Genomic DNA, 57,671 nt, shown 5'->3' with positions numbered 1-57,671 from the left:
GGTGCTTATCTGGGTGAAGAAGCGATGGCGAAAGGTATTCGCGTTAAAACTTCATCATTTACCCATCACCATCCAAACGTGACCATGTGTAAGGCAAAGGCTTCTGGTAACTACACTTTGTCTATTCTTGCACACCAAGAAGTGGCACATTCGGGTTATGACGAAGCGATGTTAATGGACCCGCAAGGTTATGTATGCCAAGGTTCTGGCGAAAACGTATTCCTGGTAAAAGATGGTGCATTGCATACACCGGATATCGCTGGCGGTGCTTTAGACGGTATTACCCGTCAAACTATCATTACCATTGCCAAAGACTTGGGTTATGAAGTGGTTGAACGCCGTATTACGCGTGACGAATTCTATATTGGTGATGAAGCATTCTTCACCGGTACTGCCGCTGAAGTGACTCCAATCCGTGAATATGATGATCGTATCATTGGTGAAGGCTGTCGTGGTCCAATTACGACAAAAATCCAGAAAGCGTTCTTTGATGCAGTTCAGGGTAAAGATCCTAAATATGCACACTGGTTAACTTACGTAAAATAAGTTGATCGGTTAAGATGAGAAGGCGGAACGAAAGTTTCGCCTTTTTTTGTATTTAATAGATATTGTACAGGTGTTGAATGGCATTTGAGTCGGCTATGCGTAGATTTAAACTACGCATGAAAAAAAGAATGTATAAACTCAATAAAAAGCGCTGGCTTGCTGAAAATCAGTTAGATTTGCAATATTTTGAAGAAAAATTGCTGTATTCAATGCCGGAAACTTTACAGCTGGTTGCGCAAGGTAAATCACTGGCGCGTTTTGGAGATGGTGAAATTACCTTAATGGATGGAGATGATATTGATTTTCAGAAAAGTAGTCCTGAACTTGCCTTAGAATTGGAAAATATCCTAAAAAACCAAGATGAAAAACTGTTGGTATGTTTGCCAACAATACTGACAGCTTGCGACGATGATGAAGCCAATTGGTGGTTAAAATTTTGGTATGTTCGCTGGAAAGACTTAAAACAAAAGCTGAGCTTTGAACATTCATACGGACACTCTATGGTGACACGTCCTGATTTTTTCATCATGTATCCCGAACAGGCAGTACAGGCATGGAAATCAATTTGGCAGAATCGTAAAATTGTTTTGATTACAGGTGAGGGTTCTAAACTGAATTTAGAACATATGCTGTTTGATAATGTTTCCACCCGTCAAATAATTTATTCGAAAGCGATGAATGCTTATGCTGATGCAAACAGGATTATTGCAGAGGTGCAAAATACTGCTGGGCAAAACTGTTTGATTTTGATTGCTTTAGGCCCTACTGGAACGGTTTTAGCCAAACGTTTTTCCGATCTTGGCTATCAAGCATTGGATATTGGTCACATCACTAGTTCATACGATGCTGCTTTTCAGCAGAAAGCAGGCTGATTGCCAGCCATTCAAGCAGCACTTGTGAGGATTTTTCTCTATGCATATTGTCTACGTCAGTGATGGTAAAGCGGGACACCGTTCGCAAGCAGTCGGTTTATATAAAGCTATGCAACGCATAAGCAATATCGAAGTGACCTTTCAGGAAATCTCCATTCAGCAATTGCCAGTTTTCATGCTGTTAAAAGGCATGTTGAGCCGTCAATTGGCACTGTTTGAAAAAAAGCCGGATTATATTTTTGGAGTGGGCAGTCATACCCAATCACGGGTTTTGCTGCTGGGAAAAGTATATCCGCAGGCGAAAACGGTTATTTTAATGAAACCGAATTTTCCGTTTGCCTGGTTTGACCATGCCATCATTCCTGAACATGATGGCGTACCTGAATCCACGCATGTCATTACCACCCAAGGCGCTTTAAACCCGATTGTCAATGAACAGCGCCATCAAGCCAATCGGACCTTGGTTGCTTTAGGTGGCTCATCCAAACGTCATCAGTGGAATGAGAAGAAGGTACTAGAGGCGATTCAGAATATTGTGCAGCACCATCCACAAGCTGAAATTATTTTAACCACTTCACGTCGTACCCCCAAAGAATTTCTTGGACATTTATCAGCTCAGCCTTATGCAAGCCAGCTACAGATTTTCCCGGTGGAAGACACGCCGCAAGGCTGGATCTTTGAACAGATGCAACAAGCAGAAGCAGTTTGGGTCACGGAAGACAGTGTTTCCATGATTTTCGAGGCTTTAACAGCCGGTTGTAAGGTAGGGATAATTACGATAGACCGTTTGAAATCTGATAGAATTACCACGTTGTTGGATCAGCTTTTATCGACATCGTCAGATAAACCACATCACAATCTATTGAATTTAAAACTGAATGAAGCAACCCGAGTTGCTGATATATTATTGAAAACATAGAGTTGTTTCTTCATGAAAATTTTACATATTGCGAATTTTGGCTTTAATAAACAAGGCGCGCATTTTTACTGTACAGACCGCAAAATTTCAGCGGGATTAATTGAAAATGGTCATTTTGTTTATGATTTCAGTTTTCGCGATATGGCGCGTATGGGGACAGTGTTCAAAACCAAAAAACTCGGTGCGAACTGGGCCAATAAAGAAATTCTAAAAATTGTGGATAATATTGAACCGGACCTGGTTTTGGTGGGACATAGTGACTTGATGAGTCCAAATGTGCTCAAAGAAATCAAGCAGCGTTATCCTCAAACCAAAATAGCTTTCTGGTATGTTGACCCCCTGTATCTGGAACAGAAACTCAGTTTTGTACGTGAATTTTCACCCTATCTAGATGCCATTTTCTGCACCACGGGTGGTGAGTATCTGAAAAAACTCAAGCAGCCGCATTTAAAAGTGGTTTATATGCCCAATGTGGGACATCGTAATGTAGAACAATTAAAACAGTTTGAATCAAGCAATATTGATAAGGAATTTATTTTCTGTGGCGTGGTGTATAAAGAGCCGGAACGTGAAAAATTCCTTAAAGATTTGGCTGACACTTTAAAGAATAATCATATTCAATATCAGTATTATGGCTGTTTTGAACAGCCGGGCGTGTATGGGAAAGGCTATTACAAAGTATTGTCTGAATCGCGTATGGGACTGAATTATTCACGTAAAAATGATGTCACGCTTTATAGTTCGGACCGGATTGTGCAGCTCACAGGCAATGGTTTGTTAACATTTAGCCCACGAATTCCGGGCTTCGACAAACTTTATACTGATCAAGAAATCGTTTACTTTGATGACCAGTTTGATCTGGCTGAAAAAATCAAGTTTTATGCAGAGCATCCTGCTCAGGCAAAACGTATAGCGGAAGCGGGTTGGCAAAAAACACGCAATAGTTTTAATGCGCAACGAATTACCCAGTTTATGCTGGAAGTGACTTTTGATCAGCCTTTGACTGAAGCTTATGAATGGTCGCATGAGGTATATGCATAATGTGGTTACTGTATGTGGTTCTGGGTCTCGTCGCCTTTGCGGCGGTTTTATATCTATTGGGAAATTATACCTTTTGGCTGCCATTTCGTCGTGCCAGTTTGCCAAGAATAGTCATGCTGCACCAGGTGACGCCACATGCAGAAGCTTCTGGCATGAATATGCCACCGGCCAAGTTTGAGCAACTGCTGCAATATCTAACGAAAAAGCAGTCTACCTTCTGTTTTGTTTCGGAACTGGACCAGTTTCAAGGGCAAAAGAATATCGTGGCATTATCCTTTGATGATGGTTTTTTAGATAATTATCAATATGCCTATCCTTTGCTGAAAAAATATCATGCCAAGGCGACCATTTTCCTGGCGACACAAATTGAAGGCATTGAAAAGCTCAGTCCAGAACAGATTCGAGAAATGTCTGATTCGGGTGTTATCGAGTTTGGTGCGCATACACAGCATCATGTCAATTTGCTGAAACTGTCCGATGAACAAGCTTTTGCAGAAATGCAGGCTTCCAAACAGGATGTCGAAAAGCTGGTGGGGCGCTGTCCAAGTTTTGCTTATCCCTTTGGCCGTTTTAATGAAAAGCATCAGCAAATGGCCAAAGAAATTGGCTTTAAAAATGCAGTATCTACCCGTAAAAAAATCGAAGCCTATACCGCAGAAAATCAATTTAATATTCCTCGTGTCAGTACACACGGGGCCATGAATGCCTTGCAAATGCGTATTGCCTTAGCCAAAGGACGTTATAAATTATGAGTATTCCATGTAGTGTTTATATCGTCACTTTAAATTGCGGCGCATGGCTTGAAGCTACTTTAAACAGTGTGCGTGATTTTGCTGAAGTGATTATTCTGGATTCGGGCAGTACCGATACTACTTATGCTATTGCCCAGTCATTTCCTAATGTGCGTATTTCGCACCAAGACTGGCAGGGTTATGCCGGACAAAAAAGCCTGGCTCTGGCACAGTGTCAATATGATTGGGTGCTGAACCTGGATGGCGATGAAGTTTTGTCACCCGAGTTGAAAAAAGAAATTGAACAGTCCATTCAGGCCAGTCAGATTGATGCCTTAATTACACCTATTAATGATGTCTTCTTGGGCGTGCCGAACAGCAAGCACACGAAAAAGCATGCCAAAGTGCGCTTTTTTCGCAAAAGCAAAGGACATTACGACCTGGAAAATAAAGTCCATGAAAATGTGATTGTGGATGGTCAGAGCGTGCGTGCTGAAGGCGATATTTACCACTATGGCGAATCTAGCATCTTCGTTAAAGTGGAAAAAAACAACCAGTATTCCAATTTGAAAGCTGCTGAAAAATTTCAAAAAGGCAAAAAGCCAAGCTTGTTAAAATTGAGTCTGGTCATGCCTGTGACTTTTTTAAAATCCTATTTTATCCGCCGTAGTTGCCTAAATGGCTGGCGCGGTTTTGTGAATAGCATGATCAATGCATTTTATGCTTTTTTAAAAGAAGCCAAGCTGTTTGAACAGTATCAAAATGCGTCCAAGAATAAACGGGACAAGACATGAAGATTGTTCAGGTTCTGGCGACCAGTGGCGGTGTCGGTGGCCTAGAACAGCATACGTTTAACCTGGCCAACGAAATGTCATTGCAGCATGAGGTGCATATGATTGCGCATCCGTGTTATGCAGAAAAGTTTAATGAGCATGTGCATTTTCATCCGCTAGATTTTGCCCGTAGCCGCTGGAATATTTTCCTGCTCTGGCAGTTGAAAAGCTTAATCAATCAAATTCAGCCGGACATTGTGCATGCCCAGGCAGGCAAGGCGGCTGAACTGGTTTCTAAAATTAAGAGCTGGCTGAAACCAGTCAAAGTGGTAACGACGGTTCACGGTACGAAAAAGAATAAATCTGCTTATCTGGTGGGAGATGCAGTGATTGCAGTCAGCAAAGCGCTGACCAAAGGCATTCCTCCAGAAAAAGCGCATATTGTTTATAATGGCGTATATGTGCAGCCCAGCCTGACAGATGCACAAAAGCAGGCATTAAAAACAGACATTGATCAGCAGTTTCCTGGCTTGGATGCGGGTAAAAAAAATGTGATGTGCATTGGCCGTTTAGAACCCGTCAAAAATATTGCATTATTGATTCAGGCCATGCAGGATGTTGATGCCAACGTGTATATCGTTGGCGATGGTTCATTACGGCAGACACTTGAACAGCAAGTTATAGACTTGAATATGCAAAACCGGGTTGCATTTTTAGGCTTTCGAACCGATGCACGTGACCTGGTGCAGTTGGCCGATGTCGTGGTGCTTTCATCCGACAGGGAAGGCTTTCCCTTGGTCATGGTAGAAGCCTTGCAAGCCGATAAAGCCATGGCTGCAACGAAGGTCAATGGGGTGATTGAATGGTTGCCTGAAGCCTATCTGGCTGACATTGGCGACGTACAGGGATTACAACAGGCCATTCAAAATGCGTTAAATGCACATGCCCAACATGATTTTCAGCCTTTATTTGCCAAAGCCAAAGCAGAATTGACGGTGGCTGCAATGACACAGCAAACGCTCAATATTTATGAGCATTTGCTGAAGGCTTGATTATTGTTTAGCGGATAAACGAATGGCATCCAGGACCACAAAGTTATTTTCGACATTAATGGTGTGGCAGCCATCATCCTCGCTCTTCCAGTCTGGCAAAACCACTTCTAAAAGTTGCTCTTGATAAACCGTCGGGCTCAGTTGAATAATTTCTTTCAGTTCAATGTTGCCACCATAGCGTTTGAGCGAATCCTGGCTTGGGCGAACCAGTTTGGCGTTGTAAATAAAAGGCTTGCCTGCCATGCGAAACTGTTGCTGGCCTTTGCACACCGGGTTTTGCGGGTGTTCTTGCCAGTCTGGGTTGAGAATATTTTCGGTAAAGAACAGGTCTAAACGGTCCCCAAACTTTTTACAGTTTCTGCGTGTTGAGGTAAACAGGTACCACATGCCTTCATGGTAAAAAGGTGTGCTATCGACGGCATCAATCCCTTCTAAAATATTGGAATGTTTTTCCCATTTCAAAGGAAACTCGGTACATTTCCACAGTTCGATGGTTTTATTGGCACTGGTTTCAGGAATCATATACCAGTCATTTTCGACCTTAAATACGCATGGATAAGACAGGTGATAATCCAGTTTTAAAATGGTCTGTGGTTCTGTATAGCATCCATCTTTGAAAATTTCCAATACGGATAGAAAACCAACAGGATGGATATCATTCACTTCTTCAAAGAAGATATAATGACGATTATTTTCCTGTACATAAAAACAGTCTGCAAAGGTGAATTTTTCAGGTGAATGGATTTCAAATAAACCATGTAACTGTTCCTGGCTTTTTAAGGGTTGATCAAGCCAGCCAAAGCGCATGTACCAATGAGAATCAAACTTTTTGGCTTGTTGATTTTGTTGAAATTTATACCATTTCTTTAAAATTGTGCGCATGATAAAAGTAAGTAAACATTAAAGGCTATCTATCCAATTCTACATTAGTTATCATGCGCTGAGGGTAAAAGCGGTAGATTTTATGAAAACATTCATCGTCAGTATTGAAGAAGAAACGTCTCCACGGCTCTTGAAATTTCTAAGCCAGCCTTTTTTTAAAAAAGGTCAACTGGCTTATGTCAAAGTAGGCGTTAAAGGCGGTGAGCTGACTGCAAAACAATATTTTGATTTAGGGGTGAAAGGGCGTTCGAGACCGCTTTCACCTAGTATGGTGGGATGTACACTTTCTCATATTGAAGCTCTAAAAGCATTTTTACAATCACATGATGAGTTTGCTTTAGTCCTTGAGGATGATGCCATTTTACCAGATGACTTCGATGCTGCATCGCTAGAGCAAGAATTAAAACAAGTGCAGTTGGCACCGCAGTTTCTATTCAGCATCGGTGGTATTCAAATGAAGGAATGCCGTAAGGTTCGTGGAGATATAAAATCATTCACATTGCATCGAGCACCAGTTCTGGAAGTAAATCCAGATTTTTATCATCGTATTTGTTATACGGTGTCTTATATTGTTGATCGGGCAATGGCTAAGGCTTTAATCCAATATCATCAAAAGTTACGTGCTGCTGATGATTGGCGATATATTCCTGATTTATACCCTGATTCACGCATTTATATGGCATTTATTGTGGATCATCCTGTTCTTGAGCCTAACGTGAATAATCCAGCTTTCAGTACAATTGAAGCGGAGCGTGCGGATTCAAGTGATGTTCCTGTCAGTAAATTCGGTTCAAGTCTGCGATATAATTTAGCGAAATTTTTCAATAAAAAGTATCCATTATAAATTGAAAATCATACAGCTTTAAAAAGCTGTAAAAAGAGGGTGAGTTGGTTTTGTGATGAAAAATTTAATTGTTGTCCGATGTGGTGATAATTCTTTACATGAAAAATGGATATCACCAGATGCGAACTATGATGTTGTTGTCAGCTATTTTGGAAATGAGGCCAAATTCGATTTAGAGCATTTAAGATTTTTTCATCCATATAAAGGGTCGAAATGGGAAGGACTAAATGACTTTTTTCAAGGTAATGATTTCTGGCGTGAATATGATGCGATTTGGCTTCCTGATGATGATATTGACACGGATGTCCAGACATTAAATAAATTTTTTGATTTATTTCATCTATATAAGTTTGATATTGCTCAGCCTTCTTTAGATACGCGTAGCTATTTTTCATGGGCTTTATTGCTTCAGAATACAAGTTTTAAATACCGTAAAACAAACTTTGTTGAAGTTATGATCCCTTGTTTTTCAAAATCAACATTTGAAAAAATTTATCCGACATTTTCAGAGAATAAATCAGGCTGGGGTTTAGATTTCCTGTGGCCACAAATGCTGGGGAGAGAAGCTAACATAGCAGTTGTTGATGAGGTTTCAGTATTTCATACCCGTCCTGTAGGTTCAGCTGGATCTGGCATGGGCAAAAAAATTATTTCAAAAAAATCATTTTTTTCAAAAAACAAAGAATTAACACCTACTGATGAATTAAAAATTATAGCGAAAAAATACAAGCTTGTTCAAAAAGTACGATGTATTGGAGGGCTGGATAATAATGGAAATTATAAAGAGGCAGAAGATGTAAAATTTAAGCAATTATATCTTTACGGTTGTGATACTAGATTGCTTGAGAATCTCAAAATTGATTTTGGTTTAAATAAATTAGAGTTGGAAAAATGAAATTTTTAATAGTGGGTTCTGGTTTTACAGGGGCTGTCATTGCAAGAAAATTAGCTGAATCAAATCATCGTGTATTTGTTATTGATCAGAGAAATCACATTGCAGGAAATTGTTTTACACAACGTGATAAAGAAACAAACATTATGGAACATGTCTATGGGCCACATATATTTCATACAGATGATGAAGAAGTTTGGAATTATGTAAATCAGCATGGTGAGTTTAAACCCTTTGTTAATCGTGTTAAATCAGTTGTGAAAGGAGAGGTTTTTTCTTTACCGGTAAATTTACATACGATTAATCAATTTTATGATAAAAGTTTTTCACCGAAAGAAGCAAAAGAATTTATTGAGTCGATTGGAGACGCAAGTATTGAAAACCCTCAAAATTTTGAGGAACAGGCTCTTAAGTTTATTGGGGTAGATTTATATGAGGCTTTTTTTAAAGGATATACAGTAAAACAGTGGGGATTAGATCCTAAACAGCTCCCCGCTAGTATTCTTAAGCGATTACCTGTTAGATTTAACTATGATGATAATTATTTTTCACATAAGTATCAGGGAATTCCTGAACATGGATATACAGAAATTATCCACTCCATTCTAAATCATGAAAATATTCAGGTTGAGTTAAATTGTGCTTTTAATGAAAGCATGAAGTCACAATTTGATCATATAGTTTGGAGTGGAAAACTAGATGAATGGTTTAACTATTCCGAAGGTAAATTGAGCTATAGAACACTTAAGTTCGAAAAGTATTATGATTATGGCGATTTTCAAGGCAATGCTGTTATAAATTATGGAGATGAAGATATTCCATATACACGTATTACAGAACATAAACACTTTATGCCTTGGGAAGAACATAAGCGGACAATTTATTTTAAGGAATATAGTTCTGAATGCCGTGATGCAGATATTCCATACTATCCAGTAAGATTGGCGAATGATAAAACAATTCTGAATAAATATTTATCTAAAGCAAATAATGAAGAAAATGTTACTTTTGCTGGCCGCTTAGGTACTTATAGTTATATGGATATGGATGTAACAATTCGTGAAGCTATTAATATTGCAGAAAAATTAGTATCACGCTTTATTTAATATTATTTATTAAAGGGATAGATGAAATCCATCCCTTTATTATTCAAAATCTCAATTTTAAGATTTTATTGATGACCTATGTTTCGCGTATATTATGGGGAGGATTAAAGAAGTTAAAACTGCTAAAATAGAAAAATTATTATTTTATTTGTAGTGAGAAATTTGTGTGCGTTAATAATGCAGTAATGGATGGATTGAAGTCAAAGCTGTCTGAAATTTTGTACTTTATATCTGATAAAGATGATGTTGTCTATTTAGACTATCCCTTTCATTACAATGTTGGTGACATACTAATTTTTCTAGGCGGTGTTGAGTTTCTTAGAAAGAATGATATTAGAGTAAAGAAATTTTATAATATAAATAATTTTAGCCTTGAAAAAATCAAAAAAGATATAACCAAAAATACCACCATATTATGTCATGGAGGTGGGAATTTTGGTGATATTTACCAAAATCATCAAAAAATGAGAGAGTTAGTCGTTCAAAATTTTCCAGATAACAGAATTATATTCTTACCACAGACAATTTTTTTTGAAGATATAGAAAGTCAAGAATTGTCTTTAAACATCCTAAAAGATCATGAAAATCTAATCTTTTTTTTGAGAGATTTACCGAGTTTAAAGATTATAAAGCCAATATCTGAAAAAAGTTATTTGATGCCAGATATGGCTCATTTTCTTTATGGTAGTTTGAAAGCAAATCAAAAGGCGGTAAAAGATGAACTGTATTTTTTAAGAAGGGATTCAGAGAAGATAGAAAATCAAAATGAACTATTGGGGAAAGCAGCAAAGAGCATTGATTGGTGCGATATTATTAGTTATCAAGACGAAATTTTATTAAAGAAGCTTAAAAGACTCATAAAATTGAATAAAGTGTTTAAAATTTCAAAAATAGATAATTATATTTTTGAAGTCTGGTACAAGCACTGTTGGGAACTTGTTTATAGATGTATCAATGATTTTTCAGGTTATGAAAAAGTCATTACCTCAAGATTACATGGTCATATTTTAACATGCTTATTAGAACGTAATTCAGTGTTGTTGAACAACTCTTATGGAAAAAACAAAGCATATTATGAATTATGGACCAAAGAATTAGCAGAATACATTGATCAGAGTTCATAAAAATTGTAATTATTCAGATGTGCCAGATAAGAAATTTTTACTCCCTATCTGGTTACCTTTCAAGATAATATAAATCAAGCCAACAAAAATTACGAAAGCACCAGCAATTCTACTTACGCAGAAATATAGAATACACTCTTTGGCGAGCGCAAAAAAAAATTATTTGCCAAAATGTACCGCATGAAAAGCTATTTTACGATAGAAAATGCAATCAACATAATACCATGATTACGAAAGCGGGATGCATAGTCATAGCTTGCTTAACTCAATACTAGAATGTCATTAGCAATTACTAATCTCAATTTATTCCATTATAGCGGTCTAATCATCTAATTTAATGTAAAGAGAAATACACGTTTAAATTTTATAAGGATTGACGTTTCCATAACAGTTTCTAAACCGTTTATAAGACCAAACATATTGCTCAGGTGCAACATTAATCATACTTTCAAGATTTTGATTGAGGCTATCAACTGAAGTCTGTAAATCATTCGACAAGATGTCATCTGTCAAAACTGAACAGTGGACACTGAAACCGGAAATCTCATCCCGTATACAACTAAGCCCAATGATATTGCATTGAGTTTTATTGGCCAGTTTTGACACCAGTGTCGTCGATAAGGTATTTTGCCTAAAGAAGTTTGAATAGATACCCCCGGATGCTTTAGGAAGATGATCTGGCAAAATGACTGTCAGTCCACCTTGCTTGAGGTGCTTAAAGATTGCACGCACACCATTTTCATCTGTCGGGACAAGTGTGGCATTTAATCGTTGTCTTGCTTGCAACATAAAACGATTGACAGCTTTGTTTTTGTTGGGTTTATACATAATCATGGGAGAAGTATGCAGATTCAGCCATGCATTTAAAAGTTCCCAACAGCCAAAATGGGCAATCACCACAATTACGCCTTTACTATTGGCTAAGGCTTGAGTAAGGTGCTGTTCACCATAAATATTTTTTAGCTGATTCAAACTATATTCAGGCGACATACCCCAGCATTTAATGGATTCCACATAAGTCATACATTGGCTAATTAAGCTTTTTCTGATCAGAGTTTTTTGTTCTGATGAGTTCAATTCTGGATAAGCTAATTGTAGATTGATCCGCGTAATCCGCTTCATAGAAGAATTATGACTATTAAGGAGAAGGGCAATCCAAAAAGCAATGAATTGCAAAACTGAAAGTGGCAGCAGGGCAACAACTTTAAATAGAAAATACATGACAGCGCAACTCTAAAAAACCAAAAATAGAGAATGAAAAGAAAATTTTGGAAAGAGTTTTATCGCATCAATGATGCTGCGCCGTTTCTAAACTACAGAGTAGGAGTTAAAAGTCTTGAGAACAAAATAAAGAAAACACAAATTACAGAAACCACTGAAGCTCATGGTGGTATTCAGTGGATTAATAAAATAAGTTATTGAGGTTTATCGGCATTGCCTTTTAAAACCATATAAATCAAGCCGACAAAAATAAGCAAGGCCCCACCTAGACTACTTACACAAAAATAAAGAATGCGTTCATTGGTATCCATGTTAAATAAGCCATTGGCCAGGATATAACGCATAAATAGCCACTGCACAACAGAAAACACAATCAACATAATGCCACGATTACGAACAGCGGGACGCATAGCCATAGCTTGCTTAACTCAATAATAGAAAAACAGCATTATTATGCCATTACCAGAAACCAATCTCAATTTAATAAAAAAACCCTGCCTGAGCAGGGTTTTTATTACTGTACTAGAAAAACATTAAACTTCTTGTTTAGTTTCAGCTTTTGGTTTTTCACGTAAGCGAATACCCAAATCACGTAATTGATTGCCTTCAACTGGAGCAGGAGCTTGAGTCAACGGACATTCAGCTGTCTTGGTTTTCGGGAATGCAATCACGTCACGGATTGAAGATGAACCTGTCATCAGCATGACAAGACGGTCTAGACCGAATGCCAAACCACCGTGCGGAGGTGCACCGAATTTCAAAGCATTGAGCAAGAAGCTGAATTTCTCTTCGGCTTCTTCTTCAGAAATGCCAAGCGCTTCAAAGATCGCTTTTTGCATCTCGAGCGTATAGATACGAAGTGAACCGCCACCAATTTCGGTACCGTTCAATACCATATCATAAGCCACAGACAATGCTTGACCTGGATTGTTCTTCACTTCTTCTACACTTGATTTTGGTAGTGTGAACGGGTGGTGAACAGAAGTCCATTTGCCATCATCAGTTTCTTCGAACATCGGGAAGTCAACAACCCAAAGCGGAGCCCACTCACAAGTCGCCATGTTCATGTCATGACCGATCTTGATACGTAAAGCGCCCATTGCATCATTTACAACTTTGGCTTTGTCCGCACCGAAGAACACGATATCGCCATTTTCAGCACCAACACGTTTCAACAGATCCAGCACGATTGGCTCGATAAATTTCACGATTGGAGATTGAAGACCTTCAATGCCTTTTTCAAGTTCGTTGACTTTAATATAAGCCAAGCCTTTGGCACCGTAGATACCCACGAATTTCGTGTATTCGTCGATCTGGCTACGTGGAAGAGAACCTGCACCCGGTACGCGAAGCGCAACAATACGGCCTTTAGGGTCTTTAGCAGGACCTGCGAATACTTTGAACTCAACGTCTTGCATCATGTCTGCAACGTCAACCAGTTTCAAAGGAATACGCAAGTCCGGTTTGTCAGATGCGTAATCACGCATTGCATCTGCATAGGTCATGCGCTGGAATTTGTCGAATTTCACGCCAAGAAGTTCATCGAACATCTTAACGGTTAAACGCTCCATCAAATCCATGATGTCATCGTCACTCATGAACGATGTTTCAACGTCGATTTGGGTGAATTCAGGCTGACGGTCAGCACGTAAGTCTTCATCACGGAAACATTTAGCAATTTGATAGTAACGATCAATACCACCCACCATCAACAACTGTTTGAACAGCTGTGGGGATTGTGGAAGTGCGTAGAAGCTACCGTTAGAAACACGACTTGGTACTAAATAGTCACGAGCACCTTCTGGAGTAGCACGGGTCAAGATCGGAGTTTCAACGTCTAAGAAACCATTTTCTTCGAAGTAGTTACGAATCAGGTTGGTCAATTTAGAACGGAAACGTAGGCGATCTAACATTTCTGGACGGCGAATATCCAGGAAACGATATTTCAAACGGATTTCTTCAGAAATGTTGGTATTTTCATCATTCAATGGGAATGGAGGCGTTTCAGAAGTAGCAAGAACTTCGATGTCTTTTGCTAAAACTTCGATTTGACCACTCACCATGTTGGCATTTTCTGTGCCTTCATAACGGCGACGTACACGACCTGTGATTTTTAATACGAATTCAGAACGTGCCTTGTCCGCAGTTGAGAATGCTTCTGGTGTATCTGGATCGATAACCACTTGAACAAGACCGTCACGGTCACGCATGTCAAGGAAGATAACACCACCGTGGTCACGGCGACGGTGTACCCAACCGCATAATGTTACGGTTTGGTCAATTTGGGCTTCAGTTAATGAGCCACAGTAATGAGTTCGCATCATAGCGTAAAAAATCCAACTATATGGGTTAAGGTCAGCGTATACGTAAACAGCGTACCGCTTTTTTCGAATGTTGAATTATGCCTCTTTGGGCATATAGTCACAAGAACTTGAGACAAAAACAGCAACAATTTAAAGTGAATAAGCGGAAAGTGGGCTATTTGATTAGCCCATACGCCGATTCTGGTCCAGAAATAAAAACAGTAAACAGCCCAGGCTAAATACCATCAAAAAGCCCTGACTGAATTCATTGATGGAACGGCCGGTAAAATAATACAGCTCAGATTGCCACACCTCATCAGGAATATAGTGCATATAGTCCCAGACCGAGAACAGGGCAGTGAGGATCGACAGGCCGAATAATCCCCAAGCAAAAACTTTGATTTTGTGGCTAAGGGCCAGGGATTGCCGATGGCACCGATAATAATGCAGGCTCATCCATACAATAAATGGCAGGGCTGCGAACGAGCTCCCAAGCTGCAAAATGCGGTGCAGGGGATAGCTTTGTCCTAAAATCTGAAACTGCTGACTGAGAAGGTCATGCAAGGCAAAGGTACGAAAATCCACATGGGTCAGACCATCCCAAATCAGATGGGTTGCTGTACCCAGCATCACGGCCAGACAGACTCCTGTAAAAAACTTAAATGCTGCAAAGAGGCTGGTGATATTCAGTTCATGCCGGATACCGAGAAAGCGGTAGATCACCGGCCGGTAAATCAGATACCAGATGGCACAAAAAGCCAGCCCGATCCACAAGTTTGGATGAATCAGGGAGGACCATAAATGAGTGCTATTGGAATGATCTTGGCTAAACAGACGATAAAGGTCTGGCACCATGCAGCCAATTGCCAGTGCGGCAACCGGAAGCCGGTTTCCAGTCAGGTAGGAAATGGGTGGGGCAAGGACAGCATGAGATAGGGTAAAGGGCATAAATAAAATAATGTTTTAATGCGATAAAAAGTATTTAAAAACATTCTAATAAAATATGTAGCTGTTTATCGTAAAGGATTGCAAAAAAAATGCAATGTTATATTATAACGTTATTTAGAAATTGCAGCCTTGAGTCCGTTCCATGCTTATTCATAAGAATTTAATTACACTCTCTATTTTTGCCGTCATTGCACCTGCTGTTTTTGCTGATGAGGATACTCAGACTCAACAACTTGCCACCCTCAAATTGCAGGCACATCCCCTGGTACAGTCGGCTGCAGATTTTGCAGTGGCTGATCAGGTCATTGATCATAAAAAGCTTGCCGAAGGCAGTACGACCATTGGTGATGCTTTGGCAGGTGAGCTTGGGGTATCTTCGAACCAGTATGGTTCAGGTTCAAGCCGTCCAGTGATTCGCGGGCAAGATGGTGCGCGTGTTAAAGTTCTGCAACATGCTTCTGAAACTGCGGATGTTTCGACCTTGTCGCCTGACCACGCGGTGACGGTTGATCCAATTCTGGCAAAACAGGTTGAGATTATTCGTGGACCATCGACTTTACTGTATAGCGCAGGAACAGTGGGTGGTTTGGTCAATGTCACAGATAATAAAATTCCAACGCAAATGCCTGAAAAGGGTTATGAAGGTCAGCTAGGCTTACGTTACAACACGGGTAGTGATGAAAAACTCGCTAGTGCGGGTGTCACGGTTGCTTTAGCCGATCAGGTTGCGTTACGGGTTGAAGGTTCAAAACGTAAAGCCAATGACTATATTGCACCAGATTATTTCCATGATCATGAAGGCGAATTAGAAAAAGAACGCCGTGTCGGGAATACCTTTGCTGAAGGTGAAACGGTCAATGTTGGATTGTCCTGGATTCATGACCGAGGCTTTAGCGGCATTTCATACAGTAACCGTCAGGACCAGTATGGCTTGCCGGGGCATAGTCATGAATATGAAGATTGTCAGGTGTCCGGTAATGCCTTAATTGGCTGTGGCCAGCAACCCGGGCATACGCATGAAGAGCATGCAGCGGGACCATGGGTCGATTTGAAAACCGAACGTTATGATTTCCGTACCGAACTCAATGATCCTTTTGCCGGGTTTCAAAAGCTTCGTGCCCATGCCAGCTATACCGATTACAAGCATGATGAAATTGAAGAGAATGCTGCGCAAACCACCTTTAAAAGCAAAGGCTATGATGCACGTTTAGAATTGGTCCACAATCCGATTGCAAACTGGGAAGGGATGATCGGTGCTCAATATAATCAGCAAAAGCTGGATATTAGTGGTGAAGAAGCTTTGCTGGATCCGACTAAAACCCGGAAGTGGAGTCTGTTTGCCTTAGAACATAAACAGTTTGATGATGTACATGTTGAACTCGGTGCACGTGTGGATCAGCAAAAAATTGACATCGATTCTGATAAAAAAGACTTTGATGATTATGGTTTTTCCTACTCAGGCGCGCTGAACTGGGAATTTGTACCCAACTATAAATTATCGCTGGTCGGTTCTCATCAAGAACGTCTGCCTTTGGCGCAAGAACTGTATGCCAATGGTAAACATTTCGCGACCAACACTTATGAACGCGGCAATGAAAATCTGGCTGCAGAAAAATCCAATAATCTGGAGCTTGGTCTGCATTATGAAAACGGTCCGCTGGATTATCATGTGCATGCCTATCACAACTGGTTTGATCACTATATTTATGCCCAAACCCTGGATAATTTTAAAGATTTCCGCCTAGTTGAATATACCCAAGACAAAGCCAAGTTCTATGGAGCCGAAGCAGCGGCCTCTTATACTCTAAACGATACCTACAAAGTGGGTGTGTTTGGGGATTATGTGCGTGGCAAAATCGAGAATGAAAATGCACCTCGTGTTCCGGCAGGTCGTCTAGGTACCAAAGTGGACGCAAGCTTTGACGATCACTGGTCGGGTCTGGCTGAGTATTACCATGTGTTTAATCAGGACAAAATTGCCAGCTATGAGGATGAAACTCAGGGCTATAACATGGTTAATCTGGGCTTGAGTTATGCCAATACTCTTGCTGATAAAAATACTTATCGTGTCTACTTTAAAGCCAATAACCTGCTGGATGATCAAGTTTATTCACATGCTTCATTCCTGTCGAATATTCCGCAAGTGGGACGTAACTTTACTGTTGGTCTAGAATTCGGTTTCTAGGCAAAAGTCATCCTGAAATCTGCTGATTCAAGCAGGTGAAACAGAAATCCTCTTGATAAATCAAGCAATAAAACCTAGTCTGATGATATTGGACTAGGTTTTTTGTTATGCGTATTTTTCAACGAATTCATCAGAAATTGAATTGGTCAGGCCGTCGTTATGCCGGCGTGATCATCGGTTTGCTGGCATTGGGATATCTCTCATCGGCCATTTATCATACCTATAAACCCTTGCCTGAAGGCCTGAATTTTACCGGTAAGTTACGTCATGCCGAGGTGAAGTTTATTGCAGATCAAACCTATCTGGATGCAAGTGGAAAACAGCAGCAAAACCATCATATTTTTAATCAAATGTTAAAATTGATTGATGAAGCGCAAACCACCATTGTACTGGACATGTTCTTGTTCAATAGTGAAGTCGGCGAGTCAACGCTATCTCATCAGGCATTGGCGCAACAACTCACGGATGCCTTGATTTTAAAACGCGGTGTGCAGCCCAATATTGAAATTAAGGTGATTACCGACCCGATTAATTCAGTCTATGGTGGTCTTGCGCCCGAGCATTATCGTCAGTTACGTAGCGCAGGCATTGACGTGATTGAAACGGATTTAAGACCGCTGCGTGCATCCAATCCAGTATGGTCTGGCTTCTGGTATCTCTGTTGTCAGGATGCCGGCAATAACCCTGAAAAAGGCTGGCTTGCCAATCCGTTTGGTCAGGAAAAAATTACCCTGCGCAGTTATTTTAATCTGTTTAATTTTAAGGCCAATCACCGTAAAACTCTGGTGGTGGATACGGCTCAGGGCTGGAAAGCTTTGGTGACTTCAGCCAATCCGCATGATGGCAGTTCACGTCATTCTAATGTGGCTTTGCTGGTAACGGGCAATACAGCCATTGATGTATTAAAGACCGAACAGGCTGTAGGCCGGATGTCCAAAGGTGATATTCCGATGGTCATTATTGGCGAGTTTGAAGGGGATCGGTCTTTACCTCAAGTTCAGGTGCTGACTGAAAAAGCAATTTACGATGCAACACTCAAACTGATTGAAACTGCCAAGCCTAAAGAGCAGATTGATTTGGCCATGTTCTATTTGTCTGAACGGCATATTGTCAAAGCCCTGATTGCTGCACATGAGCGTGGGGTAAAAGTCCGTGTGCTGCTTGATCCGAATAAGGATGCGTTTGGGCGTAAAAAAAATGGTATTCCTAACCGCCAGGTGGCTTCTGAACTGAATAATGCGGGTGTGCCGGTACGCTGGTGCAATACCCAAGGTGAACAATGTCATAGCAAGATGATTATTAAATCAAATGCACAGCAGTCTGACCTGATTTTGGGTTCAGCCAATTTCACTGCGCGCAACATCAAAAACTATAATCTGGAAACCAATTTTCGGGTGGTTGGTTCATCACAAGCACCTGTATTTACTGATGCTCAAGCTTATTTTGATACGGCTTGGGCCAATTTGAATGGCAAAAACATGAGTGTCGATTACAGGCAATATGCAGATGAATCGACATTGAAATATGGAATTTACCGTTTTATGGAGTGGAGCGGATTGTCGACGTTTTAAGTCCCTTATCCCAACCTTCTCCCAGAGGGAGAAGGAGTTCCCTCTCCTTTCAGGAGATGAGTAGCACTGCTACGCAAGGGAGAGGTAATCAAGCGATTTTTTATTGTTGAGAATTAGGCGGAACCATCTGATCCAGATCTTTGTCAGAGAGTTTATCCAGCTCTTTTAAATCCGTTTTAATTTTCCACCGGCTTTCATCTTCAACCGGCTGCGGTAAACGTGCTTCTAACCAGTCACAGACCACATCAGGTGAAAAATCGGGATGATTGCACTGAATGACCCAAGCCAAAAACTCTTTGGCTTCACCATTCATATAAGGTGGCGGAGAAACCGGCAAAAACTGTGTCGGTAAACGTTCATTCTTGGAAATGTAATTTAATACATGACCCAGTTCCTGTACGGTTTGCCATGCCAGAGGATGTTCCACATTGATTTGAAATTTAAACCACCAGGCATGTTGACCATCTGAACCATAGGCATTAATTAAAGATTCTTGAATACTTGGAACCTTGCAAAAGAATTGATGTAGGCGGTCAAAACTTAAATCAGACACTCTGTTTGATCCCATAATAAAAAACTGCATTTTAGCATATTCATCATTTGAGCCGGGATGTGTCTCAAGAGAAAACTCGAGAAATATTTCATTTACAAAACTTTGCATTTGCTGTTTTTTTATTCATTTTTTATCCTAAACTAGGAATTACAATAAGCTTTATAATGTATGGTGGGAGGCTCTTATGAAATTAACAGCTCTTTGTGCTTTGATTGGTATGATGCTCTTGGGGGCTTCTGCAACAACGCAAGCAGAAAATCGCTGGTCAAATTATCGTGGGGTAGATACTACTCGCTACCAGCCTCGTCCTTATTATCCGCAAAATAGTTATCCTCAAAATCACTATCCACATCAGCAGCAACATTATCCACAGCACTACCTGAATTATCCGCAGCGTCCACCGCATCATCAGAATTATCCGACCATTCAGAATGGCATCAGCATTCAATATCAGGCACCCACGACCATTACACACAATTCTCAAAGCTATAGCTGGGTGAATGGTGATCCGAGAACCGCCCGAATTGAAAGTTCAAACACGACCTTTATCTCCGACTGGCAACGTTTGGGTTTGCCTGCACCACCGACTGGCAGCCATTGGATATTTGAAAATGGTCGTTATGTGTTGGTGCCGAATCGTTAAAGATTCATTTTTAATGATTCAATCTCCCCTCTTGCGCCATATATGGCTCATCTTTAAAAAGAGGGGCTTTTAACATATTAAGCTAATTCATCATCTTGCGGTTGTGGAGTTTTATCTGCAGGGAGTGGCTTTTCTGAATGTTTATCACGAATCACAGACGGGTAGGTCCAGGAAGAGAAACGCACCACCAAAATCGAAAATGCCAAGATCAGGATTGAACCGGTAATAATCACCAGATCCATATCGGCTTTATGGTCATGCTGGATATCTGAAATAAGTAAACGAGTCAGAGCCGTAATGGCAATATAAATTAAAAAACGTACCGGCATATGATTGGTTTTGAAGTAAATACCCACCATGGCGCCCAGTTCAAGATAAATAAACAGCAGCAGAATATCATCGATGGTCGCAAACTGTTTAATGGTTAAAATTTCAAATACCGTATGTCCGGCAGACCAGATCACCATACAGCCAATAATAAACAGGGCAATATAGTGAAAACTTTCTACGGCAATATTTCCGAAACGGTCGAGGAGGGTCTCAATTTTTTCAACTTTGCTATCAGGTTTTGACATCTTTTTTCCTCCTGTATCTTGAATGATTGTTTGTATGAAATTGATTATTAAATAGTATGCAAGTTTCATGCACATTAAAGAATAAAAAATTAAGTGATTGTATTTTTTTTATACGAAATTCATGTAATGTATGAAGGGTTATTTCATTGATCAGGGAAAAGAAAATGTTAGCAACAATTCAAACAAAAATTGATAATTTACAAAATGGCAAAAAACTTATTTTGGGTTCAGGGGTTAAAATGGATGAAATGCACAAGCTGGTTACGTTATGCAAACATCTACAAGCCGAGGGCGTAATTAAAATTGTGAAAATTAATCCAGATGCACAGAGTAATAAAAAAGTTTCAGATTCCATTATTGTTGAAAAAATCTAATTGATATCTTGAGTCATAAAAAACGCCTGCATTTGCAGGCGTTTTTTTATTGCTTATCTTTGTGCAGGATTAAGCCTGGTTAGTAAAGTAGTCTTCAGAGAAGTTCATGACCACTTCAGCACCGGCTTTTACTTTAGTAATGCGCATTGCAAGTTCAGGCAGAATACGTTGTACAAAATAAAGCGCCAGCGACAATTTATTTTGATAGAACTCGCCGTCTTTGGCTTTTGCTGCATTAGCAATTTTTGCAAACATGTAAGAGAAGCTAAGCAGACCCACCGCATGCAGATAATCCACTGCTGCTGCATTCGAGAAGTCGATATTTTCTTTGCTGGCTTGCAGAATATATTGCGTTACCGATTCAACTTCTGCTGCTGCATCTAAAGTAGCATCTTTAATGAAGTTCAGATCCGCATCCAGGCCATTGGCAAAATCACGGATTTCCTGGATGTATTCTGCAATGAATGCACCGCCACATTTAATGGTCTTACGGCCGATCAAGTCTTGAGACTGCACGCCGTTGGTCCCTTCGTAAATCTGCGAGATACGCAAGTCACGGATACATTGTTCCATACCCCATTCACGAATGAAGCCATGACCACCGAAAACCATTTGTGCATCTAAAGTTGCGTTAAATGCAGTATCGGTCAGGTAAGCTTTTGCGATTGGGGTTAATAGCGCAACACGGTCATTGGCTTTTTTTACCGCTTCGGCATCGGTCGAGAACTTGGTAATGTCGAGCTGTTGACCAACATACACCGCAAAGGCACGAGAGGCTTCGTTGTTAGCACGCGCATTCAGTAACATACGACGCACGTCGCCATGGACCAAAATGCTGTCTGCCACTTTATTTGGAGATTTCACCCCAGAAGCACTACGACCTTGAAGACGGTCAGTCGCATATTGCGCAGCATTCTGATAGGCAAATTCAGAAGCGCCCAGACCTTGGATCCCCATAGACAGACGTTCATAGTTCATCATCACAAACATGGCAGCCAAGCCTTCATTTTCTTTACCGACCAGATAACCTTTGGCACCATCAAAGTTCATCACGCAAGTTGCAGAGGCTTTAATGCCCATCTTATGTTCGATTGAACCTGGACCTGCATGGTTACGCTCACCCAAAGAACCATCTTCATTGACCAGGAATTTCGGTACGATAAACAGTGAAATACCACGGGAACCGGCAGGGGCATCTGGCGTTTTCGCCAGGACCAGGTGAATGATGTTTTCAGCCAGGTCGTGGTCACCACCGGTAATGAAAATTTTGGTACCGGTAATGTTATAAGTGCCGTCTTCATTGCGTTCTGCTTTGGTTTTGATAATGCCCAAGTCAGTCCCTGCATGTGGCTCGGTCAAGCACATGGTACCTGACCATTCGCCAGAGTAGATTTTAGGCAGGTAAGTTTCTTTTTGCTCTTGGGAAGCATAGCTGTTTAATGCCATACCTGCACCCACAGACAGAAGCGGGTAGAGCATAAAAGATGGGTTGGTTGCAAACAGCATTTCATCAGAAAGCACGGTCAGCATTTTTGGCATTTCCTGACCGCCCCATTCAGCGTCAGCACCCAGACCAATCCAGCCGCCTTCTGCATATTGTTTGAAAGCTTCTTTAAAGCCCGCAGGGGTCGTCACATTGCCATTTTCAATTTTAGCGCCTTCTTCATCACCCGTACGGTTTAAAGGCAAAGTCACGTTTTGCGCAAATTTCGCCATTTCTTCAAGAATGGCTTCAGCTGTTGCTGCATCAACATGAGCAAGATTTTCATTGGCTTGCCAGAATTGTTCTGCATTGAAAACATCATTCAGAATGAATTTCATATCTGCAAGAGGTGCATTATAGATTGGCATAGTGAGTCACCTGTTTATTGTTTGATTCAGTTCGGTTTGATCAGTCTAATAGATGAAAATTCATGTGGTTAGACGACTAAAGGTTAATTTTTTTGTTTATTTGATAAAGAAAAAGGACTGCCAAAAACATGACTGTCCTTTTTCTCACCTCAGTTTAAAAATCCTGTACTTAGAATGCGAAGTGTTCAGCATCTAAAGCCAGTAATGGCTCAACGCCACCCGCAATCACCTCAACGTGTGAGCGAACGCGTGGAAGAATTTTCTTGAAGTAGAAACGGGCAGTAGTCACTTTCGCGTTGTAGAAATCTACGTCAGTTGTACCAGCAGCCAATGTTTCTTGAGCAACAAGTGCCATACGAGCCCATAGGTAAGCAAGCGTTACATAGCCAGAGAAGTACAGGTAATCTACTGCAGCAGCGCCAACTTCATCCGGGTTTTGCATTGCACGCATACCAATCTGCATAGTCAAATCACCCCACTCTTTGTTCAGAGCAGCAAGTGGTTCAACAAATTCTTTCATTGCAGCATTGTCTTTGTGGGCTTCGCAGAATTTATGGATGACTTTGGTGAAGTCTTTCAACATTGCACCTTGAGTACCCAAAACTTTACGACCTAGCAAGTCAAGCGCCTGAATTTCAGTGGTACCTTCGTACAAGCAAGCGATACGTGTATCACGAACAATCTGTTCCATACCGTGTTCAGAGATGAAACCGTGACCACCGAATACTTGAACACCGTGTTTCGCAGATTCAGAACCGGTTTCAGTCAAGAATGCTTTTGCGATCGGGGTAAGTAGTGACAACATGTTGTCCGCAGCTTTACGTTCTTCTTCAGTTGCACCTTGCTCTACCGTGTCTGCATAGAAAGACAATAAGTAAACCAATGCACGGCCAGCTTCAGCAAAAGATTTTTGCGTTAATAGCATGTTGCGTACAGCAGGGTGAACAATAATTGGGTCTGCTTCTTTTTCTGGCGCTTTAACGCCTGAAAGTGAACGCATTGCCAAACGGTCTTTAGCATAAGCCAATGCACCTTGGAACGCGCCTTCAGAAGCTGAAAGACCTTGTACCGCAGTACCAATACGGGCAGTGTTCATGAATGTGAACATGCAGTTTAAGCCGCGGTTTTCAGGGCCAATCAGGAAGCCTTTTGCGTTATCAAAATTGAGTACACAGGTTGCGTTACCATGAATACCCATTTTGTGTTCAATTGAACCGCAACGAACGCTATTGCGCTCGCCTAAAGAACCGTCTGCATTCAGGCTGAATTTAGGCACGATAAATAAAGAGATCCCTTTAGTACCTTTCGGTGCACCCGGAAGACGCGCCAACACGATATGAATAATGTTTTCTGCCATGTCGTGTTCACCAGCAGAGATAAAGATTTTCTCGCCAGAAATTGCATAGCTGCCATCTGCATTCGGTTCAGCTTTGGTACGGATAATCCCCAAGTCTGAACCAGCATGAGATTCTGTCAAGCACATGGTACCGGTCCACTCACCTGAAACCAGCTTAGGCAAGTAAGTATCTTTTTGTTCTTGAGAGCCGTGATGTTCTAGGGTACGGACAGCACCGTGTGAAAGGCCAGGGTACATGCCCCATGCCCAGTTTGCAGTACCCACCATTTCAGAGATCACGTTGCCTAAAGAAACAGGCAAGGCTTGACCACCGTATTGCTCTTCAGCAGATAATGATGGGAAACCCAACTCGATATATTTTTGATAGGCTTCTTTAAAACCAGTAGGTGTAGTAACTACACCATCATTCCAGGTACAACCTTCGCGGTCACCGCTTTGGTTGATTGGAGACAATTCATTTTCACAGAAGTCAGCCGCAGCTTCTAGATATTGATCAACCAATTCACGGCTTACGGTGTCAGAAAATGCAGGCAGGTTTGCATAATGTTGTTCAGCATTTAACAATTCATGTAGAACAAATTGCATATCACGTAAGGGCGCTTTGTATTGTGGCATATCGGTTTCCTCAATACTGGTTTAACCAGCTTATAATCCTAATAAACATTGGAACGTGCCTTCTATGACACGTATTTGTATGGCTCAATCGTGCAACATCTTCTTACTTGGTACAAGCGGTTCCATGCCTTTTCTTAGTGACTGTAAAGTCAAAGATTTTTGCTTTGAAAGTGCTAAGTATGTTGAGTGTAAATGCTTTTATGTTTTATTCGATGTAATAAATAGTCAAAAACGTAAAAGTTTATGAACAATAAAAAAGGCGCAGAGTTGCGCCTTTTTGTCTTCGGATGGATTTTTTTACGATGCTGGTTTCGCCATTACAGGCGCGGCAGGTGCTTTAGGCTGGAAGCGAACTTCGCATGTGCCATTCATGCTCTGGGTGCCGACTTTGACTTGTACCGCAGTACCATTGGCTTTGCCTTGACAGGCTTTGAACACGGCTTGCTGATGCGCTTGATGTTCTGCCAGGCGCTGATCAAATTGTTTGGTCAGTTCTGCGCGTTTGGCATCAGTCAGGGGTTCATGGTATTGCATCATAGGCATACCTTTCATTTCCCCCTGCATGGTACGATGTTCGCGCCACATTTTCTTCATCTCTGCACGATCAGGAGTGAAGAGCATCACGCAAGTCCCATTAATGGTTTTTTCACCCGCCTTGATTTGTGCCGCCGAACCAACGGCTTTACTCTCACAGGCTGTTTTCATGCTTCTCATTATTTGCTGGCGTTCGGCTCGGGCTTGCTGGAACTGCTCACGCTGTTCGGGTGTCATGTTGCGCTCATGCTTTTGATGATGATCTCGCATCATGCGCGGGTGGTCGCCATCTTTATCCTGAACCGTGTTGGTCGATTGGCAGGCTGTTAAAGCGCCCATACTGATTAGGCTTGCGCTCACTAAAGCTATTTTTGTCATGGAATTCATTGTTGTTATCTCCAATGAAAAAATGAAATTTGATGAGTTAAAGATTAAACAATAATGATGAAGAAACAATGGAGAGTTTTTTTTTACCGGGTTGGTTACAATAATCCATTGGGAAAAAGATTGAGACCTCACTTTTGAAGATTCGCCGTGTTCCGATTGCCTTACGCCTGTTCCTGACTGTGTTGCTCACCACCCTAGTGATTACGACGGTGAGTCTGGGGGTATTGCATTGGACCATGCAAAAGAACTTTGCCCGCTATGTGGCCGATGTCGAAATGCAGAAACTGGATCATGTAATCAGTAATCTGGCAGGCGTCTATGCAGTTTATCATGACTGGGGTAATGCCATTCAGGCGCAAATCCTGCAAATAGAAGGCACTGCTGCACCGGATGACTATGACCGTCTGTCTCGCTGGTGGTTACGCCGTCAATATGATATTGCTTTGCAGCAGCGTTATTTTCAGGAAAATACCCTGATCAGCGTTTCTCCGGGGTTAAATAAAACCGGGCAGAGCAAACCGATTTTAGATGCAGAAGAATTGCGCCTAATCGAGTTGAATTTACCTTCCGAGTATCAGCCTTTTGAAGGGCTTAAATTTCCACTCAGTGCCAATCAAAATATCTTCCGCTCTGACCGGAAAGCTGAAGATAAGCCTGCCGATGCAACATCCACTCAAGCTAAGAAAAAGCAGTTTATTTCTTTGCCGGACCGTTTGGGCTTAAGTTCCCGCTTGTCGCTGTATGATGCCAAAAAACAGTTTGTCGTGGGTGAGCCATCCGATATTCCAGTGTCATATCGTCCGATTATGGTGAATAACAAGGTAGTCGGTTATTTAGGCTTGAAGCCGGTGCTGGATCAGGATGATGCTTCTAGCATCAACTTCTTTAGTAACCAGAAACGTTATTTATTATTGGTGTACGGTTTAACGTTCCTGACCAGCTTGGTCGCGGCTTTATTGTTGGCCACTTATTTTAAAACGCCCATTCAGCGTTTGCTGCAAGGAACCCGCGAACTGACCAAAGGCAATTTCCAGCATCAGGTGACAGTCAACCGCAATGATGAGCTGGGTGATTTATCGACAGAATTGAACCATCTGGCGGTTATTCTGGATCAGCATGAAACCTCACGCCGTCAGTGGGTGGCCGATACTTCACATGAATTAAAAACACCATTGGCGGTACTGCAAGCGCAAATTGAGGCGATGCAGGACGGTATTCGCAAACCGACACCGGAACATTTTGAATCGATGCTGCGCCAGGTCACCAGCCTGAAAAAACTCACTCAGGATCTGGCCGACCTGGCTCAGGCTGAAGCACAACAGTTGAAATGCTATATGGCAGACGTCAATCCGTGGAATGTGGTGCTGCAGGAAGTTGAAAACTTTAAGCCTAAATTTGCCCAGGCTGATCTATCCGTTTCCGTGCAGGGTGAAGGTGTGAATTTACAATTAGATATAGATCGTTTTAAACAAATTATGGTCAACTTACTGGGTAACAGCATTCGTTATACTGAAGCAGGCGGCGAGGTTCGTGTGCATACCGAGCAATCAGCCACCCATTGGAGTGTGATTGTGGATGACAGTCCACTTGGGCTAAGTGATGAACAATTGTCACGTCTAGGTGAGCGTTTCTATCGTGTTGATGATTCACGGACACGCAGTACCGGGGGAACAGGCTTGGGTCTGGCATTATCTGGTAAAATTGCGCAGGCAATGGGTGGACAGTTGAGTTTTGATCATTCTCCATTAGGCGGTTTGCGTTGCAAACTGACTTTTCCAAAACAGTTAAACAAATAAAGGAATAACATTCATGAAACATATCATGCTGGTAGAAGATGAAGTGGAACTTGCACAACTGGTGCGGGACTATCTGGAAGCTGCGGGTTTTGAAGTCAGTATGTTTCATGATGGGCAAGAAGCCTATGACAGCTTTCTGCAACGTAAACCCAGTTTGATGATTCTGGATCTGATGGTGCCACGTATGGATGGCCTGACCATTTGCCGTAAAGTGCGTGAACAGTCCGATTTGCCGATTATTATGGTGACTGCCCGCACTGAAGAAATTGACCGTGTACTGGGCTTGAACATGGGCGCAGATGATTATATTTGCAAGCCTTTTAGCCCGAAAGAACTGGTTGCACGGGTACAAGCGGTGTTACGTCGTCTCGACCGTCATGCCGAACCTGAGCAGAACAGCCTGTTCCGTATGGATAAGGCCCAGCAACGCATCTGGTATCAGCAAAAAACCTTGAACCTGACCCCGACTGAATTCCGTTTATTGGAGTTGTTCCTGGAACATGTAGGCCAAGTGTATTCACGTGCACAATTACTCGATCATATTAACCCGGACAGTTTTGATGTGGCAGACCGAGTGATTGATAGCCATATCAAAAACCTGCGCCGTAAGATTTCGGATGCTGCCGAAACCGGCAACCGTCATGAATGGATTCAGGCGGTATATGGGGTTGGTTATCGTTTTGAATATCCCGAGGATTGAATTGATTTTTTAATTCAATTTAAACAAGGCGAGTCATGAAAATGGTTCGCCTTGTTTTATATTGCTGACTTTAATAGGGCAATCCGTTGTCGTTGCACTTTATTGAGTTTACTCACCACCAGTTCATAAGAATTCTTTATCAAATCATGAACTAAAGCTGCATCTAGGTTTTCATCCTCATAAACCGTCACCCAATGTTGCTTGTTCATATGCCAGCCGGCACGTATATAAGGATAAATATCCCGTAGCATAGCACCATCATCCGGGATAACTTTTAAGTTAATAGCTGCTTGGCCTTTTAAATGAAAGCTCAGCATAAAGACTTTATCCATGACTTTAAACACATCACAGCCATCGCCAAAAGGTTGGGTAATCGTCACTTCAGGTAGCTTTAAAGCAGTTTGGGAAGCAAGATTGTGCAAAGTCATAAGTTTGAATAATCCAAAAGAAAACTGTGGATAATGCTGAAATTATCCACAGTTTTTAAATGCTTTGTGAATAACTTTAAGAAGAACAGCTCACCATCACTTCAGGCACATCACTCGGCAAGGGGCCTAAATCTTCAGGCTGCTCTAAATCGGGTTGTTTAAGATAAGGTTGACTCAACAACTTAAACAGGCGCTCGACTTCGGAATAATCATCCCGTTCTGCCAGTTCAATGGCTTTCTGCGCCATGTGGTTGCGCAGAATATAGTGCGGATTGGCTTTCACCATTTCGGCATCCAGTGCATCGGTATCCTGATTTATTCGAATGATTTCATATTGTGTCAGGAAACTTTCAAACTGGCGACGGTCCAGGCAGTCATCTTTAAGGCTTTCATATTGCTTATTCTGTAAACGAATAAAGCTTTGGGTGTAGTCCAGTTGCTCCGTTTGTAAAATTCGCAAGAATGCCATACCGCAATCAAAACTGTCTTTATGGAAACTTGGCAAGCCCATTTTCTGGCACAAACCAACCGTATAATGTTCGAGGAAGGTCGGCTCAAAATGTTCTAAACATTTTGCCAAATCTTCTTTGAACTGTTCTTTTTCAGCAGGATCTTTTTTAAGCCGAATCAGGTTGTTCAGCCACATCCATAAATTCCAGTGCCCAATACTCGGTTGCTGCTGGTAGGTGTAGCGGCCTTGATAATCCGAGTGGTTATTCATCCAGTTCGGACGGAAGCGCTCCATAAAGCCAAAAGGGCCAAAGTCGAGCGTTGAACCGGTGATATTCAGGTTGTCGGTATTCATCACCCCATGTGCAAAACCCACCAGTTGCCATTTGGCAATCATCACCGCAGTACGCTGGATGACTTGGGTGGCAAAAGCCAAAATCGGCTGTTCAGCTTGCAAACATTCAGGATAGTGCCATTCCATGCATTTCTGTACGAATTCTTCTAGAAGGTCGGGTTGATATTGGTTGAGCCATTCAAAATGTCCAAAGCGAATATGGCAGTCTGAGGTCCGTAGCATCATGGCACCGGGTTCCATTTTTTCCCGTTGTATGCCTTGGGTGGAAGAGGTAAAACCGACGGCATTACTCGAGGCAATACCCAAAGCATTCAGCGCATGACCGGCTAAATATTCACGAATCACTGAACGTAATACGGCACGTCCATCACCCATACGGGAGTAGGGGGTAGAGCCGGCACCTTTTAAATGCAGGTCGATGTTTTGTTGGCTTTTATCTAAAATTTGTGCAATCAGTAAACCACGACCATCACCCAATTGTCCTGCCCATTGCCCGAACTGATGTCCGGCATAGACCATGGCCAAGGGGGGGAATTCAGCAAAGGTTTTTTGTCCACTACAGATTTCCACCCATTGAGCTTTATCCTGTTCTGACCACTGTAATTCATCAGCCAGTGCTGCATTGAAATGACCAGCTTTGGCGCCTTTTAACGGAACAGGCATTTGATGATGATAAAGCTTGGGATTGAGCGAAGGGTAACGCGGATTAAATTGCATGGGACAATCTAAAAATTGGGGGAGATGTGATCACTATAGCAAATTTAAACCACAAAAATGAATAAAGCCCCATTGTTGGGGCTTTATATTGAACCAGATTTTATTCTGAAACTGGATTCTTTTTAATACTACGCATTAAAATTTTCAAGCTGTCGCGATGATGAACAAGGCGCTGTTCAACCAATTGGAAATCAACTTTAAGTTTGTTATCCATTTGATGAATTTTTTCAGCAACAGAGGCTTTCTTGACTTGAATCTCTTGCTCTTTCAGTGTTGCCCAATCATTTAAAGTTTGGGTAAAAGCTTCGTATTCCTGAGCAATGCGAAGTTTAGCCGTTGCCATATCTTCATTGACATTATGGCCATATACTGCCAAATCCTGTTCAGCATATTTAAAGCGCATTGCTAATTCTGCTTTTTTGATATTAAAGCTTGGAATGCGGCGTAAGTTTTTAGCTAAGCCCAGTTTTGAACAGGACCAGATCAACCATTTGGTCGGGTCATACTGCCACCATTTCACGCCGTTACGGTAATCGTACTGGAAAATGTGGTGGTAGTTGTGATAACCCTCACCCCAAGTGGCAATGGCTAAAATGAAATTGTCACGCGCAGTGTTTTCGTCGGTATAAGGGCGTTTGCCCCACATGTGACACAGTGAGTTAATGAAGAAAGTTACATGATGGCTCAAGATCAGACGGAGTAAACCACCCAATAACACGACGCCCCACATGTCACCCACAGCCCAGCCTACAGTGGTCAGAATGACTACGTGTACGGCAATCACCAGCGGAATGTAATATTTGTCTTGGAACATCACCACTTTGTCGTTTAACAAATCAGGTGCATTTTTATAGTTTGCTTCTGCTGCCGGATAGTTACGAAGCATCCATCCCATATGCGCATACCAAAAACCATTATTAATTGAATATGGGTCTTTCTCGACATCATCAACATGACGATGATGAGTACGGTGACCTGAAGCCCAGAACAAAATACTGTTCTGAACAGCAAAAGTACCCATAATCATTAAAATAATTTTTAATGGAAGAGTTGCTTCATAAGCACGGTGTGCCCATAAGCGGTGATAACCCGCGGTAATCCCTAAACTGCTAAAACCAAGCAGTACAAATAAGCTGATCCATGCGCCTAAGCTAAAATCATGATGATAAGCATATAAAGGGATAGCGATTACAGCCACAATTGGTAAAAAAACCAATGCAAACACTGCAATCCAGTTAATTGGGGCTTTGGGTAAGGGAGCATTCATCTCCAACAGCACTCCTAGAACCGTATAAGGGTAAGGTATAAATGAATTCTTAATTCAATACAAATTATAGGGATTAAGACTTCTTCAATATTAGCATGAGCGAACAAATCTTCACTAGCATTATTCTACAGGTGTATTGTACTAAACAGTAACAGAATACGGGGAAGGGTTGATTGATTTTATCGAAGGTCAAAGCTGCTTCCGTGAACAGCAGCGATGTGAGTCATTTTTGATTCAATAAATAGCGGATTGAGTCACAAAAGTGGGGACAGAAACTTTTATTAAAGTTGTTCGAGCATCATTTTGGGAAAGTCGGTAATTAATCCATCTATTCCCAAGCTTTGTAGATGCTTGGCACGCTCAACCTCATTGACTGTCCAGACACTAATGCCTAAATGTGCCTGTTGTGTGGCCTGAATCATCTCATCGCTTGCCAGCTGGTTCATCCAGCCAATTTGACAGCAACCGAGTTCTAAAGCCTGCTCAATAGCCAAGTATTGAATGTCATTTTCAACTAGTAAGCCGCGTTTAAAAATGGAGTATTGCCGTTTTAAAGCCTGATGAATTTTTAAATCGAAACTGGTGATCACGGCAGTTTGTTCAAAACCATGTAACTGTTGTTGTAATTCTAAAACCAGTTTTTCAGCATCGAACATGGTTGCCACTTCTTTGACTTCAACTTCAATATGTTCAAAGTCATGAATAATGCTCAGGGTTTGACGGAGTGTCGGGGTAAGCTGTTTTTCCCAGTCTATCCAGATATGTGCCTGATTATAAGCTTCAAGCTGGTGACTGTTTAAATCATAGAGTGCCTGATTGGTACCTGTGGTTCTTAGGAAATTGTCATCGTGCATGATGATGAGTTCACCGTCTTTGAGCTGACGGACATCAAATTCGACTGCCCGAATGCCTAGGTCATGGATATACTGAAATCCGCCCAAGGTATTTTCAGGGGCTTCTCCGCGTGCACCACGATGTCCGATGATTCGCATGTGTATCTCTAAGACAATTTATGAAAGTTATTTTACTTCAAATTTTAAATATGGATTTATTAATTTCTTTAAGGAATATTGTCACTACAGCGTCTTTTCATTTGAATTATATCTTGAAAATTAACCTTCGGTTCGACCTACTTTTGTTTCGGCAAAAGTAGGCAAAACCATTATCATCTGCAAAACTCGTCAAAAACCGTAATTTTTTTAAGTTTTTCGCAAAACCATTAGACTTTAAATATAGTCCTGCCTCGAACAGTTGCAGATGACGTGGCCGAGTATCAAATAGCAGATTTAAATTTTAATTTTTTCAAATCGTCTCATTAATATTTTTTTGCCAAAGCACTTCAGATCCGCCTTCAGCACGTTGCAAGGTACGCGATGCAACAAATAACCAGTCGGACAGGCGATTAAGCAACTGTAGCGAGTTGGCCTGAATATTCTGGTCACGGCTATGTACCGACATTACACTGCGCTCGGCACGACGGCAGACGGCACGGGCCTGATGGGCATAACTGCAAGCTAAAGTTCCGGCAGGTAATATAAAGTCTTTCAGCATTGGCAATGCTTCGTTCATACGGTCAATGTCATTTTCCAAAAACTCGATGGAAACCGCTTGAACCAGGTTAAAGTTTGGAATGCAGACTTCACCGCCGAGGTCGAATAACCAGTGCTGAATCAGGCTTAAGGATTTATCCCAGTTGGCTTTTTCTGCAATAGTACTGTGGGCAATCTGTGAGCGAAGTACGCCAATACAGGCATTCAGCTCATCCACATCGCCTAGTGCCGTAATGCGCAAGTCATCTTTGGCGACACGCGAACCATCACCGAGTCCAGTTGTGCCTGAGTCGCCGGTACGGGTATAGATTTTACTTAAACGGTGGCCCATATCTGTTCCTTGAGTTTTTGATGAATACAATAAAAAAGGATAATGTCGGTCATAACATTATCCATAAACTGCGCTGTTTTAAAATTTTTTGCTGTTAAGAGCTTAGTAACGGAAGGTTACACCCGCAGAAGCGAGGCGACCGCCGTTGACATAGTAATAACCTTGGTCTTGGTATGCAGTCTTATATTCAACATCCCCAATATTTTGAATATTGGTAAATAGTTTCACATTTGGGTTTACATTCCAGAAAGCATTTACATCAACCGTCGCATAGCCCGGGTTCTTGTAGTTTTTATCCCAATCTTTAGATTTGGATTTAGCGACCAAAGATGCACTAATACCATATACTTCGTTTTGTAAGCCAGTTGTTAAGGTAAAACCTTGACGAGGGCGACGATTTAAATCTTGATGAGTTGCTTCATTTTGAGGTTTAACGTAGCTATAGGTTGCTTTGGCAAATAAATCATCTTGCTGCCAGCCTAAATAAGCCTCACCACCTTGATAAGTAGCCTTTTGAATATTTGTCAGTTTGCCATTGCTGCCTGAGGCGATCAAATCTTTAACTTCTGTGTAGTAAGCAGATAAACCTGTTTGCAAACCATAAGCCAGATTTTGGTCAAAACCAATTTCATAAGATGTACTTTCTTCAGGGTTCAGATCTGGGTTGCCATTCCATGAATTATAAAGTTCATTCAAGGTTGGCGATTTAAATGCTGTACCTACATTTACATATGCGCTGGTTGATGGCAGCAATTGGTAGCGAGCAGCAATTTGACCTACAGTATGAGTCCCATATTTTTCATTGTCTTCTACACGGACACCAATCTGGGTGTTGAGTTTAGTCCCGTTAAATTGATGCTGAATATAATATCCAGTTGAGCCCACATCTTCATTATAAGGTGTGCCATAAGACAGAATATCGCCATCCAGATTGCGATGAGTCACACCTGTAAGTAAAGTCTGCTGAGGCATGAGGTTCCATTTACCATAGAGTTCTGCTTCTTGAGTTTTACCATGTACAAAGTCGGTTGAATCTTTTTGGTCGACTTCATCCGTAAATTGAGATAAACGTGCATTCAGTTCAAATTGATCAGTCAGGTTTATACGACCACGAAGATTGATAATTTCATTTTCAAAGTCTTGTTTCAGCAATGCACCATTAAATGAATAAGCATCATATAGGCTGGTGCCTTTATTGGTACTGTAGTCAATTGATGTTGCAAATTTTTCTTTTTCCACACCAAATTTAGTACTAAAGCCTTTTTGATCAAAAGAAGCGGTTTCATGGCTGTTGGTTTTTTGGTTGGTTACTTTTGTTGCATCAGATTCTAATCGTTGGCCGCGAATTTGAGCATAAAAACCGTCTTCATATAAATCAGCACCGATGACAGATTTATAGGTTTTATGTTCTCCTATTTCACCTGTAACGAATGCACCTGTTTTTTCAGGTTTTTTTGAAATCAATTGAACCACACCGCCAATAGCATCTGTACCATATAGAACAGATGCAGGGCCTTTTAGAATTTCGATTTGTTTGATATCTGTGGTATCAATAAAAGCAAGGCTTGCTGTACCCGAAGATGCATTATTTAATCGTATGCCATCACGTAAAATCAAAGTATGGTCTGATTCAGTACCACGTAAATAAATATCGGCAAGTTGCCCCATACCGCCACTTTGAACCATGTTGATGGTAGCATCATGTTTGAGCAAATCAGGAAAAGAGGCAATTGGTGATTGTTCAACAATTTGGGGTTCAATAATTGAAATACGCGCAGGCACATCTTTAATCTTTTCTTCAGAGCGTGTTGCGGTAACGACTAAAGTGTCTAAAGAAGCATTCACAGTCGTTGTATTGTCTTGTGCAGAGACAGATGCAGAGAAACCCATCGCAATAGCGATTGCGCCCACTAAAGCTGTAGGCTGAAATTGAATAGACATAATGTGCTCCATACATTCACTCCCCGTGAATGATTGAGTTAAAGAACACAACAAGCAGGTATCCGGACTTAAATGTGCAGGGCAGGCACCATGCTGCCAATCCACCTTCCCACATTTTCATGCAGTGGCGTAAACCAGAGGTTTAAATTGATTGACGTTTCATTTTTTACCGTTGCGGGGGCAGTGTTGGATTTTCACCAACTTCCCTAAAGCTTTAAGGCTTTGACTTGTTGCAAGATGGGCGCAGTATAAAGATAGTATGGCTGATAAACAACGTCAGACAAGAATTATTCGGATGAACTTTACGCAAGCTAAAGAAATTGCATTACAATGATTCGCCCTTATGTTTATAGCATGACTATAAATTGGCAAAGTTAAGGTTAAAAAATTAGAGCGAATTGTATGCGAACCCGTGCCAAAATTTGCGGAATCACACGAATAGAAGATATACATTCAGTTGTGAATGCAGGAGCAGATGCGATTGGTTTTGTATTTTTTCCACCTAGTCCACGTAGTGTGACCAAAGAGCAAGTGAAAGAACTGATCCAGCATGTACCTGCCTATGTGCAAACAGTGGGTTTATTTGTCAATGCATCTGCGGATGACATTCAACACGTTTTAAAAGATGTGCCTCTGGATATGCTGCAATTTCATGGTGATGAAAGTCCTGAACAGTGTCAGCATATTTCCAAACAGGTCGGCCGCCGCTGGTACAAAGCCATCCAGGTGAAACCAGGTTTAGATATTCAAGCCGAAATTCAAAGTTATCAGGATGCAGGGGCAAGTGCTGTGCTGTTAGATGCCTGGCATCCAGATTTAAAAGGGGGCACCGGGCATAGCTTTGACTGGACCACTTTCCCAAAATTAAATATTCCGCTCATCTTGGCAGGGGGCTTAAACCCTGACAATATCGAGCAGGCAATTCTCACCACACAAGCCTATGCTGTGGATGTGAGCGGCGGTGTCGAGTCCGCAAAAGGTATAAAAGACCAACAACTCATCGAACGCTTTATGCAAGGAGTCCTACGTGGATCAGCAAAATAATGTGATTGACTATACCCAATTCCCTGATGCAAAAGGGCATTTCGGTATCCATGGCGGACGTTTTGTGTCAGAAACTCTGATGGCAGCTCTAGAAGACCTAGAAAAGCTGTATCTCCGTATGAAAAATGACGAACAGTTTCTGGCAGAATTCGACCGTGATCTGGCTTACTATGTAGGTCGTCCTAGTCCTTTATATTATGCTGAGCGATGGTCAAAAGAGTTGGGTGGTGCGCAAATTTACTTAAAACGTGAAGACTTGAACCATACCGGCTCACATAAAATCAACAACACCATTGGTCAGGCACTGCTGGCAAAACTTTCCGGTAAAAAACGTATTATTGCGGAGACCGGTGCAGGTCAGCACGGCGTGGCAACAGCGACGATTGCAGCGCGTTTAGGCCTGGAATGTGTCGTGTATATGGGTGCCGAAGACGTAAAACGTCAGGCTATGAACGTGTACCGTATGCGTTTGCTTGGTGCTAAAGTGGTGCCAGTAGAAAGCGGCTCTAAAACCCTGAAAGATGCATTAAATGAAGCGATGCGTGACTGGGTAACGAATGTAGACAGTACCTACTATATTATCGGTACAGTGGCGGGTCCTCATCCGTATCCGATGCTGGTACGTGACTTCCAGTCTGTGATTGGTCGTGAAGCACGTCGCCAGATTCTGGAACAGGCGGGCCGTTTGCCAGATGCATTGGTGGCTTGTGTGGGCGGTGGCTCGAATGCGATCGGTTTATTCTATCCATTCCTGAACGATCAGGACGTGAAAATGTATGGTGTGGAAGCAGCAGGTTTGGGGATTGAAACCGGTAAGCACTCTGCTCCGCTAAACGCAGGTCATGTCGGTGTGTTGCATGGTAACCGCACTTATCTGATGTCTGATGAGCAAGGCCAGATCATTGAAACCCATTCAATTTCTGCCGGTCTGGATTATCCGGGCGTTGGTCCTGAACACAGTTTCTTGAAAGATATGCACCGTGTTGAATATGTGCCGATTAATGATCAGGAAGCGCTTCAAGGTTTCCGTGATTTAACCCAGATTGAAGGGATTATTCCTGCGCTGGAAAGTTCACATGCGATGGCGTATGTGACTAAACTTGCGCCAACCATGTCTAAAGATCAAATTATTATTGCGACTGTTTCAGGTCGTGGCGATAAGGACTTGATGACTGTGGCACGTATTGATGGCGTAGAAATGGTTGAGATGTAATTTGCCTTGAAGCCCTCCTTTTTTAAAGGTGAGGACTTCAGAATATATTCTGAATCCGCAAGGGTGGATTTTATAAAGAATAAAATCGTGCTGAAGCAATTCAGCACGATTTTTTTATACATACAGAAAAACTTTTCCTTTTTAGAAGGGTATCGAAGATGCAAGAACATATATTCTTTACTTTTGACGGGGCAAAAGTAACAAAACCCCTTTGTTTGGCAGAGAATACATCCTTGTATTCCTGCCAAACGGGCGACATCCATGTCGCCAGCGCGTATCATATTGAGATGTAATAATTATTCTCCTAACTAAATTTTGTCATGTAAAGTTCCCCCTCCTTTGAAAAAGGATGAGAAACACTGTTTCGCAAGGGAGGAGGATTAAAATTAAGGAGAGAATCATGCCCAGTCTTTTTATTGTCATGCTTGGTGGTCGTCATGCACGTGCCAATACAGAAGTCCATGATGTGGTTTTAGCAGTTGGTGAAACTTTGCAAGAAGTCTATCCACAACTGAAAAATGCATGGTTTGGGGAACAAAAAGGGTTGCATATTGATGCCTGGGCGCAAATCAATGGGATTGAATTTGACGGAAAACACTATCAAATCCAATTTAGCGATGCAGCACCGAATTCATCTTCAGAACATCTGTTTTTAATTAATCTGGGTGGCTACGATGCCCAGGAGTTTGGAGAACTGCATCGTTATGTTCTAGTTGTGGCACAAAATGCCATGTTGGCAAAACAACGGGGGAAGGCTTATTTTGCCAAGCATTGGCAGAAGCAACATACTGACCGAATATTAGATGTAGATGATTGTATTGTGATTGATCATATTCATGGCCGTTATGTAGAGCTGGTCGAAGGCCAGTTTTCAGCGAACCTCTGGGAAAATACCTATTTAATGCTGGATGAGGGTTGATTTATATCTAATTGATTAATAAATTATATTTATCAAATATTAGACCAGGTGAAATATTATAAATTTTTGTATTTTTCGATGAAATATGCTTTTTGACACTTTCAAGTTCCGCTTATATAGGCATAATAACGCTAAGGAATTGTTATCTCTTGGCTAGATGGAATTTGATAAATGGATTTGATTCAATCAAATGGACAACCGCATTATGGACGTTTTAGCGCCCTCCCCAAAACCATCGATTTGAATCAATACCAGTACAAGACACCTTATGGCGATGTCTTAACTGGTTGGCGCAAGCGATTAAAATATAAAAAGTTTAAATTTTGTTGTATTCAGCATGGCCATTATACGATTGGTCTGGCCATTGCCGATATTGCATGGGCTGGGCATGCCTTTTTCTATATTTATAATCATCAAAACCATGAGGTTTTAGAGTGGAATGCGATTAACCTGTTATCACGCAATACCGTGGTAGATGAACAGCCGCTTTATAACCAGAGTTTTTTTTCCAAGTCGCCTTTTCAAATTGATATCCAGCATGCCAATGGCGTGCGTTATATCCACGTCACCAAATATGGTGAAATCAGGCTTAGTGCGCGAATTTTCTGTGCTGGTACAAACCCGCTTAGTATGTGTAGCCCGACGGGAATTAATGGCTGGACTTATACGCAAAAACTGACGACTTTGGCCTGTGAAGGTTTTTTTATCAATAAACAGCGTGAAACCATACAGTTTAATGAAAGAACTTTTGCATCACTAGATGATACTTGTGGTTTTCTACGGCCGGAAACGGCCTGGTTCTGGTTATCCTGCAATTTTTGGGATGCGCAAAATAACCGGATCGGTTTGAATCTGGCTTCCGGGGTCAATGAAAGTTTTGGCAATGAAAACTGCTTATGGGTGAATGGCGTGTTGTATCCTGTCAGTGATGTTTTATTCCAGCATCAGGATGAGGGGCACTGGACAATTCGCTCACTGGATGAAAAATTAAATCTGGATGTCAAAACGGGCTGGCGACGTTATGAAAATCTGAATTTAAGACTGGTGGGCAGTCAGTTCAGCCAATGGCAAGCTAAAATTAGCGGGACCATTCAGCAAGATGATCAGGAAATTGTCTTGATCAATGAATATGGTTTGCTCGAACAGCATTATGCCAAGTGGTAACACACTGACTAAAAAACCAAGTGGAGGTGAGTCTGGACTTGGTTGGTCTCAATTTAATTCAATTCATATAAGGCCTAGTCTTTAGCTGCCTGCCAAAATGCTTCTCCAGCCTGGATCGGATCACCGGTCTGTTGCAGGGTTTTGACCCAGACATCATATTGGGCAATCACCGGATGCTGGCTGGGATGAAAATCCTTTTTAAACCAGTCGCGATATTGTTTGCTCATTTTGCTGAGCGTGCCCTTTCTTCCAAAGAACCACGGTAATCCGCGAATATTCATTTGCAGACGTTGTAATGAGCTAAACCCGTCATGCTTTAACATGACATTGGCACGGTAAAGGGTAAAGCCGAACATTAATGCCGTGGTCCAGACCAGAACAAATTTACGGGTACTTTCAGGCACATTGCCGACCTGCTTCATGACATCAAAAGCGACATCCCGGTGTTCCATTTCTTCAATCGCATGCCAGGCAAATAGTGCCCGTACATAAGGATGGGCATCTCTTAACGTCTCTTTATGGCTGTAAAAGGTTTCTGCCATTAAGGCGGTCAGGTGTTCAGCGGCAGCCGTCATGGCAATATTGTATTGTGGAGAACGTTTTTCCAGCTCGAATTTAAAAATTTTATTCAAACGCTGAATAAACTGATCGACCGGCATGCCTTGTTCTTTCATGACCTGATTCATTTTGTCATGCGCAATGCCGTGCTGTGCTTCCTGACCGATAAATTCTGCCACACGCTGCTTTAAATCTGGATCGGTAATCTGCTCCCGAAACAGACGGACTGACTGAATGAAGTAACGTTCGCCATCGGGAAAAGTCAGGCTGAGTGCATCAAACATCCGGGTAATAAACGGGTCACCTCCGAACCAGAAACGCGGAACCTCATTCAGCTTGAAATCCAGATTACGACGTACGACGGGAATAATCTGCGCTTGGACAATGGCATTCATGTTGTTTTACTTCAATTGCCTTAGACTATTGCAGTATGTCGGGATTTTTATCTTTTGTTTTGACAGTTGTTGCCATTTTTTATACATTTTACGCCAAAGTAAAAATATAAAATGTCAAAAATAATCAAGGTACATCGTGCAAGAATTGCAAATTCCAAATGGCTATTTTCAGTTGCTGCACATGTATTTGCAGCAACAGGATATGGATATCTTTAGCCTGGCCTGTCTAGAGCCACATCAGGCACAACTGCGCTATGTCTTATCTTTGCCTATCGATTCGCAATCGACCTATTCATTTTTTGCAGAAGTCATGCAGCTGACTCAAAAACAGATGGATTGTCCGCAATTGGTGTTTGAAATGGCCTGCCTGATCCGTCCTGAACATTTTGGTGTACTGGGCTATATGGCGACTCGAAGTAACAGTGTGGCAGAGGCATTGCAATATGTGATTCGCTTTAGCCGTCTGGTCATTGACGGGGCAGATGTTAGCCCGATACAGATGCATCAACGGGACAAAAAGATCTGTTTAAGCTGGCCTTTTCATGATTTAAAATATGCCTTGCTCAATGAGATGACCATGGCCTGTATGGTGCATTTGGCCCGGCAGATTTTTCCGGCTCAAAAATTCCAGCTATTGCAGATCAATTTTGCCCATAGTCCAGAAATGGCAGATGATCATTATCAAAGGTTTTTTGCTTGCAAAGAGCTTTGTTGCACAAAGATTTGAAATGCAAAGCGCCCCTAATTGAGCTAAATTTAAGGCGTAACTTGGGTAAGTGGTCGACCTAATTCCGTAAATCTGTTAAGGACTGCTACACGTGCATGGATTTCATTCACTTGGCTATCAAAACTCCTTGCACTGAGTTTATCTCCTAATAATTTGATGCAATGCATCTTAGTTTCAACCAAACTTCGCCGATGATAGCCTGACCATTTTTTCCATAGTGTCCTGCCTAAACGTTTAATTGTTCGAAGTAATTCATTTCGCTCTAGCGAGCTACTCTTTGTATCTTTCCATTGTTTCGCATTTTTTCTAGGTGGAATCACCGCATGCCCTTGCCGATCTGCAATGACCTGACGGCATTGCTTGGTGTCATAAGCTCCATCGGTATAAACAGAGTCAATCCGCTCATCTTGTGGAATCTGATTAAGTAAATCACCAAGCACCTGTGAATCACTGACATTATTGGTTGTAAGCTGAACTGCTCGTATTTGTAGGGTTTTAGCATCTATACCAATATGAAGTTTACGCCATTGGCGACGATATTCAGGTCCATGTTTCTTGCGTTTCCATTCGCCCTCACCTAGAAACTTCATGCCTGTAGAGTCCATGAGTAGATGCAGCCCATCGCTACTTTTTTGGTAGCTGATTACAATATCAATATGCTTTTGTCTTCTACAAAGCGTGGTGTAATCTGGAGCTATCCAATTTAATCCGCAAAGTTTAATCAGACTTTGCACAAAGCCAGTGACCATACGTAAAGACAGACGGAATAAGGATTTAATCATTAAGCAGCATTGGATGGCTGCGTCGGAGTAGGTTTGATTTCGCCCTTGTTTGCCTTTTGATGGCGCATACCATTGCGTAGCAGGATCAAACCAAATGGCAATATTTCCGCGACTCATAAGTGCTCGGTTATATGCGGGCCAATTGGTTGTGCGGTAGATTTTAGGTGTAGGCTTCTTCATTTGAAAATTATATCGCTGAAAAACCCTTTACAGATAGGTTTGTGCAACAAAGCCCTTGCAAAGTGGAATTTAAACAGTCGGATTATTCTTTTGAGATCAATGTGGAAAACTTAGAGCTGAAGTCCGAGCTGGCTGATCCCTCTTTAATGCAGCTTCTACTCAGGCAGGCAGAAGATGCCATTGCTGCCAAACCCCATTATGAAAATCTATTGCTGCATATTCAGCAAAAACTGGCTGAATATTTGCGGGTTAAGGAACAGTCCCCGAAAATAGAATGGCTGGCGGATGAATTGCATGTATCTGTACGGACCTTGCAGCGTCAACTGTATAAACAAAATACTTCCTTTAAAAAACTGCTTGAAACCGAGCGCATGAAACGCTGTGAACAGTTACTGTTGCAAAGCATGAATTTTACGGAAATGGCCATGTGTCTGGGCTATTCAGATCAGTCGGCTTTGGCACGTGCTTATAAAGCCTATAGTGGTCAAACCTTATTACAGCGAAAACAGCAACTGAAAGCACAATCTGAACGATAAAAAGGGCGTATTTAAGGTACTTTGAAATGCAGCGCAACTACGCAGACATGCAGTTCACCTTTGCATTCGGCAATCTTATAAAATAAAAAATAAAAAGTCTGTGTCCTAGAGTGCAGGTTTTTGCTATTGCATGAAACTTTAAATTTAAAAGACAACATATTTATTTTTATCAATTTTTTATGAATAAGAATAAGTTTATCTTCATCAGGGATATTTGTTTACATGGCAAAATTAGGCATCTTTGATCATTGAGAAAAAGTCGTAAATATCAGTAAATGGTGCTCTCGGATTGTTCTGAAAAAATGAGATGCTGAGTCGAAAGTAGCGTGAAATGCTCAGGCTCTATTCAATGAGTAAAAAATAGCGTTACAATGCGTTGTCTTGTATTTCTACAAAGCCAACTCCTCAGTTCTTTAATAATTCAAGGAAAGTACAACCCTATGTCACGTTTAGCCACTCGTTTCGGACAGCTTAAATCTCAGCAGCGTAAAGCGCTCGTTTCCTATGTGATGGCTGGCGACCCTCATCCACAAGTAACCGTTCCATTGTTACATCAAATGGTTGAGGCTGGGGTAGATGTGATTGAGCTTGGTCTACCATTTTCAGACCCTATGGCGGACGGTCCCGTGATTGCCCTTGCAGCAGAACGCGCATTGGCAGGTGGAACCAATACCCTGGACGCTTTGAACATGGTGAAAGAGTTCCGTCAAAAAGATGCAGAAACACCGGTGGTTTTGATGGGTTATCTTAACCCTGTAGAAGTGATCGGTTATGAAAAGTTTGTGTCAATCGCCAATGAATGCGGTGTCGATGGTGTGCTTCTGGTGGACTTGCCGCCTGAAGAAGCCAAAGATTTTGATGACGTGTTGAAGAAATTCGACATGGATCAAATTTTCTTGCTGGCACCGACATCGACTGATGAACGTATTCAGCATGTGGCGAATCAGGCCAGTGGCTTTATCTACTATGTATCCTTGAAAGGGGTAACCGGTGCTGCAACCTTAGATGTTGCTGAAGCGGCAGCCCGTATCCAGAAAATTAAAACTGTGACTGACGTTCCTGTGGGTGTCGGTTTTGGGATCAGCGATGCTGCCTCGGCAAAAGCCATGGGTGTAGCAGCTGATGCTGTGATTGTTGGTAGTGCATTTGTAAAACAGTTTGCGAACTTAGCGCCAGAACAAGCCGTTGTCGAAACGGTCAATAAAGTCAAGGAGCTTCGAGCTGCGCTCGATGAGTTAGTATGAATCAAGAAGTGAAATCAGGCAAAATTCTTAGCCCAGCGAAGCCGTGGACCGAACGTCATGTTCCGGGTATTCAAGTGCCCGATGAGCAAGCTGCACTCAAAGCAACATTTACCGAGCCTACGGTTGAGTGTCCTGAATGTCATGCGCTGGTTACACGTACCGCGATGACATTTAATGCCTATGTTTGTCCACAATGCGATGAGCATTTGCGTATGAAAGCACGCGATCGCTTAAACTGGTTCTTCGATCAGGTTCAAAATGAACTGGGTCAGGAATTTGTTGCTAAAGATCCGCTGAAATTCATCGATAGCAAAGCCTATCCGGACCGTATGTCTGAAGCGCAAAAGAAAACCGGCGAAACTGAAGCCTTGGTGGTAATGCAAGGTTTGCTGAAAGACATTCCTGTTATCGCGTGTGCATTTGAATTCGACTTTATGGGCGGTTCAATGGGTACAGTGGTAGGTGACCGTTTTGTGCAAGCTGCTGAGCGTGCCATTAAAGAGAAACAACCTTTAATCTGTTTTGCTGCATCAGGTGGTGCACGCATGCAGGAAGGCATGTTGTCATTGATGCAAATGGCACGTACTTCAGCGGCAATTCAAAAAATGAAAGATGCTGGCCTGCCATATTTAGTGGTGTTGACCCATCCGGTTTATGGTGGCGTAACTGCATCATTGGCAATGCTCGGTGATGTACACATTGCAGAGCCTAAAGCCATGATCGGCTTTGCGGGTAAACGCGTGATTGAGCAAACTGTACGTGAAAAACTGGAAGAACCGTTCCAACGCGCAGAATATTTGCTTGATCATGGTGTAGTCGATCAAATTGTTCATCGTCACGCATTACGTGATACTGTATATCGTATTATCGCGAAACTGATGAATTTGTCTTGAACACAGCACCACTTGCAACAGACTCTTTAAACACATGGCTCGATTATTGGAGCCATGTTCACGTTACGGGTATTGATTTAGGTTTGGAACGGGTTATTCCTGTGGCTGAAAAGCTCGGTGTAACGCGTCCGCAGGCCAAAGTGCTGACTGTAGCGGGAACCAACGGGAAAGGTTCAACCACCACCGCTTTGGCTGCCATTTTAAATGCGCAAGGCTATAAAGTGGGGTTATACCAGTCACCGCATATTTACCGTTTCAATGAACGGGTAAAACTGGCTGGCATTGAAGTGGATGATCAAACCCTGGTGGATGCCTTTGTGCAGGTGGATCAGGCCCGTCGTGACTGTGACCTATCCCTTTCCTTCTTTGAAGCCACCACACTCGCGGCTTTTGTAATTTTCAAGGCCAAGCAGTGTGATGTCTGGGTGCTTGAAGTCGGACTGGGTGGTCGTCTGGATGTGGTCAATGTGATTGAGCCGGATGTCGCCGTGATTACCAATATCGGTCTGGATCACACCGACTGGCTCGGTGATACGATTGAAAAAATTGCGTTCGAGAAAGCCGGGATTATTCGTCCGAATATTCCGGTGATTTTTGGTGGTTCGCAAGAGCTTCCTCAAGCCATACAAAATAAAGCCGATGAATGTCAGGCGCAACTGTTTGCCGTCAATCGTGATTATTTCTATCAATATACGGATGATGGTCAAGCCTGGATGTTTGCCTCATCGGGCAGTACTTTAAAACTTCCCCTTGGTGCTCTGGCACTGGAAAATATTTCCACAGCTGTGGCCGCGATTTTGGTCAGTGGTTTAAATGTGACTCAGGATGCCATTGCACACGGCATTCAGAATGCAAAATTACCAGGTCGCTTTGAAATACGCCATATTCAAGATAAAACCGTTATTTTTGATGCCGGACATAATCCCCATGGCGTAGAATTTTTGTTAAATCAGTTGCGAAAATTTTTGGAATACAATAAACAGTACACAGAAGTGATCAGCGTTTTTTCCATGTTGGCGGACAAAGACATCAATTCTGTCGTAGATTTGTTGAAAGATACTGTTTTAATATGGAAAATCGCACCGTTAACCGTTCCGCGAGCAGCCACAATCGGGCAGCTTGAGGAAGCATTACAGGGCGAAACAGTACAACACTTCAATAGTGTTCAATTGGCTTTTAAATCAGCGCTAAATGAAACAAAAAATAATCAGTTGATCTTGGTATGTGGTTCATTTCATACCTTAGAAGCGGTATGGGAGTATTTGGAAGAATGTCAATGAATAGCAAACAACGCTGGATGGGAGGCGTTGTTTTATTAGGTGGTGGTGTTTTATTGGCAGCATTGCTTCTAAAGGGTAAAGAAGAAATATATCAGAACCAACTCAGAACTCCGGATTTAGCTGCTCAAGTTGAGCAAAAAAAGCCGGCAGCAGAAGGGGAAATGGTTCAGCTGCAACCTTTAACAGTTGATGTGGAAACAGAAAAACGTTTACTAGAAGAACAACGCCGGGCACGTGAAAAAGCGGTTGCAGAACAGGAAGCACGTGCAGCCGAGTTTCTAGCGATGCAGCAACAGGCTGAGGCAGATGCGGCACGTAAAGCAGCTGAAGAATATGCCGCTTTAAATGCTCTGCGTAGTGGAGCACAGCAGAGTTCGGATAATATTCCCCCTGAACTGGTAGAAGATGAAAAAGCTAAACAAAAGCGTTTGGCTGATGAAAAGTTGCTCGCTGAAAAAAAGTTACAGCAGCAGACAGCTCAACAACAACGAACTGATGCTGATAAAAAAATAACCGAAGAAAAACGTAAGGCCCAAGCTGAAGCCGCAAAGCAGTTAGCCGCAAAGCAAGCAGCCGAGAAAAAAGCAGCTGAGGACAAGGCAAAGCATGATGCGGAGCTAAAACGTAAAGCAGAAACTGAAAAACAGCTGGCTGCTAAAAAGGCGGAGGAAGCCAAGAAAAAAGAACAAGCACAGCGTGAATTAGAAGCGAAGAAAAAAGCAGAAGCTGAAAAAGCCCGAGATTTGTTAGAAAATGGCGATAAACAGTGGATGGTTCAAGTGGCCTTGGCTGCCAATGAAGCCAACGCAGATGCACTGGCCTCTAGGTTACGAGCCAAAGGTTATAAGGTGACCAAGAGCCCAACATCGAAAGGGGTTCGAATTATGGTTGGGCCATCGAAAGACCGTGATGCCGCTGATGCTGCACGCAAGAAAATTACCAGTGATGCAAGCTTGGGTATGAAGTCGGCATGGGTGATTGACTGGGTTCCGCTCGATAAGCGCTAATCTGGCTTGAAGTGAAACTAAGATGGATTCGACAGTCGCTGTTGAATCCATTTTACGTTTTTAGGACTGAATATTTTTTCAATATGAATCCAGACTGGGTGAAAACCGTAGCCACCATGTTTCATTTCATTGAGTGCATCTGCAATCGGCCAGTTTTCAAAAATAATCCGGTACATGGCAATACTTGCACCGGTACGGTCTGAACCGTGATAACAATGAATGAGTATCTTGTGATTTAAGGCCTTAGCTTGCTGAATCTGCCGCATGACCTGTAATAAATCTTCACGGTTCATTGCCCAGGTGTGGATGGGGATATGAACCAAGTTAAAATCCGTGGAGGGCAGGACAGTCAGATCTTTATTTCTTGATCTTAGATTAATTACCACATCAATATCATGTGTCTTTAATTGCGGAATCAGCTCAGTTGAGGGCTGCTCACTACGAAACACATGCTCACTAATTTGATAAAAATTATCTGTTTGATTAATTAATGTTCCCCAGTGTGTAGGGCGTTGTTCAGGTGGAAGTGCGGGTGTGGTCATGCATCCCATCAAGCTTGAGCTACCCAGTAAAATGGCAACAACTGTTCTTTTGATCATACTAGATAACGTGCCAATTCAATCGGATCATGCGCACAGATAATCTCGATATTTTTTTCATTTTGTGCCAGTTGCTGGATTTTGTGCAAGTTATCTATACGCCTCTGATTGTCTTCGGCAAAAAATCGCTCCAGTTTATCCAGTGTTCTCAGCCTGTTTTTAGGGTTGAGTTGCAAGTGAGAGTAATAGGCATCACCACAGAAAAACAGCCAGCCATCATTCTGCTTAATGGCAACCCCGCAATGACCCTGGCTATGACCCAGCAGGGGAATCATTAAAATTTCATCCTGGAATATGTGAAATCCCTGTACTTGATGCAGGTTAAACCAGGCTTCGCCCTGATCAGGTTCTATAAAGTTCCAGTATCGGTGCTGCCTGAATTGCTGGGTTTTATAACGGGCTTTATTTTTTAAGGAAAAAAAGTTTTGAGTAGCATTATATTCGCTGGAAAGAATATGCACGGTAGCGTGCGGAAAATCGGAAATACCGCCAGCATGATCAAAATCAAGATGGGAGATCAGTATATGCTTCACATCTTGAGGGCTAAACCCGAGCTTTTGAATCTGCGCAATTGCCGTGAGTTCTAAATTGTTTTCGATGCGGCCTAGCCGTGAAACCAGATTGCCTAAGCGGGCTTTGCTATGCAGATAATCTTGTACGCCTAAACCGGTATCCACCAATACCAAGCCTTGATCGGTTTCCAGCAGCAGGCAATGACAAACCACTTTGGCATGTAAACCTTTTTGCCCAAATAGCGGACCGCACACAGGACACATCGTGCCACAGTGCAAATGATGAATGTTATAGATCACAATATTTATTCTTAAGATGATTAGGCTTAGTTATAAACTGGCTGTGAAACAAACGCCAACCTGATTTTGTAATTCAATTTCTGAGCTGAATAAAAAAGCCTGTCATCAGACAGGCTTGAGCAAGATCAGGATTTGGCTCGTCATTTTAATCCTCTATTTGCTGCATACTTGCGGCAGAGCTTCTCACCTTATGCGTGCAAGGGTAGAGCAGTATTTTCTGAGTAAAACTACGCGCTTTGCTTGTCTTGCGACAAAATAAGACAGCGTCTTATTTTGTCTCAGGCTGTGGCGTAAGGCGTAAGTATGGTGTTACAGCTTTATAGCCTTTAGGGAAACGTTGCTTGATTTCGTCTTCATCTTTAAGAGAAGGTACAATCACCACATCTTCACCTTGCTGCCAGTTGGCCGGTGTAGCTACTTTATGGTTGTCAGTCAGTTGCAGCGAATCAACCACACGCAAAACTTCATGGAAGTTGCGGCCAGTCGAAGCAGGATAGGTAATAATCAAACGTACTTTTTTGTTCGGATCAATAATCACCAAAGAACGAACAGTCAAGGTTTCACTGGCATTCGGGTGAATAAAGTCATAAAGAGTAGATACTTTACGGTCTTGATCGGCAATGATCGGGAAATTAACCGTGGTATTTTGGGTTTTGTTAATATCGTTAATCCAGCCTTTATGTGACTCAACATCATCGACTGACAAGGCAATCGCTTTAACACCGCGTTTTGCAAATTCATCTTTCAGCTTTGCGGTATAGCCCAGCTCAGTGGTACATACTGGTGTGTAGTCCGCAGGATGGGAAAATAAAATCCCCCAGCTATCACCCAAAAAGTCGTAAAAATTAATGCTACCTTCGCTTGAGTCTTGCACAAAATTTGGTGCGGTATCGCCTAAACGTAATGTCATTTTTATAGCCTCATCTGCTTTGTTATCTATGTTGATGCGATCTAATATGACGCATTTTTTTTTGCAATGAAAATAGTGTTTTTGTATTTCTTTATGAGTATATGGAATATAGAGGCCGTGATTGATTGTTAAAATCTGGATGAATGATGAATTTTATGACTATATTGCCTGTATAAAATTTGTTACATTGTTTGGCCTTAGCTGTCGTGTGCTAGAACGAGTGATCAGAATTTTTTAATTGGTTTTGTGCAAACCCCTTGTACTTCAAATTTCTAGCACCATAATAACGACTGAGAAAAAATTTATTCATTCGACAAGCAAGATTTAGAGAGTCTATTCATGTTGGCAAGTCTGATCGGAGGAATCTTCGGTACCAAAAATGAGCGCGAACTCAAACGCATGCGTAAAATCGTAGACAAGATTAATGCGCTCGAGCCGACGATATCTGCACTAAGCGATGCAGACTTATCTGCAAAAACTGAAGAATTCAAACAACGATATAATAAGGGCGAAAGCCTGGATAAATTATTGCCTGAAGCATTTGCTGTTTGTCGTGAAGCGGCAAAGCGGATCATGGGAATGCGCCACTACGATGTCCAGTTGATTGGTGGTATTACACTTCACGAAGGTAAAATTGCAGAAATGCGTACTGGTGAAGGTAAAACCCTGATGGGGACCTTGGCCTGTTATCTGAATGCGATTAGCGGTGAAGGCGTTCATGTCATTACCGTAAATGATTATTTGGCGCAGCGTGATGCCGAGTTAAACCGTCCCTTATTCGAATTCCTGGGTCTGAGCATTGGCATCATTTATTCCATGCAAGATCCAACAGAGAAAGCTGAAGCCTATCGTGCCGATATTACTTACGGTACCAATAACGAATTCGGTTTTGACTATCTTCGTGACAACATGGTGTTCTCTCTGGCCGAGAAGAAACAACGTGGCTTAACCTATGCGATTATCGATGAGGTCGATTCGATCCTGATCGATGAAGCACGTACACCGTTGATTATTTCGGGTCAAAGTGATGACTCGTCTCAGCTTTATGCAGCCATCAATAGCATTCCGCCAAAACTTCATGCGCAAAAAGAAGAAAAAGTGCCGGATGGCGGTCATTTCTGGATTGATGAAAAACAGCGTCAGGTTGAAATGACTGAAGTGGGTTATGAAGCTGTAGAAGACCAGTTGATTCAGATGGGGTTGCTCGCTGAAGGTGAAAGCTTGTATTCACCCTCTAACCTGAATCTGGTTCATCATGTTGCTGCAGCAATTCGTGCCCATTTCCTTTATCAGCGCAACGTGCATTACATCATTCATGATGGTGAAGTCATCATCGTGGATGAAAATACTGGCCGTACCATGCCGGGTCGTCGTTGGTCAGAAGGTTTGCATCAAGCGGTTGAAGCGAAAGAAGGTCTGGAAATTCAGCCTGAAAACCAGACTTTGGCAACCACCACTTTCCAGAACTATTTCCGCCTTTATAAAAAGCTTTCTGGTATGACCGGTACAGCTGATACCGAAGCTGCGGAGATGAAAGAAATTTATGGTCTGGATGTAGTACTGATTCCAACCCATCGACCAATGATCCGTAAAGATGAAAACGATCTCATTTATTTAAACCGCAATGGTAAATACAACGCCATTATTCAAGAAATTCAGCGAGTGCATGAAGAGGGTGTTGCACCGATTCTGATTGGTACAGCAACCATTGAAGCTTCTGAAATTCTTTCTGAAAAATTGAAAGAAGCGGGTATTGCACATGAGGTGTTGAACGCGAAGCAGCATGAACGGGAAGCAGACATTATTGCCCAAGCGGGTTCACCACGTGCTGTGACCATTGCAACCAACATGGCCGGTCGTGGTACCGACATCTTGCTGGGCGGTAACTGGAAAGCCAAACTTGCCAAAATTGAAAATCCAACCCCTGAAGATGAAGCACGCTTAAAAGCCGAATGGGAACAAAACCATGAAATGGTATTGGCCTCTGGCGGTTTGCATATCATTGGTTCAGAACGTCATGAATCACGCCGTATCGATAACCAGCTGCGTGGTCGTGCCGGTCGTCAGGGTGACCCGGGTGTTTCACGTTTCTACCTGTCGCTTGAAGATGACCTGATGCGTATCTTCGCTGGTGATCGTGTGGTTGCGATGATGCGTGCGATGGGCTTGCAGGAAGATGAAGCCATCGAACATAAGATGGTGTCGCGTTCGATTGAAAATGCACAACGTAAGGTAGAAGCACGTAACTTCGACATTCGTAAGAACCTGTTGAAATACGATGACGTGAATAACGAACAGCGTAAAATCATCTATTCACAACGTGATGAAGTGCTTGCTGAAAATACGCTACAAGATTACATCGAGGAAATGCATCATGAAGTCGTGAAGGGCGTGATTGCTAACTACATTCCACCTGAATCGATTCATGACCAATGGGATATTGAAGGTCTGGAACGTGCATTGCGTGAAGAGCTCGGTATTGATTTACCGGTCAATCAATGGCTGGAAGAAGACCGTCGTTTAGATGAAGAGGCGTTGGTAGAACGTATTTCTGACGAAATTGTTACACGCTATCGCAATCGCCGTGAACAAATGGGGGATGAATCAGCAGCCATGCTGGAACGTCACTTTATGTTGAGTGCTTTGGATCGCCACTGGAAAGATCATCTTGCAGCGATGGATTACTTGCGTCAGGGTATTCACCTGCGTGGTTATGCGCAAAAGAACCCTGAACAGGAATACAAGAAAGAAGCCTTTAATCTGTTTGTAAACATGCTGGCTATCATTAAATCCGATGTAATTACAGATCTTTCACGTGTGCATGTTCCTACAGCTGAAGAACTGGCTGAAATGGAAGCACAGCAACAGGCTCAAGCAGAAGCAATGAAGTTGAATCTGACTCATGCAGAATTTGATAATTTGTTAGCCGCCGATTTAACCGGTACTGAAACTGTAGAAATTGAGTCAGGCTTTAGTCCAGCTGAGCAGACATTTGCACCGCCTGCAAGCCGTAATTCGCCTTGTCCATGCGGTTCAGGTTTAAAATACAAGCAATGTCACGGTAAAATTTAATTTTTATCTTAATCATTCAGCCACTTTATATATTTATTTCCCTCCGGATTTGAATCGATAAAGTGGTTTTTTTATTGCAACAAAATAAGAGTTTATTTTTGCAAGATGTGAATATGTTTGCAGAGCACTAAATTAAGTGGTATTTAGTGCATATTGATGAATATTGAGTAGCGGAAAAGATAATGAAAAAAGTATTACAACCATTGATGATTTTAGCTTTAGTTATTCCTGGTTTGGCTTTTGCAAATGAGTCATCAAAAAAGACAGCGGCCAATGTTGTTAAAGATGAAAACACTACGGTTATGAGTCCACGTACTGGAATTCGCTATACTTTTGCGAATCCGCAGCAACGTCCAGTAGTGCTAAAAACTACAGCAATCACCCCTGCAAATGCAGCGAATGCAAACCGCATTGTGGCATCAAACCCGGCTTTATCTGCGGCAAGTCAGGAAAAAGCCAAGCAGGCACTGTTGTCGGAATCGGCTCAGTTGGCTTCCAACTAAATCTGATATATTGATAAAACCAGTCTGCGGACTGGTTTTTTTGTGCCTGTAAATGTCAAACTGATAAAAAATAAATCAAACAAAGTGTTCTGCTCGATTTTTTACTGAATTTCTACTAAGCTGTCTTTTTATCACGAACTTATTTGGAAGTTTAAAAATGGCGGTGGGTGACTTAACAATGCCACAGATGCATGTGGTTAAAGGTGTAAAAATTGGTTCAGCTGAAGCATATGTACGCTATCAGAACCGACGTGACCTCGTTATTTTTGAATTTGCTGAAGGTTCAAATGTGGCCGGTGTATTTACTCAAAATGCATTCTGCGCAGCACCGGTACATGTGTGTAAAGTCCATTTGCAAGTAGGTAATCCACGTTATCTGGTCATTAATACCGGGAATGCCAATGCAGGGACTGGTAAAATCGGTATGGCGAATGCTCAGGCGGCTTGTGCCAAACTGGCTGAACTTGCCGGCGTAGCTGCTAGCGAAATTTTACCTTTTTCAACCGGTGTGATTGGCGAGCAGTTGCCGATTGAACGCTTGATGAATGGCTTGCAGCCTGCTTTAGACTCTTTAAAGGAAGATGCTTGGTTAGATGCGGCAACAGGTATCATGACCACGGACACACTGCCTAAAGGGGCGTCAGAACAGTTTGAAATGGATGGCGTGACTTATACCATGACTGGTATTTCTAAGGGTGCCGGCATGATTCGTCCAAATATGGCGACCATGCTCAGCTATGTTGCGACCGATGCACCCATCAGCCGTGAACTGGTACAGCAGCTATTAAAAACCACGGTGAATGTTTCATTTAACCGTATTACCGTAGATGGTGATACCTCAACCAATGACTCCTGTATTTTTGTGGCAACAGGTCAGGCAGGCGGTACTGAAATTGCCTCAACTGATGATGCACGTTATGCAGTAGTTCTGGATGTTTTGACCCGTGTTATGAAACGCTTGGCTCAACTGATTGTACGTGATGGAGAAGGGGCGACCAAATTCATTACTGTTGCAGTTGAAGGTGGAGCAGATACCCAAGAATGTTGCGATGTAGCGTATAGTATTGCCCATTCTCCACTGGTGAAAACTGCAATTTTCGCCTCAGATCCGAACTGGGGACGTATTCTTGCTGCGATTGGTTATGCCGGTGTTAAAAATTTAGACGTTGAAAAAATCCAGGTTTGGTTAGATGATGTACAGATCTGTAAAGATGGTGGTGCGGCAGCGGACTATACGGAAGAAGCTGGTGCACGCGTGATGTCTCAGGCTGAATTGACCATTCGGGTCGATTTGGGACGAGGTCAGGCAAAAGATACTGTTTATACCTGTGATCTGTCTTATGACTATGTCAAGATTAACGCGGATTACCGTTCGTAAAATTAAAATTGAGTGACAAAGCCTCCGTTGTGAGGCTTTTTTAGCATTCAATCAATCGGCAAAGGGCTGGTGAATGAGCAAATTGCCCCCATATCATCAGTGACTTGAGTACGCTTGTGTTAGGGCAAGCATGAAGATAGAGAAGACGTTGTTATGAATGATGCGACCAATTTAATTGCCAATGACGCAAAATCGATTGTGCAGGCGCATTTAGATCGTTTAGGCGAACCTAAAGATATTCATTTAAGTGATGAGGTCAAACAGGAGAAGTTTGCACAAATTCTGGCAGAACTCAAAAAACGTGATGCTGTCCTTGTCGCTCACTACTATTGTGATCCTGAAGTGCAAGAAATTGCTGAATTGTCTGGCGGTTGTGTTTCTGATTCCCTTGAAATGGCACGTTTTGGTCGTGACCATCCTGCCAAAACCTTGGTGGTCGCTGGGGTGAAATTCATGGGGGAAACAGCAAAAATTCTTTCTCCTGAAAAAACCGTACTCATGCCAACTCTAGAAGCGACTTGTTCGCTGGATTTGGGCTGTCCAGTCGACGAATTTACTGCATTCTGCGATGCCCATCCGGATCATACCGTGGTGGTCTATGCCAATACCTCTGCTGCAGTCAAGGCACGCGCAGACTGGGTGGTGACCTCAAGTTGTGCTGTGGAAATTATTGAGCATCTCGATAGCCTGGGTGAAAAGATTATTTGGGCACCGGACCAGCATCTGGGGCGTTACATACAGAAGAAAACTGGTGCAGACATGCTGCTTTGGGATGGGGCTTGTATTGTGCATGAAGAATTTCGTGCGCGCGGTATTGCCAGTATGAAAGCATTGTATCCGGATGCAGCCGTATTGGTCCATCCGGAATCACCAGAGTCAGTGGTGGATATTGCTGATGCTGTGGGAAGTACCTCTCAACTGATTAAAGCAGCACAGACGCTTCCGAATGAACGTTTAATCGTTGCAACCGACCGCGGCATTTTTTACAAAATGCAACAAGCCGTTCCAAACAAGATTTTGATTGAAGCTCCGACAGCGGGTGAAGGGGCGACCTGTCGCTCATGTGCGCATTGTCCGTGGATGGCCATGAATGAGTTAGATGCAATTTTAGAAGTTTTACAAAAAGGTGATCAAGAAATACAAGTTGATCCTGTACTTGCAGAACGCGCTAAATTGCCACTTGATCGTATGTTAAGCTTTAGTGCGAGTCTAAAACGTTAATTTTGATCAAAAAATATCTAAAATGCTTGATAAATAAGCGGTTGAAGTGGTTTTTTAAGTTTTTTTGAATATAGGTGTTGACGTCTCTTGGCGTCACGCCTAAAATGCACCCCGTACCGCACGATGTGCGATACACTAAAAGCTGAGATGAACGGAGTATGGCGCAGCTTGGTAGCGCATCTGGTTTGGGACCAGAGGGTCGTAGGTTCGAATCCTACTGCTCCGACCAATTCTTCAAGGCAAGTATCGCATGATAGTAATATCATCGGTCATGCGCCTGTAGCTCAGTTGGATAGAGCATCCGCCTTCTAAGCGGATGGTCACAGGTTCGAATCCTGTCAGGCGCGCCATTTGGTAGTCTGGTATTTAGAGCCAAAATGTTGTAACGGTGGATGTAGCTCAGTTGGTAGAGCCCCGGATTGTGATTCCGGTTGTCGTGGGTTCGAATCCCATCATTCACCCCAATTTCGGAGTATGGCGCAGCTTGGTAGCGCATCTGGTTTGGGACCAGAGGGTCGTAGGTTCGAATCCTACTGCTCCGACCATTTTAAGTCTAAACTTAAAAATAAATGATCCGCTTAAATGCGGTTTTTTTATGCCTGAAATTTGATAATAACATTCAACATTCAACATTCAACATTCAACATTCAACATTCAACATTCAACATTCAACATTCAACATTCAACATTCAACATTCAACATTCAACATTCAACATTCAACATTCAACATTCAACATTCAATATGGCTTGAGCAATATTGAATCTTTGTGGTCTACAGTTTAAAAGTAATGTGATTGCTCTTACTCGGTGTATAGCACCAATTGAGGTGGCGATCTTATTTGAAATCTAGATTGAATTGCATTCAACAAAATAGAAATCTCAAAATTAAAATACTTTCTTATGTGGAGTTTATGGATAAGTAATTTTATTTTTAAATTAGGTCATACTTTTTTGCTTTGATTATTCTTTTGTCTAAATAAGCTGTATTTAAGTGCTGGCTATAATTTAAGAATTAAATGAGTTCATAGGAATATAAAAAAAAGAAGGATGAAATAATTCATTAAATGTTAGGGATGCAAAAATTATGGGCTTTGCTTTTTTGGGTGTTAAGCAGAAAAGTGTTGTTAATTTAAACTTAAAAATAAAAAATCACTCCATTTGTATAATAAGTAAACAGTCGTGATATTTTTGTTGAGTTATTTAAAAAAAGGAGTTGCATTGGGTTTGGAATGGTGTAGAATGCACATCCATCGGCGGTGATGAAGATTAAAACTTCTGATAAAACAGTAACTTAGCACGAAGTGTTAAGATTAGGTTTTAGAAAGAAAGTTTAAAATAATTTGAATTACTGATTGACACTAAGGATATTTAGTGTAATATAGCCGACCTAGCTTGCTGGTGACGAACCAGTAAGAAGATCATTAAGAGATTATGAAGAACAACTTGTGTGGATTTTTACTGGTTGATTGATCGAAATTATTTTCATTGATTGATGGTAGAAATTACTCGAAGTTTATTTGAGAAATATTTGTCAGAAAATTGATGAGCCAAGATTGGTAGCCATAAGCTACTACTGATTTTAAACTGAAGAGTTTGATCATGGCTCAGATTGAACGCTGGCGGCAGGCTTAACACATGCAAGTCGAGCGGAGTTGTGGTGCTTGCACCATAACTTAGCGGCGGACGGGTGAGTAATGCTTAGGAATCTGCCTATTAGTGGGGGACAACATCTCGAAAGGGATGCTAATACCGCATACGCCCTACGGGGGAAAGCAGGGGATCTTCGGACCTTGCGCTAA

At 42.0% G+C, this 57,671-nt stretch carries 51 protein-coding genes, 4 tRNA genes, 1 rRNA gene, 1 pseudogene and 1 riboswitch (1 of these 58 running past the window's edge); of the genes and pseudogenes, 36 read left to right on the top strand and 21 right to left on the bottom strand.

The genetic code is table 11. The features are described 5' to 3' along the window. From FTT87_RS03705 to FTT87_RS03675, 7 genes are all read left to right on the top strand, one after another. A protein-coding gene (locus FTT87_RS03705; RefSeq protein WP_180174409.1) for a branched-chain amino acid transaminase crosses the window boundary here: on the top strand, positions 1–546 show its 3' portion. Its footprint begins 381 nt before the window's first position; the window shows 546 of its 927 coding nt (coding positions 382–927); its start codon lies off the left edge, out of view; its stop codon occupies positions 544–546. Positions 547–674: 128 nt separating this feature from the next. Then, complete coding sequence (locus FTT87_RS03700) at positions 675–1,418, top strand: GT-D fold domain-containing glycosyltransferase (RefSeq protein ID WP_180174408.1); 744 nt, start codon at positions 675–677, stop codon at positions 1,416–1,418. Positions 1,419–1,458: 40 nt separating this feature from the next. After that, entirely contained in the window at positions 1,459–2,337 is an 879-nt protein-coding gene (locus FTT87_RS03695) for a mitochondrial fission ELM1 family protein (RefSeq protein WP_180174407.1), read from the top strand. 12 nt (positions 2,338–2,349) lie between these two features. Further along, positions 2,350–3,378 carry a glycosyltransferase gene (locus FTT87_RS03690; protein WP_092820324.1) on the top strand — a complete coding sequence of 343 codons (1,029 nt, stop codon included), beginning with the start codon at positions 2,350–2,352 and terminating at the stop codon, positions 3,376–3,378. After that, positions 3,375–4,130, top strand: coding sequence for a polysaccharide deacetylase family protein (locus tag FTT87_RS03685; protein WP_213031973.1), 756 nt, complete (start codon positions 3,375–3,377; stop codon positions 4,128–4,130). Before FTT87_RS03690 ends, FTT87_RS03685 begins: the two co-directional genes overlap by 4 nt. Further along, a complete protein-coding gene (locus FTT87_RS03680) occupies positions 4,124–4,903 on the top strand; it encodes a glycosyltransferase family 2 protein (protein WP_180174440.1) in 780 nt (259 codons plus the stop codon). Before FTT87_RS03685 ends, FTT87_RS03680 begins: the two co-directional genes overlap by 7 nt. Beyond that, complete coding sequence (locus FTT87_RS03675; protein WP_180174406.1) at positions 4,900–5,934, top strand: glycosyltransferase; 1,035 nt, start codon at positions 4,900–4,902, stop codon at positions 5,932–5,934. Before FTT87_RS03680 ends, FTT87_RS03675 begins: the two co-directional genes overlap by 4 nt. Here the strand turns inward: FTT87_RS03675 and FTT87_RS03670 are convergent, their stop codons facing one another. Beyond that, positions 5,935–6,816, bottom strand: a complete 882-nt coding sequence (locus FTT87_RS03670; protein WP_180174405.1) for a hypothetical protein — start codon at positions 6,814–6,816, stop codon at positions 5,935–5,937. Between the two features lie 82 nt (positions 6,817–6,898). On the opposite strand from FTT87_RS03670, the gene FTT87_RS03665 reads away from it, so the two are divergent. The 4 genes from FTT87_RS03665 to FTT87_RS03650 all read left to right on the top strand — a co-directional run bounded on the left by FTT87_RS03665 (position 6,899) and on the right by FTT87_RS03650 (position 10,782). Further along, positions 6,899–7,660 carry a glycosyltransferase family 25 protein gene (locus tag FTT87_RS03665; protein WP_180174404.1) on the top strand — a complete coding sequence of 254 codons (762 nt, stop codon included), beginning with the start codon at positions 6,899–6,901 and terminating at the stop codon, positions 7,658–7,660. Between the two features lie 55 nt (positions 7,661–7,715). Then, positions 7,716–8,555 carry a DUF707 domain-containing protein gene (locus FTT87_RS03660; protein WP_180174403.1) on the top strand — a complete coding sequence of 280 codons (840 nt, stop codon included), beginning with the start codon at positions 7,716–7,718 and terminating at the stop codon, positions 8,553–8,555. Continuing rightward, positions 8,552–9,658: a UDP-galactopyranose mutase gene (gene glf, locus FTT87_RS03655; RefSeq protein WP_180174402.1), complete on the top strand. Its 1,107-nt coding sequence runs from the start codon at positions 8,552–8,554 to the stop codon at positions 9,656–9,658. Before FTT87_RS03660 ends, glf begins: the two co-directional genes overlap by 4 nt. Positions 9,659–9,822: 164 nt before the next feature. Then, on the top strand, positions 9,823–10,782 hold the full coding sequence (locus FTT87_RS03650) for a polysaccharide pyruvyl transferase family protein (protein ID WP_180174401.1): 960 nt from the start codon (positions 9,823–9,825) through the stop codon (positions 10,780–10,782). Between the two features lie 357 nt (positions 10,783–11,139). Here FTT87_RS03650 and FTT87_RS03645 read toward each other — a convergent pair whose 3' ends face one another. The 4 genes from FTT87_RS03645 to FTT87_RS03630 form a co-directional block, all read right to left on the bottom strand. After that, on the bottom strand, positions 11,140–12,003 hold the full coding sequence (locus FTT87_RS03645; RefSeq protein WP_180174400.1) for a lysophospholipid acyltransferase family protein: 864 nt from the start codon (positions 12,001–12,003) through the stop codon (positions 11,140–11,142). Positions 12,004–12,197: 194 nt separating this feature from the next. Next, positions 12,198–12,419 (bottom strand): hypothetical protein, encoded by a 222-nt coding sequence (locus FTT87_RS03640; protein ID WP_131274343.1) that lies wholly within the window; start codon positions 12,417–12,419, stop codon positions 12,198–12,200. A 117-nt stretch (positions 12,420–12,536) separates the two neighbouring features. Further along, a complete protein-coding gene (gene aspS / locus FTT87_RS03635; protein WP_180174399.1) occupies positions 12,537–14,327 on the bottom strand; it encodes an aspartate--tRNA ligase in 1,791 nt (596 codons plus the stop codon). Positions 14,328–14,489: 162 nt separating this feature from the next. Continuing rightward, positions 14,490–15,254, bottom strand: a complete 765-nt coding sequence (locus FTT87_RS03630) for a DUF4184 family protein (protein WP_086197525.1) — start codon at positions 15,252–15,254, stop codon at positions 14,490–14,492. A gap of 142 nt (positions 15,255–15,396) precedes the next feature. Here FTT87_RS03630 and znuD point away from each other — a divergent pair, with 142 nt between their 5' ends. Further along, positions 15,397–17,439 carry a zinc piracy TonB-dependent receptor ZnuD gene (gene znuD / locus FTT87_RS03625; RefSeq protein ID WP_180174398.1) on the top strand — a complete coding sequence of 681 codons (2,043 nt, stop codon included), beginning with the start codon at positions 15,397–15,399 and terminating at the stop codon, positions 17,437–17,439. 107 nt (positions 17,440–17,546) lie between these two features. Then, positions 17,547–19,010 (top strand): phospholipase D family protein, encoded by a 1,464-nt coding sequence (locus tag FTT87_RS03620; RefSeq protein WP_180081079.1) that lies wholly within the window; start codon positions 17,547–17,549, stop codon positions 19,008–19,010. Positions 19,011–19,110: 100 nt separating this feature from the next. On the opposite strand, the gene FTT87_RS03615 is transcribed toward FTT87_RS03620, so the two are convergent. Next, positions 19,111–19,563: a hypothetical protein gene (locus FTT87_RS03615; RefSeq protein ID WP_180081081.1), complete on the bottom strand. Its 453-nt coding sequence runs from the start codon at positions 19,561–19,563 to the stop codon at positions 19,111–19,113. Positions 19,564–19,747: 184 nt separating this feature from the next. On the opposite strand from FTT87_RS03615, the gene FTT87_RS03610 reads away from it, so the two are divergent. Next, positions 19,748–20,206: an RcnB family protein gene (locus FTT87_RS03610; protein ID WP_086197522.1), complete on the top strand. Its 459-nt coding sequence runs from the start codon at positions 19,748–19,750 to the stop codon at positions 20,204–20,206. A gap of 77 nt (positions 20,207–20,283) precedes the next feature. On the opposite strand, the gene FTT87_RS03605 is transcribed toward FTT87_RS03610, so the two are convergent. Next, complete coding sequence (locus tag FTT87_RS03605) at positions 20,284–20,781, bottom strand: phosphate-starvation-inducible protein PsiE (RefSeq protein WP_086197521.1); 498 nt, start codon at positions 20,779–20,781, stop codon at positions 20,284–20,286. Between the two features lie 164 nt (positions 20,782–20,945). Here FTT87_RS03605 and FTT87_RS03600 point away from each other — a divergent pair, with 164 nt between their 5' ends. Then, positions 20,946–21,155, top strand: a complete 210-nt coding sequence (locus FTT87_RS03600; RefSeq protein WP_180081083.1) for a hypothetical protein — start codon at positions 20,946–20,948, stop codon at positions 21,153–21,155. A 69-nt stretch (positions 21,156–21,224) separates the two neighbouring features. Here the strand turns inward: FTT87_RS03600 and FTT87_RS03595 are convergent, their stop codons facing one another. The 3 genes from FTT87_RS03595 to FTT87_RS03585 form a co-directional block, all read right to left on the bottom strand. Beyond that, positions 21,225–23,006: an acyl-CoA dehydrogenase C-terminal domain-containing protein gene (locus FTT87_RS03595; RefSeq protein WP_180081085.1), complete on the bottom strand. Its 1,782-nt coding sequence runs from the start codon at positions 23,004–23,006 to the stop codon at positions 21,225–21,227. 169 nt (positions 23,007–23,175) lie between these two features. After that, positions 23,176–24,978 carry an acyl-CoA dehydrogenase C-terminal domain-containing protein gene (locus tag FTT87_RS03590; protein WP_180081087.1) on the bottom strand — a complete coding sequence of 601 codons (1,803 nt, stop codon included), beginning with the start codon at positions 24,976–24,978 and terminating at the stop codon, positions 23,176–23,178. 297 nt (positions 24,979–25,275) lie between these two features. Further along, complete coding sequence (locus FTT87_RS03585) at positions 25,276–25,899, bottom strand: hypothetical protein (RefSeq protein ID WP_086197517.1); 624 nt, start codon at positions 25,897–25,899, stop codon at positions 25,276–25,278. A gap of 134 nt (positions 25,900–26,033) precedes the next feature. On the opposite strand from FTT87_RS03585, the gene baeS reads away from it, so the two are divergent. Together baeS and FTT87_RS03575 are read left to right on the top strand one after the other, a co-directional pair. Beyond that, positions 26,034–27,695 (top strand): sensor histidine kinase efflux regulator BaeS, encoded by a 1,662-nt coding sequence (baeS, locus tag FTT87_RS03580; RefSeq protein ID WP_180174397.1) that lies wholly within the window; start codon positions 26,034–26,036, stop codon positions 27,693–27,695. Between the two features lie 13 nt (positions 27,696–27,708). Next, on the top strand, positions 27,709–28,395 hold the full coding sequence (locus FTT87_RS03575) for a response regulator (protein WP_131274647.1): 687 nt from the start codon (positions 27,709–27,711) through the stop codon (positions 28,393–28,395). Positions 28,396–28,451: 56 nt separating this feature from the next. Here the strand turns inward: FTT87_RS03575 and FTT87_RS03570 are convergent, their stop codons facing one another. The 6 genes from FTT87_RS03570 to FTT87_RS03545 all read right to left on the bottom strand — a co-directional run bounded on the left by FTT87_RS03570 (position 28,452) and on the right by FTT87_RS03545 (position 35,434). After that, positions 28,452–28,823: an MmcQ/YjbR family DNA-binding protein gene (locus FTT87_RS03570; protein ID WP_180174396.1), complete on the bottom strand. Its 372-nt coding sequence runs from the start codon at positions 28,821–28,823 to the stop codon at positions 28,452–28,454. 76 nt (positions 28,824–28,899) lie between these two features. Then, positions 28,900–30,345 carry a YdiU family protein gene (locus tag FTT87_RS03565; RefSeq protein WP_180174395.1) on the bottom strand — a complete coding sequence of 482 codons (1,446 nt, stop codon included), beginning with the start codon at positions 30,343–30,345 and terminating at the stop codon, positions 28,900–28,902. Between the two features lie 100 nt (positions 30,346–30,445). Next, positions 30,446–31,612 carry an acyl-CoA desaturase gene (locus FTT87_RS03560; RefSeq protein ID WP_086197513.1) on the bottom strand — a complete coding sequence of 389 codons (1,167 nt, stop codon included), beginning with the start codon at positions 31,610–31,612 and terminating at the stop codon, positions 30,446–30,448. A 281-nt stretch (positions 31,613–31,893) separates the two neighbouring features. Continuing rightward, on the bottom strand, positions 31,894–32,604 hold the full coding sequence (locus FTT87_RS03555) for a glycerophosphodiester phosphodiesterase (protein ID WP_086197512.1): 711 nt from the start codon (positions 32,602–32,604) through the stop codon (positions 31,894–31,896). A 310-nt stretch (positions 32,605–32,914) separates the two neighbouring features. Continuing rightward, positions 32,915–33,493 (bottom strand): cob(I)yrinic acid a,c-diamide adenosyltransferase, encoded by a 579-nt coding sequence (locus FTT87_RS03550; RefSeq protein ID WP_086197511.1) that lies wholly within the window; start codon positions 33,491–33,493, stop codon positions 32,915–32,917. 102 nt (positions 33,494–33,595) lie between these two features. Then, positions 33,596–35,434, bottom strand: a complete 1,839-nt coding sequence (locus FTT87_RS03545; RefSeq protein WP_180174394.1) for a TonB-dependent siderophore receptor — start codon at positions 35,432–35,434, stop codon at positions 33,596–33,598. Between the two features lie 35 nt (positions 35,435–35,469). Next, positions 35,470–35,680, bottom strand: a riboswitch (cobalamin riboswitch). A gap of 156 nt (positions 35,681–35,836) precedes the next feature. Here FTT87_RS03545 and FTT87_RS03540 point away from each other — a divergent pair. From FTT87_RS03540 to FTT87_RS03525, 4 genes are all read left to right on the top strand, one after another. Beyond that, entirely contained in the window at positions 35,837–36,478 is a 642-nt protein-coding gene (locus FTT87_RS03540; protein ID WP_086197509.1) for a phosphoribosylanthranilate isomerase, read from the top strand. After that, complete coding sequence (trpB, locus tag FTT87_RS03535) at positions 36,462–37,691, top strand: tryptophan synthase subunit beta (protein WP_166171307.1); 1,230 nt, start codon at positions 36,462–36,464, stop codon at positions 37,689–37,691. The genes FTT87_RS03540 and trpB overlap by 17 nt, the downstream gene beginning before the upstream one ends. 400 nt (positions 37,692–38,091) lie before the next feature. Beyond that, complete coding sequence (locus FTT87_RS03530) at positions 38,092–38,610, top strand: DUF1543 domain-containing protein (RefSeq protein WP_166171309.1); 519 nt, start codon at positions 38,092–38,094, stop codon at positions 38,608–38,610. A gap of 171 nt (positions 38,611–38,781) precedes the next feature. Continuing rightward, positions 38,782–39,774: a DUF2804 domain-containing protein gene (locus FTT87_RS03525; protein WP_166171311.1), complete on the top strand. Its 993-nt coding sequence runs from the start codon at positions 38,782–38,784 to the stop codon at positions 39,772–39,774. 74 nt (positions 39,775–39,848) lie between these two features. On the opposite strand, the gene FTT87_RS03520 is transcribed toward FTT87_RS03525, so the two are convergent. Continuing rightward, positions 39,849–40,727: a metal-dependent hydrolase gene (locus tag FTT87_RS03520; protein ID WP_166171313.1), complete on the bottom strand. Its 879-nt coding sequence runs from the start codon at positions 40,725–40,727 to the stop codon at positions 39,849–39,851. Positions 40,728–40,863: 136 nt separating this feature from the next. On the opposite strand from FTT87_RS03520, the gene FTT87_RS03515 reads away from it, so the two are divergent. Continuing rightward, the gene (locus FTT87_RS03515) at positions 40,864–41,454 is read left to right on the top strand and encodes an AraC family transcriptional regulator ligand-binding domain-containing protein (RefSeq protein ID WP_180174393.1); all 591 of its coding nucleotides are present in this window, start codon (positions 40,864–40,866) and stop codon (positions 41,452–41,454) included. A gap of 29 nt (positions 41,455–41,483) precedes the next feature. Here the strand turns inward: FTT87_RS03515 and FTT87_RS03510 are convergent, their stop codons facing one another. Then, positions 41,484–42,416, bottom strand: coding sequence for an IS5 family transposase (locus tag FTT87_RS03510; RefSeq protein WP_180174392.1), 933 nt, complete (start codon positions 42,414–42,416; stop codon positions 41,484–41,486). Between the two features lie 56 nt (positions 42,417–42,472). Between FTT87_RS03510 and FTT87_RS03505 the strand changes: the two are divergent. From FTT87_RS03505 to FTT87_RS03485, 5 genes and pseudogenes are all read left to right on the top strand, one after another. Next, positions 42,473–42,952, top strand: a pseudogene (locus FTT87_RS03505) (helix-turn-helix transcriptional regulator); the annotation flags it as partial. Between the two features lie 440 nt (positions 42,953–43,392). Beyond that, the gene (gene trpA, locus FTT87_RS03500; RefSeq protein ID WP_180174391.1) at positions 43,393–44,196 is read left to right on the top strand and encodes a tryptophan synthase subunit alpha; all 804 of its coding nucleotides are present in this window, start codon (positions 43,393–43,395) and stop codon (positions 44,194–44,196) included. Then, the gene (gene accD / locus FTT87_RS03495; protein WP_180174390.1) at positions 44,193–45,089 is read left to right on the top strand and encodes an acetyl-CoA carboxylase, carboxyltransferase subunit beta; all 897 of its coding nucleotides are present in this window, start codon (positions 44,193–44,195) and stop codon (positions 45,087–45,089) included. Before trpA ends, accD begins: the two co-directional genes overlap by 4 nt. Beyond that, complete coding sequence (folC, locus tag FTT87_RS03490) at positions 45,086–46,369, top strand: bifunctional tetrahydrofolate synthase/dihydrofolate synthase (RefSeq protein ID WP_180174389.1); 1,284 nt, start codon at positions 45,086–45,088, stop codon at positions 46,367–46,369. The genes accD and folC overlap by 4 nt, the downstream gene beginning before the upstream one ends. Then, the gene (locus tag FTT87_RS03485) at positions 46,366–47,376 is read left to right on the top strand and encodes an SPOR domain-containing protein (RefSeq protein WP_180042880.1); all 1,011 of its coding nucleotides are present in this window, start codon (positions 46,366–46,368) and stop codon (positions 47,374–47,376) included. The genes folC and FTT87_RS03485 overlap by 4 nt, the downstream gene beginning before the upstream one ends. 17 nt (positions 47,377–47,393) lie before the next feature. On the opposite strand, the gene FTT87_RS03480 is transcribed toward FTT87_RS03485, so the two are convergent. From FTT87_RS03480 to FTT87_RS03470, 3 genes are all read right to left on the bottom strand, one after another. Continuing rightward, positions 47,394–47,972, bottom strand: coding sequence for a dual specificity protein phosphatase family protein (locus tag FTT87_RS03480; RefSeq protein WP_373423495.1), 579 nt, complete (start codon positions 47,970–47,972; stop codon positions 47,394–47,396). Continuing rightward, the gene (locus FTT87_RS03475; protein ID WP_180174388.1) at positions 47,972–48,787 is read right to left on the bottom strand and encodes an MBL fold metallo-hydrolase; all 816 of its coding nucleotides are present in this window, start codon (positions 48,785–48,787) and stop codon (positions 47,972–47,974) included. Before FTT87_RS03475 ends, FTT87_RS03480 begins: the two co-directional genes overlap by 1 nt. 268 nt (positions 48,788–49,055) lie before the next feature. Then, entirely contained in the window at positions 49,056–49,697 is a 642-nt protein-coding gene (locus tag FTT87_RS03470; RefSeq protein WP_180174387.1) for a peroxiredoxin, read from the bottom strand. Positions 49,698–50,036: 339 nt separating this feature from the next. On the opposite strand from FTT87_RS03470, the gene secA reads away from it, so the two are divergent. The 9 genes from secA to FTT87_RS03425 all read left to right on the top strand — a co-directional run. Continuing rightward, on the top strand, positions 50,037–52,769 hold the full coding sequence (gene secA, locus FTT87_RS03465; protein ID WP_180174386.1) for a preprotein translocase subunit SecA: 2,733 nt from the start codon (positions 50,037–50,039) through the stop codon (positions 52,767–52,769). A gap of 182 nt (positions 52,770–52,951) precedes the next feature. Beyond that, positions 52,952–53,272, top strand: a complete 321-nt coding sequence (locus FTT87_RS03460; RefSeq protein WP_180042885.1) for a hypothetical protein — start codon at positions 52,952–52,954, stop codon at positions 53,270–53,272. 157 nt (positions 53,273–53,429) lie between these two features. Continuing rightward, positions 53,430–54,650 (top strand): bifunctional glutamate N-acetyltransferase/amino-acid acetyltransferase ArgJ, encoded by a 1,221-nt coding sequence (gene argJ, locus FTT87_RS03455; RefSeq protein ID WP_180042886.1) that lies wholly within the window; start codon positions 53,430–53,432, stop codon positions 54,648–54,650. A 153-nt stretch (positions 54,651–54,803) separates the two neighbouring features. After that, positions 54,804–55,871, top strand: coding sequence for a quinolinate synthase NadA (gene nadA, locus FTT87_RS03450; protein ID WP_180042887.1), 1,068 nt, complete (start codon positions 54,804–54,806; stop codon positions 55,869–55,871). A gap of 152 nt (positions 55,872–56,023) precedes the next feature. Further along, positions 56,024–56,100, top strand: a tRNA-Pro gene (locus tag FTT87_RS03445). Positions 56,101–56,144: 44 nt separating this feature from the next. Continuing rightward, positions 56,145–56,221, top strand: a tRNA-Arg gene (locus FTT87_RS03440). A gap of 38 nt (positions 56,222–56,259) precedes the next feature. Next, positions 56,260–56,335: transfer RNA gene (locus FTT87_RS03435), tRNA-His, on the top strand. 4 nt (positions 56,336–56,339) lie between these two features. Beyond that, positions 56,340–56,416 (top strand) — tRNA-Pro (locus FTT87_RS03430). A 1,037-nt stretch (positions 56,417–57,453) separates the two neighbouring features. Further along, positions 57,454–57,671, top strand: a 16S ribosomal RNA gene (locus FTT87_RS03425); the annotation flags it as partial.

This window comes from Acinetobacter sp. YH01022 (assembly GCF_013420235.1).
Classification (GTDB): Bacteria; Pseudomonadota; Gammaproteobacteria; order Pseudomonadales; family Moraxellaceae; genus Acinetobacter.
This window is presented reverse-complemented; position numbering and strand designations above follow the sequence as displayed.

What these genes read in the sequence shown, in the direction of transcription:
- argJ (WP_180042886.1), top strand. Translation starts at nt 53,430, where the DNA reads ATGGCGGTGGGTGACTTAACAATGCCACAGATGCATGTGGTTAAAGGT.
- FTT87_RS03605 (WP_086197521.1), bottom strand. Translation starts at nt 20,781, where the DNA reads ATGTCAAAACCTGATAGCAAAGTTGAAAAAATTGAGACCCTCCTCGAC.
- accD (WP_180174390.1), top strand. Translation starts at nt 44,193, where the DNA reads ATGAATCAAGAAGTGAAATCAGGCAAAATTCTTAGCCCAGCGAAGCCG.
- FTT87_RS03510 (WP_180174392.1), bottom strand. Translation starts at nt 42,416, where the DNA reads ATGAAGAAGCCTACACCTAAAATCTACCGCACAACCAATTGGCCCGCA.
- FTT87_RS03560 (WP_086197513.1), bottom strand. Translation starts at nt 31,612, where the DNA reads ATGAATGCTCCCTTACCCAAAGCCCCAATTAACTGGATTGCAGTGTTT.
- FTT87_RS03640 (WP_131274343.1), bottom strand. Translation starts at nt 12,419, where the DNA reads ATGGCTATGCGTCCCGCTGTTCGTAATCGTGGCATTATGTTGATTGTG.
- secA (WP_180174386.1), top strand. Translation starts at nt 50,037, where the DNA reads ATGTTGGCAAGTCTGATCGGAGGAATCTTCGGTACCAAAAATGAGCGC.
- trpA (WP_180174391.1), top strand. Translation starts at nt 43,393, where the DNA reads ATGTCACGTTTAGCCACTCGTTTCGGACAGCTTAAATCTCAGCAGCGT.
- FTT87_RS03665 (WP_180174404.1), top strand. Translation starts at nt 6,899, where the DNA reads ATGAAAACATTCATCGTCAGTATTGAAGAAGAAACGTCTCCACGGCTC.
- FTT87_RS03585 (WP_086197517.1), bottom strand. Translation starts at nt 25,899, where the DNA reads ATGAATTCCATGACAAAAATAGCTTTAGTGAGCGCAAGCCTAATCAGT.
- FTT87_RS03690 (WP_092820324.1), top strand. Translation starts at nt 2,350, where the DNA reads ATGAAAATTTTACATATTGCGAATTTTGGCTTTAATAAACAAGGCGCG.
- FTT87_RS03545 (WP_180174394.1), bottom strand. Translation starts at nt 35,434, where the DNA reads ATGTCTATTCAATTTCAGCCTACAGCTTTAGTGGGCGCAATCGCTATT.
- FTT87_RS03570 (WP_180174396.1), bottom strand. Translation starts at nt 28,823, where the DNA reads ATGACTTTGCACAATCTTGCTTCCCAAACTGCTTTAAAGCTACCTGAA.
- FTT87_RS03530 (WP_166171309.1), top strand. Translation starts at nt 38,092, where the DNA reads ATGCCCAGTCTTTTTATTGTCATGCTTGGTGGTCGTCATGCACGTGCC.
- glf (WP_180174402.1), top strand. Translation starts at nt 8,552, where the DNA reads ATGAAATTTTTAATAGTGGGTTCTGGTTTTACAGGGGCTGTCATTGCA.
- FTT87_RS03630 (WP_086197525.1), bottom strand. Translation starts at nt 15,254, where the DNA reads ATGCCCTTTACCCTATCTCATGCTGTCCTTGCCCCACCCATTTCCTAC.
- FTT87_RS03525 (WP_166171311.1), top strand. Translation starts at nt 38,782, where the DNA reads ATGGATTTGATTCAATCAAATGGACAACCGCATTATGGACGTTTTAGC.
- FTT87_RS03460 (WP_180042885.1), top strand. Translation starts at nt 52,952, where the DNA reads ATGAAAAAAGTATTACAACCATTGATGATTTTAGCTTTAGTTATTCCT.
- FTT87_RS03695 (WP_180174407.1), top strand. Translation starts at nt 1,459, where the DNA reads ATGCATATTGTCTACGTCAGTGATGGTAAAGCGGGACACCGTTCGCAA.
- FTT87_RS03485 (WP_180042880.1), top strand. Translation starts at nt 46,366, where the DNA reads ATGAATAGCAAACAACGCTGGATGGGAGGCGTTGTTTTATTAGGTGGT.
- FTT87_RS03620 (WP_180081079.1), top strand. Translation starts at nt 17,547, where the DNA reads ATGCGTATTTTTCAACGAATTCATCAGAAATTGAATTGGTCAGGCCGT.
- aspS (WP_180174399.1), bottom strand. Translation starts at nt 14,327, where the DNA reads ATGATGCGAACTCATTACTGTGGCTCATTAACTGAAGCCCAAATTGAC.
- FTT87_RS03555 (WP_086197512.1), bottom strand. Translation starts at nt 32,604, where the DNA reads ATGCGAATCATCGGACATCGTGGTGCACGCGGAGAAGCCCCTGAAAAT.
- FTT87_RS03575 (WP_131274647.1), top strand. Translation starts at nt 27,709, where the DNA reads ATGAAACATATCATGCTGGTAGAAGATGAAGTGGAACTTGCACAACTG.
- FTT87_RS03660 (WP_180174403.1), top strand. Translation starts at nt 7,716, where the DNA reads ATGAAAAATTTAATTGTTGTCCGATGTGGTGATAATTCTTTACATGAA.
- FTT87_RS03675 (WP_180174406.1), top strand. Translation starts at nt 4,900, where the DNA reads ATGAAGATTGTTCAGGTTCTGGCGACCAGTGGCGGTGTCGGTGGCCTA.
- FTT87_RS03700 (WP_180174408.1), top strand. Translation starts at nt 675, where the DNA reads ATGTATAAACTCAATAAAAAGCGCTGGCTTGCTGAAAATCAGTTAGAT.
- FTT87_RS03540 (WP_086197509.1), top strand. Translation starts at nt 35,837, where the DNA reads ATGCGAACCCGTGCCAAAATTTGCGGAATCACACGAATAGAAGATATA.
- znuD (WP_180174398.1), top strand. Translation starts at nt 15,397, where the DNA reads ATGCTTATTCATAAGAATTTAATTACACTCTCTATTTTTGCCGTCATT.
- FTT87_RS03470 (WP_180174387.1), bottom strand. Translation starts at nt 49,697, where the DNA reads ATGACATTACGTTTAGGCGATACCGCACCAAATTTTGTGCAAGACTCA.
- FTT87_RS03610 (WP_086197522.1), top strand. Translation starts at nt 19,748, where the DNA reads ATGAAATTAACAGCTCTTTGTGCTTTGATTGGTATGATGCTCTTGGGG.
- FTT87_RS03645 (WP_180174400.1), bottom strand. Translation starts at nt 12,003, where the DNA reads ATGTATTTTCTATTTAAAGTTGTTGCCCTGCTGCCACTTTCAGTTTTG.
- FTT87_RS03670 (WP_180174405.1), bottom strand. Translation starts at nt 6,816, where the DNA reads ATGCGCACAATTTTAAAGAAATGGTATAAATTTCAACAAAATCAACAA.
- FTT87_RS03600 (WP_180081083.1), top strand. Translation starts at nt 20,946, where the DNA reads ATGTTAGCAACAATTCAAACAAAAATTGATAATTTACAAAATGGCAAA.
- FTT87_RS03590 (WP_180081087.1), bottom strand. Translation starts at nt 24,978, where the DNA reads ATGCCACAATACAAAGCGCCCTTACGTGATATGCAATTTGTTCTACAT.
- FTT87_RS03595 (WP_180081085.1), bottom strand. Translation starts at nt 23,006, where the DNA reads ATGCCAATCTATAATGCACCTCTTGCAGATATGAAATTCATTCTGAAT.
- FTT87_RS03520 (WP_166171313.1), bottom strand. Translation starts at nt 40,727, where the DNA reads ATGAATGCCATTGTCCAAGCGCAGATTATTCCCGTCGTACGTCGTAAT.
- nadA (WP_180042887.1), top strand. Translation starts at nt 54,804, where the DNA reads ATGAATGATGCGACCAATTTAATTGCCAATGACGCAAAATCGATTGTG.
- FTT87_RS03550 (WP_086197511.1), bottom strand. Translation starts at nt 33,493, where the DNA reads ATGGGCCACCGTTTAAGTAAAATCTATACCCGTACCGGCGACTCAGGC.
- FTT87_RS03565 (WP_180174395.1), bottom strand. Translation starts at nt 30,345, where the DNA reads ATGCAATTTAATCCGCGTTACCCTTCGCTCAATCCCAAGCTTTATCAT.